Genomic DNA, 55124 nt, shown 5'->3' with positions numbered 1-55124 from the left:
TATTCGGCACCAAAACGGAAAAATGGATATTTAAAAACATTGGCCAAGATAACTAAGAGGAGTAGTGACCAACCATAAGAACCACCAGCTTGAGTGGAGGATACGATGTGAGAACCTCCAACGGCGGCAGAAGCCATGAGGATACCTGGCCCCATTGCCTTTAGTTTGCTTGTCCAGGTTGACTGGCTTGATAAAGTAACTTGTGACATAATAGATGCTCCCGTTTTTGAATTTTCAGAATAATCTGAATAGGTAGCTTCTATTTTACAAAAAACTTAAAAGAAATGCAAGAATATTTTGAAAAAAGTTAGAAAATCCTGAAAATTCACAAAAATCATATGAAAATAACTGTGACTGTTTCAAGGGGATAATGTTGACTAGGGCGAATAAAAATCCGAGAAGTTTCCTTCTCGGACTTTGGTCATTTTAATTGATCTGTGATGTCTTTTGATAGCAACATTCCCAGATGGTAAGTTTTATTGATATGTGCAATGACATCATTGATGTTGTCAGTCGTGTGAATTTTCTCTTTGATGTCAGCCTTAAATATTTCATCCTTCAAGAGTTGCTCTTGGTAGAGCTTTTGCAGTCTTTCTTTCTCGTACTTATTGAGCAGAAAAAGGAAAACCAAGCTAATTATAACGAGGATATAAGCATATTGGCTCATAGGAAATCTCCATGTATGATAAAGAAATAGTAGTGAATAGATCGAATTAGTGAAGCGCCTAACCAAATCTATGATAGGCTTTGACATTCGTTGCTTAGATTGACTTGCATTCAAGTGACTTGAAGATTACAACCAGCCCTTAAACTAATTAATAGATTTGATTGACCAATTTAGTGAGGTGTTTAGGCAAGTGTCTCTGGTTACGACGTAAAGAAACATAAATCGAGAATATTTATGTTTCTTTACTAGTGAAGCGCCAAGCCAAATCCCTGATAGGATTTGGTGTTAGTTACTTAGATTGCTTTGCAATCAAGTAACTTTGGCGATTTACATCTTCTCTGGCGCTTCTACCCCGAGCAAACGAAGAGCTTCTTTGAGGACGACTGCAGTTGCGTAGCTGAGGGCTAGACGACTGTCGCGCTCAGGACTTTCATCTAGGATACGTGTATGTGCATAGTATTTGTTGAAAGCTTGAGCCAAACTAATCGCAAATTTCGCAATAATAGAAGGTTCAAAATTATCTGCCGCACGACTGATAATACGTGGGAAGTCTTGGAGTAGTTTAATGATTTCCCAGCTTTCAGCATCGTTCAAGCTGTAGTTGCCAGCTGTATCTGGTTTGAAATCGGCTTTGCGCAAGATAGATTGGATACGAGCGTAGGCGTATTGAACGTAAGGTCCAGTTTCTCCTTCAAAGGATACCATAGCTTCAAGGTCGAAGTCATATCCATTTGTACGGTCGGTCTTAAGATCATAGAACTTGATAGCCCCAACTCCAACAGCGTGGGCAACCTGGTCTTTATTTTCTAACTCAGGATTTTTCGCTTCGATTTGAGCCTTGGCACGACTAACAGCCTCTGCAATAGTAGGTTCTAGCAAGATGACATTTCCTTTACGAGTAGAGAGTTTTTTCCCTTCTTTTGTTACCAATCCAAACGGAACATGGACAATGTCTTGGCTCCAATCGTAGCCCATCTCTTGTAGTACTGCCTTGAGTTGTTTGAAGTGGGCAGATTGCTCTTGACCAACAACATAGATGGATTTTGCAAATTGGTATTCGTTTTTACGGTAAAGGGCTGCAGCCAAGTCGCGTGTGATATAGAGAGTTGCACCATCAGATTTCTTGATAAGGGCTGGATGTTCAATTCCATATTTCTCAAGACTGACAACTTGAGCACCTTCTGACTCAACAAGAAGTCCTTTTTCAGCGAGAATGTCTACAACAGCATCCATCTTATCATTGTAGAAGGCTTCTCCGTTGTAGCTGTCAAATTCGACTTGCAATTCATTGTAAAGACGGTTAAATTCCACCAAACTTTCATCACGGAACCATTGCCAAAGAGCGAGAGCTTCCTCATCTCCATTTTCAAGTTTACGGAACCATTCGCGTGCTTCTTCGTCCAAACTAGGATCTTTTTCAGCTTCAGCATTGATACGGACGTAGAGTTTAAGAAGTTCATCGATTGGATGTGCTTTTACAGCTTCTTCGTCGCCCCATTTTTTGTAGGCAACGATCAACATTCCAAACTGTTTTCCCCAGTCTCCTAGGTGGTTGACCTTGACCGTTTGATAGCCGATTTTTTGGAAAATATGTGATAAGCTATCTCCGATAACCGTTGAGCGCAGGTGACCAATAGAAAATGGTTTAGCGATGTTGGGACTAGACATATCGATAACGACATTTTCTTGCTTGCCAATGGTTTGGTCAGCATAGTGCTCTTTTTCAGTGATAACATCCTGTAATACTTGAGCCGAAATAGCACTTTTATCAAGGAAAAAGTTGACGTAAGGTCCTGTAGCAACAACCTTTTCAAAGGCTTGACTATTGATTTTTTCAGCAATATCTGCTGCAATCATTTGCGGAGCTTTACGCTCGACCTTTGCTAGAGAAAAGGCAGGGAAGGCGATGTCTCCCATTTCTGAGTTTTTAGGTGTTTCCAGTAAATTTAAAATAGCCTCTTGGTCCAGGCTATCAATGACGCTAGCCAACTCGCTAGCAATCAATTCTTTTGTATTCATAAGGGCTCCTTTTGGGCTTTTTTACTATTTTAACACAATTTACTACATTTTTTGAGAAAGAAAAGAATTTTTTTGAATTATCTAGTTTTTTTGGTATAATGTAGTTATAAAATAAATGTAAAACTTGTTATAAATATTCACTTAAGAGGATAATATGAGAAAAAGAGAACGGCATCAATTGATTAAAAAGATGATCACCGAAGAAAAACTTGGGACACAAAAAGAGATTCAAGATCGTTTAGAATCTCGTAATGTTTATGTGACACAAACGACTTTGTCACGTGATTTGCGTGAAATCGGCTTGACCAAGGTTAAGAAAAATGATATGGTGTATTATGTACTAGCAAATGAGACAGATAAGATTGATTTAGTTGAGTTTTTGTCTCATCATTTAGAAGGAGTTGCAAGAGCAGAGTTCACCTTGGTACTTCATACCAAACTTGGAGAAGCTGCAGTCTTAGCAAACATTGTAGATGCAAACAAGGATGAATGGATTTTAGGAACGGTTGCTGGTGCTAATACCTTATTGGTTATTTGTCGAGACCAGCACGTTGCCAAGCTGATGGAAGATCGTTTGCTAGATTTGATGAAAGATAAATAAGGTCTTGGGAGTTGCTCTCAAGACTTATTTTTAGCAAGGAGAGACGGAAAATGGCAACAGAAAAGCTATCACCCGGCATGCAACAGTATGTGGATATTAAAAAACAATACCCGGATGCTTTTTTGCTTTTTCGGATGGGTGATTTTTACGAGTTGTTCTATGAAGATGCAATTAATGCAGCGCAAATTTTAGAAATTTCCTTAACAAGTCGGAATAAAAATGCAGAAAATCCGATACCCATGGCGGGCGTCCCCTATCATTCTGCCCAACAGTATATCGATGTATTGATCGAGCAGGGCTATAAAGTTGCCATTGCAGAACAGATGGAAGATCCTAAACAAGCGGTTGGTGTTGTCAAGCGAGAGGTGGTCCAGGTCATCACACCTGGAACGGTCGTTGATAGCAGTAAGCCGGATAGTCAGAATAATTTTTTGGTTGCCTTAGATCGTGATGACAATCAATTTGGCTTAGCATATATGGATCTGGTGACGGGTGATTTCTATGTGACAGGTCTATTAGATTTTACGCTAGTTTGTGGGGAAATTCGCAACCTCAAGGCTCGAGAAGTGGTGCTGGGTTATGACTTGTCTGAGGAAGAAGAACAAATCCTCAGCCATCAGATGAATCTGGTACTTTCTTATGAAAAAGAAGGCTTTGAGGACCTTCATTTACTAGATCCACGACTGGCAGATGTGGAGCAAGCAGCAGCTAGTAAGCTGCTCCAGTATGTTCACCGGACCCAGATGCGGGAATTGAACCACCTCAAACCAGTTATCCGCTATGAAATCAAAGATTTCTTACAGATGGATTATGCGACCAAGGCTAGTCTGGATTTGGTTGAGAATGCCCGTTCAGGTAAGAAGCAAGGCAGTCTTTTCTGGCTTTTGGATGAAACCAAAACGGCTATGGGTATGCGGCTCTTACGGTCTTGGATCCATCGTCCTTTGATTGATAAGGAGCGAATCGTCCAACGTCAAGAGGTGGTGCAGGTCTTTCTTGACCACTTCTTTGAGCGCAGTGATTTAACGGACAGTCTCAAGGGTGTTTATGACATCGAACGTTTGGCTAGTCGGGTTTCTTTTGGCAAGACCAATCCCAAGGATCTCTTGCAGTTGGCGACCACCTTGTCTAGTGTACCACGGATTCGTGCGATTTTAGAAGGGATGGAGCAACCTGCCCTGGCCTATCTTATCGAACAGTTAGATGCCATCCCTGAGTTGGAGAGCTTGATTAGTGCTGCCATTGCTCCTGAAGCTCCTCACGTGATTACGGAAGGTGGCATTATCCGTACGGGATTTGATGAGACCTTAGACAAGTACCGTCGTGTGCTCAGAGAAGGGACTAGCTGGATTGCTGAGATTGAGGCTAAGGAGCGGGAAAACTCTGGTATCAGCACGCTTAAGATTGACTACAATAAAAAGGACGGCTACTATTTCCATGTGACCAATTCACAACTGGGAAATGTACCTGCCCACTTTTTCCGCAAGGCGACGCTGAAAAACTCAGAACGCTTTGGTACCGAAGAATTGGCCCGTATCGAGGGAGATATGCTGGAGGCGCGTGAGAAGTCAGCCAACCTAGAATATGAAATCTTTATGCGCATCCGTGAGGAAGTCAGCAAGTACATCCAGCGTTTGCAGGCTTTAGCACAAGGAATTGCGACCGTTGATGTCTTGCAAAGTCTGGCGGTTGTGGCTGAAACCCAGCATTTGATCCGACCGGAGTTTGGAGACGATTCACAAATTGATATCCAGAAAGGGCGCCATGCTGTTGTCGAAAAGGTCATGGGAGCTCAGACCTATATTCCAAATAGTATCCAGATGGCAGAGGATACGAGTATTCAGCTAATTACAGGACCCAACATGAGTGGGAAGTCAACCTACATGCGCCAGTTAGCCATGACTGCGGTTATGGCCCAGCTGGGCTCGTATGTGCCGGCGGAGAGCGCCTATTTGCCTATTTTCGATGCTATCTTTACCCGTATCGGAGCAGCAGATGACTTGGTTTCAGGTCAATCAACCTTTATGGTGGAGATGATGGAGGCCAACAATGCCATTTCGCATGCGACCAAGGACTCCTTGATTCTCTTTGATGAATTGGGACGCGGAACTGCAACGTATGACGGAATGGCTCTGGCCCAATCCATCATCGAATACATCCATGAACATATCGGAGCCAAAACCCTCTTTGCAACCCACTATCATGAGTTGACCAGTCTGGAGTCTAGCTTGGAACACTTGGTCAATGTCCACGTGGCAACCTTAGAACAGGATGGACAGGTCACCTTCCTTCACAAGATCGAACCAGGACCAGCTGACAAATCCTATGGTATCCATGTTGCTAAGATTGCTGGCTTACCAGCAGAACTTTTAGCAAGGGCGGATAAAATATTGGCTCAACTGGAGAATCAAGGGACGGAAAGTCCTGCGCCGATGAGACAAACAAGTGCTGTTACAGAGCAGATGTCACTCTTTGATGCGCCTGAAGAACATCCTATCCTAGCAGAATTAGCTAAACTGGATGTTTACAATATGACACCTATGCAGGCTATGAATGTCTTAGTTGAGCTTAAACAAAAATTATAAAAAGGACCCCACTCATGTGTTTGTGAGTGGGATTTTTCTCTATTACTTTTTATGAGCCAAGAGTTGATTGATGTGGTCTACTTTTTTAGCTTCTCTTTTATAGAGAATAACCCAGATGATAAGGTAGACGATCGCAAACTCTGGAATGAGCTGGAGATAGAAGGTCCAGTGGAAGGGGAACCAACCAGCCAGAGTCGCTAGTGGGACAAAGCCAGCCAGCATGAGGAAGAAATGGGAAAGTGTTGCACGGAGCAAGCTCCAGTCACGGCTGAATAAACGACCACCAAAGCTAAAGAGAACGCCGATAGCTGACCAGATGATCATGCAGTAGAGCAAGACTAGAGCACCGTGAACCTGATGTTGCACCATCACTTGGCCAATCAGAGACTCGGGGCTCAGTGGGGCATAGGTATTTGGTGCATAAATGAGTGAAAAGAGGATAGAGAGGATGAGGCCGATGAGTACACCAGCGGCTGCATCGTGAAAGATTTGTTTTTTCATAGTTCTAATTTCTCCTTGATGGTTTTTAGGTAACGGCGTGAAGAGTAGGTGAAGCTTTCGTTTTTGAGAAAGATTTCGATCAGGCCGTTGGGGGTTAGTTTGAGATGAGAGATGGAGTCGATATTGACGATTTCAGATTGGGAAATTTGGATAAAAGTTGTCGGTAAGATTTCAAGAACTTGATAGAGTCGTAAATCAATGCTGTAGGTCTGAGATGCAGTTTCTGCTAGAACCTTTCGATTCTCGATATAGAAGCGTTGTATCTTACAAATCTTAACTAGATAGACCTGATCTTCAAACTTTCCTTTGATTGTTTCTTTTTGGTCAAGATTTTCAGCAAATTCGATGATTTTTTGGACGTTTTTAGTTTCTTGAGGAGCTTGGACAATCAGCTTTTCCTCCTCGTAAGTCTCCTTAATCTGTAGTTCTACTTTCATAAATTTCCCTCCTTTTCAGTTATACAAGGTTGTGATCACTTCCTGTACACCTTTATTAAACACTATTTTACGACCCATGGCAAGAGCTTTTGTCTATGTGGAGAGATTTGGAGTCTATGTGGTATTTGCTTTTTCTGGTAACATCTGAAATATGGTATAATAGCACTAATCAATTTCTAGGAAAATAGATACAGAAAGGGGCTGAAAGATGTCTCATATTATTGAATTGCCAGAGGTGCTGGCAAACCAGATAGCGGCAGGAGAAGTGATTGAACGTCCTGCCAGTGTAGTCAAAGAGTTGGTAGAAAATGCCATTGACGCGGGTTCTAGCCAGATTATCATTGAGATCGAGGAAGCTGGACTCAAGAAAATCCAAATCACCGATAATGGTCATGGAATTGCTCACGATGAGGTGGAATTGGCCTTGCGTCGACATGCAACTAGTAAGATAAAAAATCAAGCAGACCTCTTTCGGATTCGGACGCTTGGTTTTCGTGGGGAAGCCCTGCCCTCTATCGCTTCTGTCAGTGTCTTGACTCTGTTGACCGCGATGGATGGTGCGAGTCATGGGACTAAGCTCGTTGCGCGTGGGGGAGAAGTCGAAGAAATTATCCCAGCGACAAGTCCTGTGGGGACCAAGGTTTGTGTGGAGGACCTCTTTTTCAATACACCTGCCCGCCTCAAGTATATGAAGAGCCAGCAAGCGGAGCTGTCTCATATCATTGATATTGTCAACCGTCTGGGATTGGCTCATCCTGAGATTTCCTTCAGTTTGATTAGTGATGGCAAGGAAATGACGCGGACAGCAGGGACTGGTCAACTACGCCAAGCCATCGCAGGGATTTACGGTTTGGCGAGTGCCAAGAAGATGATTGAAATTGAGAACTCTGACTTAGATTTCGAAATTACAGGTTTTGTGTCTCTGCCTGAGTTAACCCGAGCAAATCGTAACTATATCAGCCTCTTCATCAATGGCCGTTATATCAAGAACTTCTTGCTCAATCGCGCTATCCTTGACGGCTATGGCAGCAAGCTCATGGTGGGACGTTTTCCACTGGCTGTCATTCACATCCATATCGATCCTTATCTGGCTGATGTCAATGTGCATCCAACCAAACAAGAAGTGCGGATTTCCAAGGAAAGAGAGCTGATGAAGCTGGTCTCAGAAGCTATCGCAAAGAGTCTTAAGGAACAAACCTTGATTCCAGATGCCTTGGAAAATCTGGCCAAGTCTACCCTTCGTAATTGTGAAAAAGTAGAGCAGACCACTCTCCCACTCAAAGAAAATATGCTTTACTATGAACAACCAGCAATAACTAGTCCGACTCAAGCTGAGGTAGCTGATCATCAGGTTGAATTAACTGAGGAAGGGCAGGATTTAACCCTGTTTGCCAAGGAAACCTTGGAGCAGTTGACCAAGCCTGCAAAACTGCATTTTGCAGAGAGAAAGCCTGTCAGCTATGATCAACTAGACCATCCAGAGCTAGACCTTGCCAGTCTCGATAAGGCTTATGACAAGCTGGAACGAGAGGAGTCATCTAGTTTCCCAGAACTAGAATTTTTCGGGCAAATGCACGGGACTTATCTCTTTGCCCAAGGGCGAGATGGACTTTACATCATAGATCAGCACGCTGCTCAGGAACGGGTCAAGTATGAGGAATACCGAGAAAGTATTGGCAATGTTGACCAGAGTCAGCAGCAACTCCTAGTACCTTACATCTTTGAATTTCCTGCAGATGATGCCCTTCGTCTCAGGGAAAGAATGCCTCTTTTGGAGGAAGTGGGCGTCTTTCTAGCAGAGTACGGAGAAAATCAATTTATCCTACGTGAACATCCTATTTGGATGGTAGAGGAAGAAATCGAGTCAGGAATCTATGAAATGTGTGATATGCTGCTCTTGACCAAGGAAGTTTCTATCAAGAAATACCGAGCAGAGTTGGCTATCATGATGTCCTGCAAGCGGTCTATCAAGGCTAACCATCGTATCGATGACCACTCAGCCAGACAGCTCCTCTATCAGCTCTCTCAATGTGATAACCCCTACAACTGCCCCCACGGACGTCCTGTTTTGGTGCATTTCACCAAGTCGGATATGGAAAAGATGTTCCGACGCATTCAGGAAAATCATACGAGCCTACGAGAGTTGGGGAAATATTAAGAACACAAAAAGCCTTTGTTCCTTTTGAACAAGGCTTTTTAGTTTTTCTAAGGTGGGAACTTTGATTCGATTTGGGCAAGTTGACACGAGGTTTACACTTGCTTGACAAGACCAGTTCTATAAAAAGTGTTGTGAAAACTGGATTAGGTGATTCAAGGTTTTGTAGAGTCGTCTTTGTCTGAAGGATTCTCAAGGCCAATGACCTTATCAAGATAACGTTGTTTTGTTTTGAGAGCCTTGTTGATAGCAACTGCAGAAGCGATTAAGAGAACGAAGGTTAGCCAGATCCAAGCGGTGAATTCGGCTGGGAAACTTGAACCAGCTAAAAAGAGATAGATAGCCAGAGCCAAAACGAAAATATAAATCACTTGCCAGAGACCAAAGGATTTAACCTCTTTATAGTATTTGTCCTTGTCTTCCTCCAAGCTCACTTCTGTGGAACCTTTTTCAGAGTTTTCATCCAGCAGTAGATAGTCAGTTGTCACTTGAAAAATCTTGCTTAATTCAATGATTTTTTCGATTTCAGGAAGGACTTGTCCAGACTCCCATTTGGAGATGCTTTGCCGAGAAACATTAATTTGTTCTGCTAGCTTTTCCTGTGACCAACCTTTTTCCTTTCTGAGTTCAAATAGTTTTTCTGCGAGTTTCATCATTCTACCCTCCTTTTTCTACCTCTATCCTAACAATTTTTACTTATAATGAGAATACAATCTCCTGTACTATTTGTCAACCAGAGGTTGCACCTTTTGTTGCAGTCTGTCTTGGGGAAATATGATATACTAGATAGGCAAATTAAGAGAAAAGGAAAACTATGTACGAATATCTTAAAGGAATCATTACCAAAATCACTGCTAAATATATCGTCCTTGAGGCAAATGGTATCGGTTATATCTTGCATGTAGCCAATCCTTATGCTTACTCAGGTCAGGTTAACCAAGAAAATCAGATTTATGTGCACCAAGTTGTCCGTGAAGATGCCCATCTGCTTTACGGCTTTCGATCAGAAGATGAGAAAAAACTCTTCCTCAGTCTGATTTCGGTCTCAGGGATTGGTCCTGTTTCAGCTCTTGCAATCATTGCTGCCGATGACAATGCTGGCCTGGTTCAAGCCATCGAGACTAAGAACATCACCTACTTGACCAAGTTCCCTAAAATTGGCAAGAAAACAGCCCAGCAGATGGTGCTGGACTTGGAAGGCAAGGTAGTCGTCGCTAGTGATGATCTTCCTGCCAAAGTCGCTGTGCAAGCGAGTAATGAAAACCAAGAACTGGAAGAAGCTATGGAAGCCATGTTGGCACTGGGATACAAGGCGACCGAACTCAAGAAAATCAAGAAATTCTTTGAAGGAACGACGGATACAGCTGAGAACTATATCAAGTCGGCCCTTAAGATGTTGGTAAAATAGGAGAAGAGTATGCTAAAACGCTGTTCGTGGGTCAAGATGACCAATCCGCTCTACATCGCCTATCACGACCAGGAGTGGGGAAAGCCCCTTCATGATGACCGCGCCCTTTTTGAGTTGCTTTGTTTGGAGACCTATCAGGCAGGCCTGTCTTGGGAAACGGTGCTAAACAAACGCCAGGCTTTCCGAGAAACATTTCATGGCTATCAAATTCAGGCGGTCGCGGAAATGACAGATGGGGAGTTGGAAGCCTTGTTAGACAATCCAGCCATCATCCGAAATCGTGCCAAGATTTTTGCTACGCGTGCCAATGCCCAAGCATTTTTACAAGTTCAGAAAGCATATGGCTCCTTTGATGCCTATCTCTGGTCTTTTGTTGAGGGAAAAACGATCGTGAATGATGTTCCTGACTATCACCTAGCACCTGCTAAAACAGCCTTGTCTGAAAAGTTATCTCAAGATCTCAAAAAACGAGGCTTCAAGTTCACAGGTCCCGTTGCAGTCTTGTCATTTCTACAAGCAGCAGGTCTGATTAACGACCACGAAAATGATTGTGAGTGGAAGGGGAGATAAATAATGTCTAATAAACATAAGGGAATCCTTATTTTTGCGATTCTCTATACAGTTCTCTTTGTATTTGATGGCGTTAAATTGATGGCTTTCTTGATGCCATCTGCTATTGCAAATTATCTAGTTTATGTAGTACTAGCTCTATATGGCTCTTTCTTGTGCAAGGATAGATTGATCAAACAATGGAATGAGATTAGAAAGACTAAAAGGAAATTCTTCTTTGGCGTCTTAACAGGCTGGATCTTTCTCTTTCTGATGACTTTTGTCTTTGAATTTGTATCAGAGATGTTGAAGCAGTTTTTTGGGCTAGTCGGACAAGGTCTAAACCAGTCGAATATTCAAAGCACCTTTCAAGAACAACCATTACTGATAGCTGTTTTTGCTTGTGTCATCGGACCTTTTGTGGAAGAACTCTTTTTCCGTCAGCTCTTGTTACATCACTTGCAGAAACGTCTGTCAAGTTGGCTAAGCATTCTTCTGGTAGGACTTGTTTTTGCTCTGACTCATATGCACAGTTTGGCTTTATCAGAGTGGGTCAGTGCAGTCGGTTATCTAGGTGGAGGCATTGCGTTTTCTATTATTTATGTGAAAGAAAAAGAGAATATTTATTATCCTCTAGTTGTTCATATGTTAGGCAATAGCCTTTCCTTGATTAGTTTAGTTATCAGTAGTATGTGACGTTTTAGTAGTTATACAAGAGAAAAAGCTGAGAAATTCATCTCAGCTTTTTTTGTTATAGTCAAAGCGAATGACTTGCTCCTGTGCATCTACATAGGCGTGAACGCCAAAGGGCACAATGGCTCTTGGTGTCGCGTGGCCGACATTCAGATTACAAACAATCGGGATATTGTTATCAATGATATCCAATAGTGCCTCTTTATAGTCGTCATAGAAGGCTTCATCCATTGGCTTTCCGACCAAGAGTCCACTGATGACCTCAAATACCCCAGTTTCTTTCAAAGTCTGCACCATCTTTTTGAAGTTTTCCGGCTCAGGTTTTTCTTCGCTTGTTTCTAGCAAGAGAATCTTTCCTTCCCAGTCGGATAAGTCAGGGAAGAGTTTGTACTTTTGGCAGAGCTCGGTGCTGTCTGCGTATCGAGAGTTGTCAAAGATATCATAAAGAGATTCAAGACAACCGCCGAGAATTTCTCCCTCAAACTGAGCACTTCCTTGCAACAAGTCAAAACCAGTATTTACATGACTGACACGAGCTGTTCCCAGGGCCTTGGGACTAAAATCAGTCCGCTCCTCATACCAAAGGTCGCTAGGGCGGATTTCTGAAATTTTTCCTGTTTCGATCAGTTCTTTAAAGTAGTGAAAGCTATAGGGCAACATCTCCTTGTCCAATTCACAAATGTCTGCTAGAAATGATTGGCCGTAAAAAGTCTTGACCCCTAGTTTGTGTAACATAAGGTGGTTCATGGTCGTATCCGAGAAACCGAGAAAAATCTTTGGTTTGATAACCTTTTGGAGATGGTCCTTTTCAAAAAGGTATGGTAGCAAACGATAGGTATCATCTCCACCGATGGCGCAGAGGATCATGTCAATGCTATCGTCCGAAAAGGCCTGCATCAAATCCTCTGCACGCGCTTCAGGATGGTCCTTGATAAAGTCTAAACCTTTTAGCGAATGGGGCAAAAAGATAGGATTGAGTCCCAAATCCTTGAGACGTTGGACACCCAAATCGACTTCGTGTTTGACAAAATCCTCTCCGATAACACCGCTAGACAAACTAACAATACCAATAGTAGAAACCATATCTCACCCTCCTAGAAATAGATTGAGCCTATTTTATCACAAAAGGTGAGAGAAAACTACAAGAATGAGACTCAGAAGTGCTATTGGATCTCAAGAAAGCAAGTGAAAAAGCAACCGCCTGTGCAGTTGCTTTTCGTTTTTCTAATTTCTAATCTCACTAGATATGAGTTACTTGGTTAAGTCTTGATTATAGGAGAGGGCTAAATCAATCCAGTAAGGCAGTTCTTTTTGACCTTCTATGTCTAGGTCTATATAGCCATGATAACGTCGCCCTCTCATCAATGTTGTATGAGCTCCTGTTCGGGGTAGAACTTGCTTTTCCATTTCTTTGCCAATTCTCACCATAACCAACTCGTCCTTTCTGGAACTGACTGTAAGGACCATTTTCCCACGAATCATAAAGGCCAGACCACCAAACAGTTTCTTTTCTTCTAGCTCTTCTTCGAAAATTTGGGAAGGGAGTTTGAGCGCTAGAATTTTTCGAATCTGCTGAGCTAAAGATTGACTATGTGCCATAGCTTTTCACTATTCTTAATAACGTGATGGACCTGCGCTCGCACTTCGGATATTGAAACGTTTCTTGAGGTAGAAGCGAAGAGCGAGAAGGGCAGCCCCCAGGATAGCCAAAGGCAATGGAGCAAGGACTGGATTGAGGTTGGCTGGTAGGAAGCTTGTTGCAAAGAAGACAACCAACCAAAGGACCATAGAGGCCAGAATGACGAGGATTGATTTCCAGAATGGAGGGCGCTGGCTACGATCTGTGTCTGGTCCATAGTACTGGTAGACAAAGTAGTACATCAAGTAGAAGGCAAGTCCTCCTACAAGTCCAACCAACAAGAGGGTAATCACCCCATAGCCAATAGCCTGATCTGTAGAGAAGAAGGTAGTTAGAGCGCTAATCAATGCAAAGAGGCTGGTGATGAAAAGGGCTGAGTCCATAATCATGAGTTTTGGATCGTCATTTTCTTTTGGATGCTCTTTTTCGTATTGCTCCTTGGCAGTGAAACTATGAGCCCAGTGGGTTGGGGCCCCGTAGAGGGAACGAGCTGTCGTTCCTTTGGCTTGCTCTTCAAGGATTTGGGGAATGACTTCCTCAAAGACAGCCTTGATTTCAGCGTCTGTCTTACCATCTTTGATAAATTGTTGGGTAGCGATGTGGATAAACTCTTGGTTTTTCTTGGTTAGTTTTTGTAAATCAATCTGAGACATAGGGATTCCTCTTAGAACCATTTTTTATGGATGAGATAGAGAGTGAGCGAGACACTCATAGCAAAGGCGATAAAGACGATTAACCAGAAGGCGTGAGGCTCGCCGTTTAGAGGGATTTCATTGTCCTTGAAGTTCATCCCGTAGGCTGAGAAAATCATGGTCGGAATCGACATGACAATGGTCACAAGTGCCAAAGTCTTCATGATGTTGTTCTGGTTGTTGGAAATGATAGAGGCAAAGGTCTCTGTCATAGAGTGAAGGACGTTTCCATAGATATCTGCCATCTCAATGGCCTGTTGGGTTTCAATCAGGGTATCCTCAAGTAGGTCTTCGTCCTCTAAGTATTTTTTGATATTGCTGGTTGCGCTGGTCAATTTCTTAATCACGCGCTCGTTTGTCTTAAGTGAGGCTTTGAAATAGACGATGGTCTTTTCCAATTCCATGAGTTCGATCAGTTCTTCGTTTCGAGTAGACTTGTGAAGTTGACTTTCGATCTGTTCACTCTTACGGTCGATTGAACGGAGGGCCGTAAGGTAAAGCTCTGCATTTCGGTAGAGAAGCTGGAAGATAAAGCGTGAACGCATAAAGGTGTAGAAGTTGCGCAGCCTACGGTTGATAAAAACATCAAGAACAGGTAGTGATTCCAAGCAGGTAGTGATAATGGTATCTTCTGTGATGATAATCCCTAGCGGAATCGTTACGTAGTAGGTGCGATTGTTTCTTTCCTCAGTGATGGGAACGTCAACGATGATCAAAGTATACTCATCTTCGATGGTAATACGGGACATTTCTTCCGCATCGAGCGGTGCTCGGAGGTCGGTGATGTCGATATCGAAGGCGTTGGCGATTTCCAGTGATTCATTTTGTGTAGGATTGACGAGGTTGATCCAAGTACCCGGTTCGAGTGTATCAATCTCTTTAAATTCAGTTGTTGTTGAGAGAAAAACTTGTTTCATATCCCCTATCCTTTCCTACTATTCAGTGATTCATTTTTTGCACCGTACTATTATACTATAAAAACAGCTTTTTGGGTAATAGAATTTCACATTTTTTGGTATAATGGAAAGCAATAATGGACTAGAAAGAACAAAGATGCAAGATAAAATTGTCATTCATGGGGCTCGTGCCCATAACTTGAAAAATATCGATGTGGAGATTCCAAGAGACAAGCTGGTCGTCGTAACGGGCTTGTCAGGATCTGGAAAATCCAGCCTAGCTTTCGATACCCTCTATGCGGAGGGGCAACGTCGCTATGTAGAGAGTCTATCAGCCTATGCTCGTCAGTTCTTGGGCAACATGGAAAAACCAGATGTAGATGCCATTGATGGCCTCAGCCCAGCTATTTCCATTGACCAAAAAACGACCAGTAAAAATCCTCGTTCGACCGTCGGGACAACGACTGAAATCAATGACTATCTGCGTCTCCTCTACGCACGTGTGGGGACGCCTTACTGTATCAACGGACACGGGGCTATCAAAGCTTCTTCTGTGGAGCAAATCGTCGATCAGGTCTTGGAGTTGCCTGAACGCCAACGCTTACAAATCTTGGCCCCTGTCATTCGTAAGAAAAAAGGGCAACATAAGAGTGTCATTGAAAAGATTCAGAAAGATGGTTATGTCCGCGTCCGAGTGGATGGGGAGGTCTATGATGTGACCGAAGTACCAGAGCTATCCAAGAGCAAGCAACACAATATTGATGTCGTGGTTGATCGTATTGTCATCAAGGAGGGTATCCGTAGCCGTCTCTTTGATTCCATTGAGGCTGCCCTTCGTATCGCAGAAGGTTATGTCATTATTGATACTATGGACGATTCTGAGTTGCTCTTCTCTGAGCACTATGCCTGTCCAGTTTGTGGTTTTACCGTACCAGAGTTAGAGCCTCGCCTCTTCTCCTTCAATGCTCCTTTTGGTTCTTGTAGTGAGTGTGATGGTTTGGGAATCAAGCTGGAGGTGGATATCGACCTAGTGGTGCCAGATTCCAGCAAAACGCTACGTGAGGGGGCGCTAGCACCTTGGAATCCTATCTCATCCAACTACTATCCGAACATGCTGGAACAAGCCATGACAGCCTTTGGTGTGGATATGGACACGCCTTTTGAGGACCTGTCAGAAGAGGATAAGGACTTGATTCTCTATGGTTCAGATGGCAAGGAATTCCATTTCCACTATGAGAATGAATTTGGTGGTGTGCGGGATATTGACATTCCTTTTGAGGGAGTTATTGGTAATATCAAACGTCGCTACCACGAGACGAATAGTGACTATACTCGCACCCAGATGCGTCTCTATATGAATGAACTGACCTGCGGAACTTGTCACGGTTACCGTCTCAATGACCAGGCCTTGTCTGTTCGTGTTGGTGGCGAGCAAGGACCCCATATCGGAGAGATTTCAGACTTGTCTATCGCAGACCACTTGGAGTTGGTCGGCCAGTTGACCTTGTCTGAAAACGAAGCGATCATCGCCCGCCCCATTCTCAAGGAAATCAAGGACCGCTTGACCTTCCTCAATAACGTTGGACTCAATTATCTGACCCTATCTCGTTCGGCAGGGACCCTTTCAGGTGGGGAGAGCCAGCGTATTCGCTTGGCGACCCAGATTGGTTCCAACTTATCAGGTGTTCTTTATATCCTGGATGAGCCGTCGATTGGACTTCACCAGAGGGACAATGACCGTCTCATTGCCAGCTTGAAAAAGATGCGTGATTTGGGCAATACCCTTATCGTGGTGGAACATGACGAAGATACCATGCGTGAGGCGGATTATCTGATTGACGTTGGTCCCGGTGCCGGTGTTTTTGGTGGAGAAATCGTCGCTGCAGGGACGCCAAAGCAGGTAGCTCGTAACAGCAAGTCTATCACCGGCCAGTACTTGTCAGGTAAACGTGCCATTCCAGTACCAGAAGAGCGCCGTGTAGGAAATGGCCGCTTTATCGAAGTGACAGGAGCGCGTGAAAATAACCTACAAAATGTCACTGCCCGCTTCCCGTTAGGAAAATTCATCGCAGTGACGGGGGTATCGGGTTCAGGAAAATCGACCTTAATCAACAGTATTCTCAAAAAAGCCATCGCTCAAAAACTTAACCGCAATTCAGACAAGCCTGGTAAGTTTAAGACGATTACAGGGATTGAGCATGTAGACCGCTTGATTGACATTGACCAGAGTCCTATTGGACGGACTCCAAGATCTAACCCTGCTACCTATACGGGAGTTTTTGACGATATACGTGACCTCTTTGCCCAGACAAATGAAGCCAAGATACGAGGCTACAAGAAGGGCCGTTTCAGTTTCAACGTCAAGGGAGGCCGTTGTGAAGCCTGCTCGGGTGACGGGATCATCAAGATTGAGATGCACTTCTTGCCAGATGTTTATGTTGCCTGTGAAGTTTGCCATGGGACTCGCTACAACAGTGAAACCCTTGAAGTTCACTACAAGGAAAAGAACATCTCGCAAGTCTTGGATATGACCGTCAACGATGCGGTAGAATTCTTCCAACACATTCCCAAGATTCAACGCAAACTTCAGACCATCAAGGATGTCGGGCTGGGCTATGTGACCTTAGGGCAACCGGCTACCACCCTTTCTGGGGGAGAAGCCCAGCGTATGAAGTTGGCTAGTGAACTCCACAAACGCTCGACAGGAAAATCTTTCTACATTCTGGATGAGTCGACGACAGGGCTTCATACAGAGGACATCGCTCGCTTGCTTAAAGTCTTGGCTCGCTTTGTTGACGATGGCAATACCGTCCTCGTTATCGAGCACAATCTGGATGTCATCAAGACGGCAGACCATATTATTGATTTGGGACCTGAGGGCGGTGTCGGTGGTGGAACCATCATCGCAACAGGAACACCAGAGGAAGTAGCGGCCAATGAAGCCAGCTACACAGGACACTATTTGAAAGGAAAGTTACATCATGAATAAACGTGTACAAGCATTTCTAGCTAAAATGCAAGAAAAAGAACTAGATGGAATCATCATCAACAACCTTAAAAATGTCTACTATTTGACAGGATTTTGGGGTTCGAATGGAACAGTCTTCATCAGCCGTGACCGTCAGGTCTTGGTGACAGACTCTCGCTATATCATTGCAGCTAAGCAAGAAGTAACAGATTTTGAGATTGTGGCTGACCGCGATGAGTTGGCTGTTATTGCAAAGATTGCAAAAGACATGGGCCTTTCTCGGATCGGTTTTGAAGATGAAATTTCAGTTTCTTACTACCACCGTATGCAGGGGACTTTTGAAGGTTTGGAACTAGTTCCACAGACTCAGTTTGTTGAAGCTCTTCGAATGATTAAGGATGAGGCAGAGATTGCGACTATTCGCAAGGCTTGTTCAATCTCAGATCAAGCTTTCCACGATGCCCTTGAATTTATCAAGCCTGGTAAGACAGAGATTGAAATTGCCAACTTCCTTGATTTCCGCATGCGTGAGCTAGGAGCAGCAGGCTTGTCTTTTGATACGATTCTAGCAAGTGGCATCAACTCTTCTAAACCTCATGCCCATCCCATGCATAAACCAGTAGAGCTGGGAGAGGCCATAACCATGGACTTCGGGTGTCTCTATGACCATTATGTCAGCGATATGACACGGACTATCTATCTGGGGCATGTCAGTGACGAACAAGCAGAAATCTACAACACTGTTTTGAAGGCTAACCAGGCTCTGATCGACCAGGCTAAGGCTGGGCTAGGATTCCGAGACTTTGACAAAATCCCTCGTGATATTATCGTAGAAGCGGGCTATGGTGACTACTTTACCCACGGTATTGGACATGGTATCGGTCTCGATATCCATGAGGAACCCTACTTTAGCCAAACTTCTACTGAGAGCATTCAAGCAGGAATGACTTTGACAGATGAGCCAGGTATCTATATCGAAGGGAAATACGGCGTTCGTATTGAAGATGATATCTTAATTACAGATAACGGGTGCGAATTGTTGACCCTAGCTCTAAAGGAATTGATTGTTATCTAAGAAAAATGAGATAAATCATTGACTTTTACTATTGAAAGGTTTATACTGATAGGCGAAAACGGTAGGTGAGGCTACCATAGGGATACGGATGACTACCGCAAAGCAGTGGAGACACTACTCGTTGGTCAACAGTCCTGATCGCGAAGGTCAAGACTAAGCTCATTACATTGCCCTATGGAGTTAAAGCTTGAACGAAAACAGATAATGAGTTTTTAGTCCTACCATTTTATGGTAGGACTTTCTGCTGTTTTAGAACAAAGAAAGGAGACAAACGATGCAAATTGACGATCATCCAGAACCGCACATACACAGCCAATCGCTGATTTGTGTCGTTCTACCCTCATAAAGTGATTGGTCCCTGTGTGTGAAATCGCCATTCATACAGATAGGAGAAACCAATGAAAACTACAAAAGAAAGATTAACAACAGCTATTCACACACCTTTAAACGAAACTCTATCTTTTTATAAGACAAGTCTAACAGGCTTGACTGAGGAGCAGGTGGAGAAAAATCGTGACCTTTATGGAGAAAATACTATCACCAAGGGTCAAGAGGATTCAATCATTAAAAAGATTTACGAGTCTATCATCAATCCATTCACAATTATTTTGCTTGTGATTGCCTTCATTTCTCTCGTTACAAACGTCTGGCTTGCCAAACCTGGTCAAGAGGATCCAACGACATCTATCATTATCGTTGTCCTAGTCCTCATTTCTGGTGGCATTCGATTTGTCCAAGAACTGCGAAGCGATAAAGCTGCGACCAATCTTTCAAAAATGATTGTGAATACAGCTACGGTTATTCGCGATAGTCTTGAACAAGAGTTGCCAATCGACGAATTAGTTGTAGGAGATATTGTGAAATTAAGTGCAGGGGACATGATTCCTGCAGATGTCGTCTTATTTGAATCACGCGACTTTTTTGTTCAACAGTCAGGTTTGACTGGAGAAAGTGATGCGGTCGAAAAAATTGCTTTAGAAAAAGTGGAACAACCCTCATTGGATAGTTTGCTAGCATCTGAATCCCTCGCTTTTATGGGAACAAATGTCATATCGGGTAGTGCAAAAGCGATGGTTTTGGCAGTTGGTGATCATACTATGATGGGAGCTATTGAACAGACTCTGAATACCTATGATGAACCAACTTCTTTTGAACGTGAAATGAACACCGTTTCATGGTTGCTCATTCGATTAATGCTGGTCATGGTTCCCATTGTATTTTTCGCCAATGGTTTGACAGACGGTGACTGGTTGGAAGCAGGTGTCTTTGCACTTAGTGTTGGTGTGGGTCTTACACCAGAAATGTTGCCAATGATCATTACAGCTAGTCTAGCAAAAGGTTCCATCATCATGGCTAAAGAAAAGGTCGTGATTAAAAAACTCAATGCTATACAGGACTTAGGTGCCATCGATATCTTATGTACAGATAAAACAGGGACTTTAACTCAGGACGAGATTGTGTTGGAATATCCTTTGGATATCCATGGAGATTTGGACCTTACTGTCTTACGTAGAGCTTATCTAAATTCTTATTTCCAAACAGGTTTAAAGAATCTGATGGACCGAGCTATTATCAAACGGACAGAAAAAGAAGCGAAAGAACACAGCCTTCTACAAAATCTAGATCAAACATTTCAAAAAATTGATGAACTTCCCTTTGACTTTGAACGTAGACGGATGAGCGTCATTGTAAAAGATGATGAGGGGACTGTCAGTATGGTGACCAAGGGAGCCTTAGAAGAAATGCTTGCGATTTCAACCCATGTGGAATATCAAGGTCAGATTAGCCCTCTGACGGATGATATCCGAGTGGAAATCTTAAAAGAAGTGGACCAACTCAATCAACAGGGATTGCGAGTCTTGGGAGTCGCTTATAAAACAGGTCTAAAAGAAGGTTTTGCTTACTCAGTTGAAGATGAAAAAGAGATGATTCTAACAGGATATCTTGCCTTTCTAGATCCACCAAAACCATCTGCTGCCCCTGCTATCCAAGCTTTATTAGAATATGGTGTTCAAACTAAGATCTTGACGGGGGACAATGAGAAGGTAACCCAAGCAGTTTGCGAAAAAGTTGGTCTAGACGTTGATCAAATCTTGTTGGGTTCTGATATTGACGCCATGACGGACGAAGAGTTGGCCCAAGCAGTTGAGAAGGTGACTGTCTTTGCCAAACTCTCTCCGGATCAAAAAGCACGAATCATTTTACAAATCAAATCCAATGGACATTGTGTCGGTTATATGGGAGATGGAATCAACGATGCCCCTTCTATGAAAGTAGCCGATGTGGGGATTTCTGTTGATACAGCAGTAGATATTGCCAAAGAGACTGCCGATGTTATTTTGCTAGATAAGGATTTGATGGTGCTTGAAAAAGGGCTGGTTGAAGGACGCAAAGTCTATGCTAATATGACCAAATATATCAAGATGACGGTCAGCTCTAATTTCGGGAACATTTTCTCTCTGTTAGTGTCTGGTATCTTTTTACCTTTCCTTCCTATGGCTCCGATTCACTTGATTGTGTTAAACCTAGTCTACGACCTTTCTTGCATTGCCTTGCCATTTGATAATGTGGATGAAGACTTTTTGAAACATCCTCATAAGTGGGAAGCTAAGTCTATTACTCGCTTTATGATTTGGATGGGTCCGATTTCGTCTGCTTTTGATATTTTAACCTTTATCTTGCTCTATTTTGTCATTGTCCCAATGGCGACAGGTCAAGCCTATGCTCACGGAACAGAGTCTGCAAGGGGCTTTATCATCTTGTTCCAGACAGGTTGGTTCATTGAATCCATGTGGTCCCAAACCATGGTCATCCATATGCTTCGTTCAGCAAAACTTCCTTTCTTACAAAGTCGGCCATCATGGTTGGTTCTTGGGACAACCTTGCTAGCAGCTAGTTTTGTGACCTTCCTTCCCTACTCTTCAATTGCTAACCTGCTTCATTTAACCCCTTTGAAACCAATTTATTTCCTCTTTTTGCTTTTGATAATTATTCTTTATATGATAAGTGTCACAGTTGTGAAACGAATCTATATCAAAAAATTTAGAAGTTGGTTATAAATTGATTTTGTCAAGAAAAAAGTACGGAAATCGCGAAAAAAGTTAAATTTTTTTAAAAATAGGTCGCAAGTCGGATGTTTTTTATGGTATAATAGACTAAACTGATAGTAACATGTAGCGAAAGGGGTAGGTACATGATCAAAATTTATACAGTCTCAAGTTGTACTAGCTGTAAAAAAGCGAAAACCTGGCTCAATGCCCACCAGTTAAGTTATAAAGAACAAAATCTCGGTAAAGAAGGAATTACAAGAGAAGAGTTATTAGATATTCTCACGAAAACAGATAATGGAATTGCCAGTATCGTTTCATCAAAAAACCGCTACGCTAAGGCACTTGGAGTTGACATCGAGGATTTGAGTGTCAATGAAGTGCTCAACTTAATCATGGAAACACCACGGATCTTAAAGAGTCCGATTCTCGTTGATGAGAAGCGCCTGCAAGTCGGCTATAAAGAAGATGATATCCGTGCCTTCTTGCCACGCTCTGTCCGTAATGTAGAAAATGCAGAAGCACGTCTACGTGCAGCTCTATAAAACATCAAGGCTGGGAGTGACTCTTGGCCTTGTTTTCTCTTTTATTTCAAAATCATGTGAGGAATTATGAAAAAGTTACTAATTGCTAGTTTTGCTCTCCTCTTTTTGCTTGCAGGATGTGGGCAAAAAAAGGAAACCTCTGCTGCTTCTACAACAGCATCTGACCCCATCCAATCAAACCTTCCCGTTTTGGACAATGCTGAAAAGAATACGGTTATCACTAAGACTCTGTTGATGCCGAAGTCGGAAAATGGGACGCAACAGACTCAAACGATTACTTATAAAGGCAATCAGTTTTTAACCTTGACCATCCAGCAAAAACGACCTGTCGGGGATGAACTCAAGAACTTTATCTCTGAAAATGGCCTAGAGGAGACGCAAAAAGCACTTCAAGAAGCTGAAGAGAAGGATGAGACCATCCAAGAGGCGCGCAAACTGGCAGGATTTACACTGGAAACAAAGCTACTCAGCGAGACAGAAATCCAGACTACAACGACTTATGATTTTCAAGTATTGGATATCAAAAAGGCATCTCAGATAGAATATTTAAAAAATATCGGTCTTGAAAATCTCTTAAAAAACGAACCTAGCCAATATATTGCAGATAGAGTGGCAAATGGAGCGACAGAACAATAGAAAATCCAAATTAATAGACTGACTTATTTGTAGAACGTCAGGGAATGTGCTATAATAGTACTATTCTAAGGAAAGAGGGTGTTAGAATGGGATTTACTGAAGAAACTGTACGGTTTAAATTGGATGATTCCAATAAGAAAGAGATTAGCGAGACGTTGACAGATGTCTATGCTTCTTTGAATGAAAAGGGTTATAATCCGATAAATCAAATCGTCGGTTATGTATTGAGTGGAGACCCTGCCTATGTTCCTCGTTACAACAATGCACGAAATCAAATCCGTAAGTATGAGCGCGATGAAATTGTTGAAGAATTGGTACGCTACTACCTTAAAGGACAAGGAGTCGATCTATAATCTATGAGAATTATGGGATTGGACGTCGGTTCAAAAACAGTGGGTGTTGCCATTAGCGATCCCCTAGGCTTCACTGCTCAAGGCCTTGAAATCATCCAGATCAATGAGGATCAGGGCCAGTTCGGTTTTGACCGTATCAAGGAATTGGTTGACAGCTATAAGGTGGAACGCTTTGTAGTAGGTCTGCCTAAAAACATGAACAATACCAGCGGTCCGCGAGTAGAAGCCAGTCAAGCCTATGGTGCCAAGCTAGAAGAACTCTTTGGTTTACCAGTAGACTATCAGGATGAGCGTTTGACAACGGTCGCTGCGGAGCGTATGTTGATTGAACAAGCAGATATTAGCCGCAACAAGCGCAAGAAAGTTATTGATAAGTTGGCTGCTCAGCTAATTTTGCAAAATTATTTAGATAGAAAATTTTAAGACAGAGGAGAAACTATGTCACACGATCACAACCATGACCACGAAGAACGTGAATTGATTACACTAGTAGATGAGCAAGGAAATGAAACCTTGTTTGAAATTCTTTTGACCATCGACGGGAAAGAAGAATTTGGTAAAAACTATGTTCTTCTAGTGCCAGTTAACGCAGAAGAAGATGAAAATGGTGAAGTTGAAATCCAAGCCTACTCATTCATCGAAAATGAAGATGGAACAGAAGGTGAATTGCAACCAATCCCAGAAGACTCAGAAGACGAATGGAACATGATTGAAGAAGTCTTCAACAGCTTTATGGAGGAGTGATACAGTCTGGGAGACTGTATCAGCCCTGCTTCTAGAAATAAGAAAAAGCAGGAACGTCCGGGGGATGTTTTTAGCCTAACTCCCAGAAATTGGAGAGAGTTGGAACGTCCAGGGGATATTTTTACCCCACGTTGAAATTTATAGTAGCTAGTGATTAGCTTAACCAGGTAAGAGGTCGGGATTGTTGTCCCGGCCTCGCTTTTTATTTGTAATCATACTTTGATGCGGTAGTTGATTGGACTTTTGTTAAGGAGACATGTATGTTTGAAATAGAAGAATGGCTTCATAGTCGGATTGGTTTAAACTTTAGATCTGGTCTTGGACGAATGCAGCGAGCAGTGGATTTGTTGGGGAATCCTGAGAAGACTTATCCCATTATCCACGTAACAGGGACTAACGGTAAAGGGTCAACTATTGCCTTTATGAGGGAGTTGTTTGTCGTCCATGGTAAAAAAGTTGGTACTTTTACCTCTCCTCATATCATTAGTATCCATGATCGAATCTGTATCAATGGGCTACCGATTGCAGATGAAGACTTTATCCGTATAGCTAACCGAGTCAAAGAGATGGAGAAAACTCTTTTAGAAACACATGACCACTTGTCTTTCTTTGAGTTGTTGACCCTGATTGCCTTGCTTTACTTTAAAGAGCAGGAAGTGGATCTAGTTCTGCTAGAAGTGGGGATTGGTGGTTTGCTTGACACGACTAATGTCGTAACAGGCGAGATTGCAGTTATTACTTCGATTGGTCTAGATCATCAGGAGACTTTGGGCGATAGTCTGGAGGAAATAGCAGATCAGAAAGCTGGTATTTTCAAGTCTGGCAAGAAGGCGGTCATTGCTAAGCTTTCTCCAGAAGCAGAGCTTGTCTGCCAAAGTAAAGCGAGAGAGTTAGATGTAGGCTTTTATCAAGCTGGGCAAGACTTCACCTTGAATGCAGGAGATTTTTCAAGTAGCCTAGCAAGATTTTCCCAGCTTGAAATCGGGTTGGAAGGTGCTTATCAGCAAGAAAATGCCGCCTTGGCTTTAGAAACTTTTCTTCTGTTTATGGCGTCAAGAGAGGAAGGTGTCGAAGAAGAGCTTGTCAGACAGGCTTTGAAGGAGACACATTGGGCAGGTCGATTGGAACGGATTCGTCCGAAAATCTACCTAGATGGGGCTCACAATCTTCCAGCTTTAACTCGTTTGGTCGAGTTTATCCAAGGGAAAATCCAGCAAGGATACCAGGCTCATGTCCTTTTTGGCGCTCTTAAGCGCAAGGATTACCAAGGGATGTTAGCCTATCTAACAGAGCAGTTGCCTCAGGTGGAACTTAAGGTAACAGGCTTTGACTACCAAGGATCTCTAGAAGAAAGCGATGTTTCTGGTTATAAACTGGTTGACTCTTATCGTGATTTTATCAGCGAATTTGAAGAAAATGCCAACAATCAGGACTTGCTTTTTGTGACGGGCTCTCTCTATTTTATCTCGGAAGTACGAGCGGGTTTGGTGGGAGATCATGAGATTAGTTGACCTTCTAGACTTAAGTTGCTATACTGGGGATAGGAAAACTCGAAAACGATTTCAGAAATACATTAGCACAAAAGAAAGGAAGTCGCTATGAAAACGAAAACATTCACACTTTCTATTGCTTCTTTAGCAATTCTTAGTCTTTTAGCAGCTTGTGGGCCTAAGGAACAAGAATCTACCCAGCCATCTGCTCAACAATCATCTACTCAACAAGAATCATCTTCTAGTGCGGCTACCAGTGCTAGTCAACCACAGGCGTCCTCAAGCCAGGACACCGCTGCGGCAGCTCAACCGACTAATATTGATGGTACCTATACTGGAAAAGATGAGAATGACCAGATTACTCTTGTTGTAACAGGTAAAACTGGTACATGGACTGAGGTCGAACCAGATGGAGATAAGGAAATCCAGCAAGTTAGCTTTGAGCCAGAAAATCAACGAGTCATTATCGGAGATGATGTTAAAATTTACGCGGTTAATGGTAATCAATTGATTATCGATGATATGGACCGAGAGGCATCTGACCGAGTAGTCTTAACGAAGCAATAATGATTAAGTAAAAGTTCCAATGAGATGAAAGCTATCTTTTTGGAGTTTTTTTCTTGAAAAAGTGGCTGGCTGTTCTTTACTAACTTTTTACTTAAAACGCTTACAAATATTTGTAAAACTTCTTATAAGGTCGTATACTTATAGTAAATAATCAAATAGCGCAGAGGCGCAGGAGGAAAAGCATATGGCTACATTTTACGTTCCATCAGTTAACCTTATCGGTAAAGGTGTTGTAAATGAAGTAGGTCCGTATATCAAGGAACTGGGATATAAGAAGGCCCTTTTGGTGACAGATAGGTTTCTTGAAGGTAGCGATATTTTACCTAAGGTCCTAAGACCACTAGATGCTGAAGGGATCGAATATGTGATCTTTAGCGATGTGGAGCCAAATCCGACTTGCAAGAATGTCACAGACGGAGTGGTTGCCCTGAAAGAGCATGGATGTGACTTTATCATCAGTCTTGGAGGAGGATCTCCTCAGGATGCAGCTAGCTGTATCTCTATCATCGCTACAAATGGTGGAAAACCACAGGACTACGAAGGTCTTCACAAGTCTGCTAAAAAAGGGATGCCAGTGGTTGCGATCAATACAACAGCTGGAACTTCAGCAGAAATCACCATTAACTATGTCATTACTGACGAAGAACGCAAGGTCAAGATGGTAATGGTTGATAAGAACAGCCTCGCCCTCATCTCAGTCAATGATCCAGAACTTATGCTTTCAAAACCGAAAGGATTGACAGCGGCGACAGGTATGGATGCTCTTACCCACGCTGTTGAAGCCTTGGTCACACCGGGTGCTTATAATGTGACCAAGAAACTCTCTATCGGAGCGATTGAACTCATCAAGGAGTACCTCCCTCGTGCCGTAGCAAATGGCCATGATATTGAAGCGCGTGAGGCGATGGTCAATGCCATCTTCCTCGGTGGTATGAGCTTTAACAATGCTGGTTTGGGCTATGTTCACTCTATGGCTCACCAACTAGGTGCAGTTTATAACTTGCCACATGGCGTCTGCTGTGCCATGCTGCTCCCAGTTGTAGAACGTGAAAATGCTAAACGCGTACCAGAAGCTTTCCGCAATGTAGCTAAAGCCTTGGGGCTTCATGTTGAAGGGAAAACTGATGAAGAATGCGCAGCCTACGCTATCGCTGAGATTGAAAAATTGTCTGAAACAGTAGGCATTCCGAAGAAACTCACTGAACTTGGTATCGAAGAGAAGGACTTTGACTTTGACTACCTTTCTAAGAATGCTTTGATTGATGCCTGTGCACCTGGAAATCCATTTATGCCGACTTTAGAAGAGACCATTGCTCTTTATAAAGAACTCTTCTAAAGATTAAGTAGAGTGGAAGCGACGTATTCCCAAAAATATAAATAATATTGGAAAGAACTATCATTTTGGTAGTTCTTTTTTTAAAAATTTGCTATCCTAGACATATGAGAAAAATCAAAATTGATGTGGTTGTAGTACCCTTAAGTGGGCATCTCTTCCCAACCCTGAATCTACTCGCACCCTTGTTGAATGATCCCTTGTATGAGATTCGATTATTTACAGGACCGCAACGAAAAGTTGTTGCAGAGGAGATGGGATTCCAGGTGATTCCCATTTTAGAAAATTGTGTAGATGAGTTTGAACGTGTAGCCAACAATGAAAGGCAATTAAACCTTATTTCTGCTTATCGACAGTTGTCAGCTAGTCTTGATTTGATAAATGTGGTTTCAGATCAATTAGTGCAAGAGTGGCAGAAAAATAGACCGGATATTGTGATTGCGGACTTTATAACCCTCTCTGGAGGACTTGTAGCGGAACAGTTGAATATTCCCTGGATTACCACGATGGCGACACAGTTTGCCATTGAAACGACAGATGGACCGCCTTGTTTCTTTGGAGGAATGGGCAGTCCAAAAACATCTTTCCAATCTGCTCAGCAATGGTTAGGAAGAAAAGGAACTCGTTTAGGGAAACGAATCGTAAGCTTTTTATTGAGAGAACGATTGAAACGTTACAATTTTAAACTCTACAATCAGAAGAATCAGGAAACCATTTATTCACCCTATTCCGTCTTGGGAATTGGGATGAAAGAGTTGGAGCTGAAAAGTGGTTTTCCAGAGCACTATCTTTGGGTGGGACCTTTTGGCTCTTCGATTGAGAGGGCAGAAAATTATCCCCTCGATTTGTCTCCTTATGCAGGTTATAAGAAGATCCTTGTATCCTGCGGCACTCAGCTAGCATGGGCCAAAGACAATCTCCTCTATCAGACACAACAATTGGCAGAAGTACATCCAGATTGCCACTTCTTTGTGACTCTGGGGTTTGGTGGACAAGACTTCCGATGTGAGGAGCTCATGGACAATGTTTCTGTGGTATCTTATCTTCCCTATAAGGAATACATTCCCCAGATGGACTATGTGATTCATCATGGCGGTGCGGGCATTTTTTACCAATGTATCATCTATGGCAAGCCTGCCTTGATTCTCCCCCATGACTATGATCAGTATGACTATGCGGTTCGTGGCCTAGAGGCAGGGATTGCCCTGACTGCTAAACGAGAGGATACAGAAGCGATTGGACGCGCTTTTGATGAGTTGTTGGATAGAGATGATTGGTCAGACTTGAACAAACTCAGTCGCGCAGCTCAAATCTATCAGCCAACAGAGATTCTGAAGAGCGAAATACATCGACTCTTAGGGGACAAGGAGAAGTAAAAAATGAAGAAAGTATTGGTAACAGGTGCTACGGGCTTTCTAGGTAAGTATGTTGTTGAAGAGCTCAGTCAGTCGGGCTATCAGGTACGAGCCTTTGGACGTAATAGCAAGGTTGGTCAGTCTTTAGAAACTTCTACTGTGGCATTTTTTCAGGGAGATTTGACCAAACATGAGGACTTAGCTCAGGCTTGTCAAGAGATGGACATGGTTGTGCATGCGGGTGCTCTTTCTACCGTTTGGGGACCTTGGGTGGATTTCTACCAGACAAATGTCTTAGGGACCAAGTATGTTTTAGAGGCTTGTCAGGAGACTGGTATCCAACGCTTGGTTTACGTATCCTCACCTAGCATCTATGCTGCGCCTCGAGACCAGCTAGCTATCAAAGAAAGCGAAGCTCCGCAGGAAAACAAGCTTAACAACTATATTCGTAGTAAACTAGCTTCGGAGAAGCTGTTTGAGGATTATCCCGATGTTCCGAGTATTATCTTACGACCTCGTGGACTTTTTGGGATTGGGGATACCAGTATTTTGCCCCGAGTTCTCAAACTCAGTCAGAAGATTGGCATTCCCTTGATAGGGGACGGTCGTCAGCTCATGGATATGACCTGTGTGGAAAATGTCGCTCTGGCAATTCGCTTGGCACTAGAGGCCCCTCAAGCTAGTGGCGAAGTTTATAATATTACCAATGGGGAACCAAGAGCCTTTAAGGATTTGATAGAAGAAACCTTAAGAGGGTTGGGCTATCCAATAACATACAGAAAAGTGCCAGCTCCTCTTCTTTCAGTTATTGCCAGTAGTTTAGAGTTTCTATATAGGGTCTTGAAACTCAAAGGTGAACCGGCTCTGACACGCTATACCTATTATCTGCTCCGTTATAGCCAGACGTTGGACATCAGCAAGGCGGAGCGAGACTTGGGGTATCGCCCTCAAATCAGTATTTCGGAAGGGATTGAACAATATGTCCAAGATTATCGAAAGTATTGATTATTTCCCTGCCGGATATTGTACTAGTTATGCGGGTTTGCTATTTAAAGGAGTCAAGAATAAAAAGATGACCTTCCCAGCTGGCGTATTTCTGATTAAGCACAGAGACAAGGGCTATCTACTATATGATACGGGTTATCACTATAACATTAAGACGAAGCTACGCTATGGTTTTTACCGTCTAGGAACTCCTGTTCAGATGACGGAAAAGGATCAGATTTCATACTTATTGAAGGCAAAAGGAATTAGACCAGAAGAGATTACCTATGTCATGTTGTCTCATCTCCATCCAGACCATTTAGGAGGGGCAAGTTTTTTCCCGAACGCTCAATTTATCCTGACTCAAGAGGTTTTTGAAGTTTATCAGAAACCCAAGCTTAAGGATTTGATCTTTAAAGAGTTTTTACCAGCTGATTTTGAGAAAAGACTGACCGTTATCAAGGCAAATCAGCGCTATTCAAACTTTCCCTATGGTCCAATTTGTGACCTCTTTGGAGATGGCAGTATCCTAGTAGCATCAGTAGATGGACATGCCAAGGGGCAAGCCTGTCTCTTTATTCCTGATCATGAGCTTCTCATTGCAGCAGACCTCTGTTGGGGAATTGACCTCTTACCTTATACCAAGCAGATGCACTTGATTCCTTCCTTGGTGCAGGACAACAAGGAAGCCTATATCAAGGGGGCAGAGTTTCTGGAGGAAGTCTTGAAAGACGGAATTGAGGTGCTTGTTAGTCATGACCCTGTAGAAAGGATAGAGTCAATCTTATATGAAAAAAATAACCTTTCTTAAAATCTTTATCCAAACTCGCTGGCTTCATCATTTCAAATCTCGAGAAGCTGTAGAAAACTATCAGAAAAAGCAATTAGCTAACTATATGGACTTTTTAAAGCGAGAGTCTCCCTACTTTAAAAATGGGGTGCCTAGCGACTTTGACCATATGGATAAGGCTTTTATGATGGAACATTTCAATGAGCTCAACACCCAAGGAGTGGATCGTGATGAAGCCTTATCCTTAGCTATTGAAGGTGAGAAAACCCGTGATTTCAGTGAACTTAAAGGCGAAGTAGCAGTCGGTCTGTCTTCAGGGACATCTGGACATCGGGGCCTCTTTATCACGACCGAGAAAGAGCGTAGTATGTGGGCGGCGGCTATTTTAGCCAAGATGTTGCCCAAGGGCCAGCTGTTTGGCCATCGCATCGCCTTTTTCCTGAGAGCCGATAATGAACTCTATCAGACCATCAATACAGCGCTCATTCGTCTAGAGTATTTTGATATTTTCAAACATACAGATGAGCATATAGAGCGTCTCAATAGCTACCAACCAACGATTATTGTGGCGCCAGCCTCGATGTTGATTGAATTGAGCAAGCGCCTCAAGGATGGAGAGTTAGCTATTCACCCACAAAAAATCGTTTCGGTGGCGGAAATCTTGGAAGATAGTGATAGGGAACGCATCGCAGAGGCCTTTTCTCTATCCATTATTGACCAAGTTTATCAGGCGACAGAAGGTTTCCTAGCCTGCACTTGCTCAGCTGGCAATCTGCATCTCAACGAAGACATTATCTTTGTAGAAAAGCAGTATCTAGATGATCGCCGTTTTTATCCAGTGATTACGGACTTTAAGCGAAGCAGTCAGCCTGTTTATCGCTACCAGCTCAATGATATCTTGGTTGAAAATCCGGAGCCTTGTCCCTGTGGCTCCTACTATACACGGATTGACAAGGTCGAAGGACGCTCTGACGATATCTTCTACTTTGAAGGGCAGGATGGGGGACAGGTAACGATCTATCCAGACTTTATCAGGCGTTGCATCCTCTTTGTGGAGAATGTAGGAGATTACCAAGTTAAGCAACATTCCGAGAAATTAGTGGAAGTTTGTCTAAGCCGACGAGATGAGGACGTAGAGACAGCAATTTTAGCACAGTTCCAACTCTTGGCCCAGCAAAAAGAGTTCATCGTTCCTCAAATCCAATTTTCAGATTATCACTGGGATACTAGCCGTAAACTCAAACGTATCCAACGTTTATGAAAGGAAAAAAAGACAATGACGGAAGTAAAAAGACATGTAGAAATCGCAGGTTATGGCATTTGCCTTCCAAAGCATACCGTCCAATTCAAAGACCAAACCCGTTATCGTGTAGTTGAAAATGAAGAAACGCAACTTGACTTGGCAGAAGGAGCTATCCACCATGCACTTGAACATGCAAATTTGGATATTAAAGATATCGATTGCCTTGTATCAGCTAGTGCAGTTGGTGTTCAGCCTATTCCTTGTACGGCTGCCTTGATTCATGAGCGCGTGGCAAAAGGACTCTCAATTCCAGCAATGGACATCAATACGACCTGTACCAGCTTTATTTCTGCTCTATCGACTATGTCCCACTTGATTGAGGCGGGCGAATACGGTCGTGTCTTGATTGTATCCAGTGAGGTTGGTAGTTTAGGGCTCAATCCCAAGCAAAAAGAAAGTTTTGAACTCTTTAGTGATGGGGCGGCAGCCTTTATTTTCCAAAAAAGTCATCAAGAAAAAGGGGTCATTGCTAGTCTCCAACGTACTTGGTCGGAAGGAGCTCACGATACGGAGATTCGTGGAGGTCTGACTTCTTTTCAACCAAAAGAGTACTCTGAAGCGACTAAGACCAACTATATGTTTGACATGAAGGGGAAGAAAATCCTCCTCTTGTCTGCTCGCAAGATCCCAGTCATGTTTGAAGAGTTTCAAGAAAAAACACGGCTAGCCTTGGCAGACGTGGACTATATCATTCCTCACCAAGCAAGTCGTGCTCTTCCTCTGGTCATGGAAAAACTAGGTGTGGCCGAGGATCAGTACCTCAATCTCGTCACTGACTATGGAAATATGGTGTCAGTCTCTGTACCGTTTGGATTGGCTTATTCTTTAGATCATGGGCTGGTCAAGGAGGGAGATGTCATCTACCTTATGGGGACTGCAGCTGGTATGACGGTCAATATGTTGGCTCTAAAATTGTAACAATTATCTAAATACGGAACGGCTGGAACTTTAGAAAAGGTAAAAGGTTGCTATCTACCCCTGAACTGAGGTATACTAGTAGAAATATTAGTTTATCAAGCGGTGAGGGAGAATGTTAGAAAAGGAAGGGGATGTATGACAACTAGAAAAATGCAGCTACTCATGTCCAAATATGGTTTTAGCATTACCATCATGTTGGCAGAGTTGTTTATCGTCTTTGGTTTATTTCTCTATCTAGGGCAGATGGCACCGATTGTTTGGATTATCCTAGTCATTTTAGTGAGTTTAGCGACTATTGTATCAATTGTCAATCGGTCTATGAATCCTGAGAGTAAGGTAACATGGCTGTTAGTAGCCTTTGTGCCAGTATTTGGTCCCTTGCTCTATATCATGTTTGGAGAACGCCGTTTATCTAAAAAAGAATTGAAGCAACTAAAGCAGCTCCAATCAATGGTTGATCGAGAGGACAATAGCAGAGCTCTTCGTTTGGAGTTAAAGGAACAAGACAAGTCAGCTTACGGGGTTATCAAATCTCTCCTCAGCATGGACACAAATGCAGATGTCTATAATCGAACGGATACCCATTTTTTCCCTTCAGGGGAAAGCATGTGGGGTCAGATGCTAGAGGATCTCAAGAAAGCGGAGAAATTTATCTTTCTCGAATACTATATCATCGAAGAAGGTTTGATGTGGAATAGTATTTTAGAGATTTTGGAAGAAAAGGCAGCTCAAGGAGTAGAGGTGAAGCTCCTCTATGATGATATTGGTTGTATGGCAACCTTGCCTGGAGATTATACCATCCAGCTTCGTGGTCGAGGGATTGAAGCCCATAAATTTAACAAGGTGATTCCACGCTTGACTGTTGCTTATAACAACCGTGATCACCGTAAAATCATGATTATCGATGGTCAAATTGCCTATACAGGTGGTGCCAATCTGGCCGATGAGTATATCAACCATATCGAACGCTTTGGTTACTGGAAGGATAGCGGTATTCGCCTGGATGGATCGGCGGTTAAGGCTTTTACTAGACTCTTTTTGTCAACCTGGTATATCAACCGTGGGGAAATTAGCGACTTTGACCAATACCATCTCGAAAATCAACCCAAAGATGGGATGGGGCTCTGTATTCCCTATAGTAGTGGACCAAAACCCATCTACCGAGCCCAGGTTGGAAAAACGGTCTATCAAAACCTTATCAATCAATCCACAGACTATGTTTATATCACGACTCCCTATCTGATTGCTGACTATGATCTAACTGAAAGTATCAAAAATGCGGCTCTGAGAGGGGTAGATGTGCGAATTGTGACGCCTTGTATCCCAGATAAGAAGGTTATTCAGTTAGTTACTCGAGGAGCCTATCCAGACTTGCTATCTGCGGGGGTTCGAATTTATGAGTATAGCCCGGGATTCCTTCATAGCAAGCAAATGCTTGTCGATGGAGAGGCAGCTACTGTGGGAACCATCAATTTTGACTATCGGAGTTTGCTTCACCACTATGAAAATGCCGTCTTGCTTTATAGGACGCAGTCCATCATCGATATTGAAAGGGATTTCGAAGAGATTTTTAAAGTTTCTCAAGAAATTTATCCCCACACCATCAAAACAAGCTGGTATCAAAGCCTGATCAAGGAAATTGTCCAGTTGTTTGCGCCTATGCTCTAACTATCCATCAGGATCTAGCCCAAGGCTGGATCTTTTTTGTCTTCTTACGAATAGATAAGTAAAGGAGAAAACCATGCTTAATCTAGAAGATGATGATTTTATCAGAGAGTATAGAAATAGTCGATTCCACCGTTTTCGTGAAATCGAACGCTTTGCGCTATTGGATAAGAAATTCAGCAAATATCAATCCCAAGCTGACATTCCTGTAAGATTTTGATATACTAAAACAGATAAACTTAGAGGAGAAATTGAATGAATGTATACGGGAAAATAGATGAGAAACAAGAAAAATCTCATTACCAAGACTGGTCCGTTCCAGAAAAGCGAGAAGGAGCTCCGATTCCCTTTTTTAGTATCTTGCTTTGGAGTTTAGTGGCTACAGCTATTTCTGTGGTTATCCCCCTTATTTTTGGTTTAGTAAGCCCGCAACAAACTCAGGATCTTTATACTGGTTGGGCCTTGCATCAAAATGGTCAAATGTATACCGATTATTTTGGGACGGAGGGATTGCTCTATTACCTGCTTGCCTATCTTTCACAAGGCAGTATTCTGATTGCTTTGGTTGAGTGGTTGGCCTTGTTTGGAGCAGGCGTTTTTCTTTTTAAATCTGCGGATACTCTTACAGGCCGTGTAGAAGAAGCCAAGCAGCTTGTGTTTGTGTTTAATCTGTTGGTAGCAGGTCTCGCTTTTGGTGGTGGCTATGCTCTCTTGCTAGCCTTGCCTTTCCTATTTTATTCATTGAGTATCGTTACAAATTATCTAGCTTTTCCAAAGGATGACAAAGGATTTTTACGTGTTGGTATGAGCCTTGCACTTGCTTTCTTCCTTGCGCCAATCCCAACAGCCTTATTTGCAGCTACACTAGCCTTGGGAATTATCGGCTTTAACTTAGGCAAAGGTCGCTTTGTTCATGGTTTATATCAATTTTTTGCGTCAGCCTTAGGGTTCTCACTCTTATTCTATCCTTTGGGCTACTATACAGTATTAACAGGTAGTTTTGGGGATGCCATTAGCCAGACCTTGTATCCGGTAAATACTCTTAGCCTCTTTTCAAATGCGCATTTGCTTGAAAATACAGCCTTCTACGGCTTACTTGCCATTGGGCTAGGTTCCCTTACTTTACTCTTTTCTGGTTTGTTCCAGTCAAAACCAGCTAAGCAGTATTCCCTATCAATTGCTGCTAGTTTGGGCTTATTGCTTTCTTTGGGGCTCTTGATTTTCTCAAAAGAACCTGTCAACGGTACTCATCTCGTTGCTCTCCTTCCTTTCTTGACCCTACTCCTTCTGACAGGGATTAAAGAAAATGTTTCTGATGGAGGCAGTCGTCGTAGAAGAAGACGTGAGAATAAAGCCACTTTCCTCAAAGGAAATTTCTATCTACCACTGATTGCCCTTGTCTACCTCATTGTTCTCCCTATCGCGAGTCGCTACCTTTCGCACCCGGTGACTTATCAGGAGAGAGAGCGACTTGCTAGCGTAGTCAAACAACAAACGAGTTCTGAAGATCGTGTCTATGCATGGGATGATCGTCCAGATTTCTATCGTACAAGCGAACGCTTGGCACCGACCTCTCTAGTGACGCCAACACTTTATACTGCAAGTGACGAAAATAAAACCAAACTGATGAATGACCTGAAAGAGAATGAACCGAAGATGATTATGGTCAATCAAAAAGTTGCCTTGTGGTCAGATGTAGAGAGCTGGCTCAGTGAAAACTATGAGCTTGTTCAGACAGATACTAGCGAGTTGAAGCTTTATAAATTCAAATAACAAAATCAATATCTTGTGGAATTTTAAAAATTTTAGGATTTTTAACACAAGATATTGATTTTTATTTTTAGAGTGGTATAATACTTCATAGAACAACATTTTAGAAAAGAGCATGGATATGATTGTATTAGAAGAAAAGCTTGCAACCGTTCCCACCTTGTTCGTTGAAAAACGAGATGGTAGACGTGTAGTATTTGATGTAGACAAGATTGACAAGGCTCTCCACAAGGCGGCGGAAAAGGTTATGGACGTTACGCCTCTAGTAGAAAAACGCCTAAATGGTCTAGTTGAAAGAATCGTTACCGAAATTCACAGTCGTTTCCCTAAAGGTGTGAAGATTTATGAGATTCAGAATATCGTAGAACATGAACTTCTCGAAGCCAAAGAATATGCCTTGGCTGAAGAGTATATCACTTATCGGACACAGAGGGATTTTGAGCGCTCAAAAGCGACAGATATCAACTTTAGCATTCATAAACTTCTCAATAAAGATCAAGCAGTTGTCAATGAAAATGCCAATAAAGACAGCGATGTCTTCAACACTCAACGTGATTTGACAGCAGGGATTGTAGGGAAATCAATCGGATTGCAAATGCTTCCTAAGCATGTAGCCAATGCTCACCAAAAAGGGGATATCCACTATCATGACTTGGACTACAGCCCCTATACACCTATGACCAACTGCTGTTTGATTGATTTTAAAGGCATGTTGGAAAATGGCTTTAAAATTGGTAATGCAGAGGTAGAGAGTCCCAAGTCTATCCAGACTGCGACAGCTCAGATTTCACAAATCATCGCCAACGTTGCTTCTAGCCAGTACGGGGGCTGTTCAGCTGACCGTATTGATGAAGTCTTGGCGCCTTATGCAGAGAAGAATTACCAAAAGCACCTCAAAGATGCAGAAGAATGGGTCTTGCCTGAAAAACGGGATGATTATGCTTGGCAGAAAACCCAAAAAGACATCTATGATGCCATGCAATCTCTTGAGTATGAAATCAACACTCTCTTCACTTCAAATGGACAGACACCTTTTACTTCGCTAGGTTTTGGTCTGGGAACCAATCGTTTTGAACGGGAAATTCAAAAAGCTATCTTGACCATTCGTATCAAGGGTCTTGGCTCAGAACACCGCACAGCCATCTTCCCTAAACTCATCTTTACGCTTAAAAGAGGCCTTAACTTGGAAGAAGGGGCTCCAAACTATGACATCAAACAGTTGGCCCTCGAGTGTGCGACCAAGCGGATGTACCCGGATGTCTTATCCTATGATAAGATTATCGAGTTGACTGGTTCTTTCAAGGTTCCTATGGGCTGCCGTTCTTTCCTCCAAGGATGGAAGGATGAGAATGGCGTAGAAGTCAATTCTGGTCGGATGAATCTAGGTGTTGTGACGGTCAACCTTCCTCGCATTGCCCTTGAGTCTGAGGGCGACATGAATAAGTTCTGGGAAATCTTCAACGAGCGGATGAACATTGCGGAGGATGCTCTAGTTTACCGTGTTGAACGGACCAAGGAAGCAACACCAGCAAACGCCCCTATTCTCTATCAGTACGGGGCCTTCGGACACCGTCTTGGAAAAGACGAGAGCGTTGATCAGCTCTTTAAGAATCGTCGTGCGACAGTTTCGCTGGGCTACATTGGTTTGTACGAGGTAGCGACGGTCTTCTTTGGCAATAGCTGGGAACATAATCCAGAAGCCAAGGAATTCACGCTTGACATCATTCGCGATATGAAACGTCGGGTGGAAGAGTGGTCTGACCAATATGGCTATCATTTCTCTATCTACTCAACACCGTCTGAAAGTCTAACAGATCGCTTCTGTCGCTTGGATACAGAAAAGTTTGGTTCTATTCCTGACATCACGGATAAGGAATACTACACCAACTCTTTCCACTACGATGTCCGGAAAAATCCAACACCGTTTGAAAAATTAGACTTTGAGAAAGTTTATCCAGAAGCAGGTGCGTCAGGTGGTTTTATCCACTATTGTGAGTATCCAGTTCTTCAACAAAATCCTAAGGCCCTGGAAGCTGTTTGGGACTATGCCTATGACCGTGTCGGTTATCTAGGGACCAATACTCCGATTGACCATTGTTATAAGTGTGACTTTGAAGGGGATTTTGAACCGACAGAGAGGGGCTTTGCTTGTCCCAACTGTGGGAATAGCGACCCTAAAACAGTAGATGTAGTCAAACGAACTTGTGGCTATCTAGGCAACCCTCAAGCGCGTCCAATGGTTAACGGACGCCACAAGGAAATCGCTGCGCGGGTCAAACACATGAATGGCTCAACCATTAAAACGGCAGGACATGAAGTAACAAATTAGAAGGAAACGCAATGGGGAAATACCAATTAGACGATAAGGGACGTGCTCAAGTGACTCGTTATCACGAGAAACACTCTAAAGGTGGAACAGGCAAAAAAGAACGCTTGCACGACCTCAGAGAACAGTTTTTAAACAAGAACAAGAAAAAGTGAGAGTCCGCTCTCGCTTTTCTCATAGTGGGAGGTAAGGATGGAACTACGCAGACCGATATTGGCGGACAAAGAAACAGTTTTAGAGATGATGGCAGAGTTTGAACAAGCACAGTCGCCTCACGACGGTGGTTTCTGGGATACAGAAAATTTTTCTTATGAGGAATGGCTGGATAGTAATCAGGATAAAGAAATGGGAATAAACTTGCCTGAAAATCGCGTTCCATCAATTCAGTTCGTATTGTTTGATGATGTAGGTCGTGCTCTAGGATTTTTGAATCTGCGATTGTCCTTGAATGACAAATTATTTGTGGAAGGCGGTCATATTGGCTATTCTATCCGTCCCAGTCAACGAGGCAAAGGATATGGGAAGGAGCAGTTGAGATTAGGACTAGCGGAGGCTCGAAAGCAAGGATTGGAACGAGTGCTGATTACCTGCGATGAAGACAACGAAGCCAGCCGCCGCACGATTCTCTCCGCTGGCGGTGTTTACGAAAATACAATCGATAGAAGTCAGCGCTATTGGATAGATTTGGAGTAGAAGGATGACATGGAATACACCAAAACCAGGTGAATGGAAAAGTGAAGAACTCAGTAAAGGGCGGATTATTGATTACAAGGCCTTTAACTTTGTCGATGGAGAAGGTGTGCGAAACTCTCTCTATGTATCAGGTTGCATGTTTCACTGCGAAGGGTGCTATAATGTTGCGACTTGGTCTTTCAATGCAGGCATTCCTTATACAGCAGAGTTAGAAGAACAGATTATGGAAGACCTTGCCCAGCCCTATGTTCAAGGCTTGACCCTGTTAGGAGGAGAACCTTTTCTTAATACAGGAATTCTCTTGCCTCTCGTTAAACGCATTCGAAAGGAATTGCCAGACAAAGACATCTGGTCCTGGACGGGCTACACGTGGGAAGAAATGATGCTGGAGACTCCAGATAAACTGGAACTCTTATCGCTGATTGATATCCTTGTCGATGGACGGTATGATAAAAGCAAGCGCAATCTCATGCTCCAGTTTCGAGGTTCCTCTAATCAACGGATTATCGATGTGCAAAAATCTCTCAAAAGTGGGCAAGTGGTGATTTGGGACAAGCTTAATGACGGAAAAGAAAGCTATGAACAGGTGAAGAGAGAATGAAGAAAAAAGACCTGATAGAACAACTGGTTTCAGAGATTGAAACGGGAAGGGTTAGGACGCTGGGGATTTACGGTCATGGAGCTTCAGGCAAGTCAACCTTCGCTCAGGAATTATATCAGGCCCTAGATTCTACTACAGTAAATTTACTAGAAACAGATCCCTATATCACTTCAGAACGTCACCTGGTAATACCAAAGCAAGCACCTGATCAAAAGGTAACAGCTTGTCTGCCAGTGGCGCATGAACTGGCAAGTTTACAGAGAGATATTCTCGCCTTGCAGGCAGGTATGGATGTCTTAACAATCGATGAACCGTGGAAGGCTAGCGAGGTCTTGTCTGGAGCCAAACCGATTCTGATTGTCGAAGGGATGTCTGTGGGTTTTCTACCCAAGGAACTCTTTGACAAAACTATCTGTTTCTACACGGATGAGGAGACCGAATTAAAGAGGCGCTTAGCTCGAGATACGACTATGAGAAATCGCGATGCATCTTTTGTATTGGCTAGCCATCAGATGAGACGGGAGCAGTATCTGCGATACTATAGAGAAACCGAGTCTAAAGCGGACATTTTAGTAGATCAATCAGAAGATACATTCAAGGTCAAAATGACTCGTATTGTATAGAAGAAAAGATTGATTTTTATAGACGTAAATCCGTAATCTCGGAAAGATAAAAATAGAAAACAGTTTCATCCCAAAAAAACGAAAAAACCTAACAAATCCCTTGCAATCGCAGGGGCTTTGTGTTATTCTATTATGGTGCTGTAAAATACAGCCTTAGCTTTGATGCAAGAGGTTGCGACACGCTCGGTTGCATTGCCACGCAACGCGCGTCGGTTTTCTTGTGGAGCTAGCCTATTATCTTAAATAGACGAAAAGGAGAAAAAGATGGCAAACAAAAAAATCCGTATCCGTTTGAAAGCTTACGAACACCGTACGCTTGACACAGCGGCTGCAAAAATCGTAGAATCAGCTACTCGTACAGGTGCACAAGTTGCGGGGCCAATCCCACTTCCAACTGAGCGTAGCCTCTACACAATTATTCGTGCGACTCACAAATACAAAGACTCTCGCGAACAATTTGAAATGCGTACACACAAACGTTTGATCGATATCGTTAACCCAACTCAAAAAACAGTTGATGCCTTGATGAAATTGGATCTTCCAAGTGGTGTAAACGTAGAAATCAAGCTTTAATCTAAAGCATGATACCTTGAGCATGAAAAACGCTCGTTAAAAACTTTTTGAATAAAAAATATAGAAAAGGAACTATTTTCTCATGACAAAAGGAATCTTAGGGAAAAAAGTGGGAATGACTCAAATCTTCACTGAAGCTGGCGAATTGATCCCTGTAACAGTTATTGAAGCAACTCCAAACGTTGTTCTTCAAGTTAAAACTGTAGAAACAGATGGTTACAACGCTATTCAAGTTGGTTTTGATGACAAACGCGAAGTATTGAGCAACAAACCTGCTAAAGGACATGTAGCGAAAGCTAACACGGCTCCTAAGCGCTTCATTCGTGAATTCAAAAACGTTGAAGGCTTGGAAGTTGGTGCTGAAATCACAGTTGAAACATTCGCAGCTGGAGACGTTGTTGACGTAACTGGTACTTCTAAAGGTAAAGGTTTCCAAGGTGTTATCAAACGCCACGGACAATCACGTGGACCAATGGCTCACGGTTCTCGTTACCACCGTCGTCCAGGTTCTATGGGACCTGTTGCACCTAACCGCGTGTTCAAAGGTAAAAACCTTGCAGGACGTATGGGTGGCGACCGCGTGACAATTCAAAACCTTGAAGTTGTACAAGTTGTTCCAGAAAAGAACGTTATCCTTATCAAAGGTAACGTACCAGGTGCTAAGAAATCTCTTATCACTATCAAGTCAGCAGTTAAAGCTGGTAAATAATAAGGAAAGGGGAATACAGTCAAAATGGCAAATGTAACATTATTCGACCAAACTGGTAAACAAGCTGGCGAAGTTGTTCTTAACGATGCAATCTTTGGTATTGAACCAAACCAATCTGTTGTGTTTGATGTGATCATCAGCCAACGTGCTAGCCTTCGTCAAGGAACTCACGCAGTTAAAAATCGCTCAGCTGTTTCAGGTGGCGGACGCAAACCATGGCGTCAAAAAGGAACTGGACGTGCTCGTCAAGGTTCTATCCGCTCTCCACAATGGCGTGGTGGTGGAACTGTCTTCGGACCAACTCCACGTAGCTATGCGTACAAACTTCCTCAAAAAGTTCGTCGCCTTGCGCTTAAATCTGTTTACTCAGAAAAAGTTGCTGAAAACAAATTTGTAGCCGTTGATTCTCTTGAATTTACAGCTCCAAAAACTGCTGAATTTGCAAAAGTTCTTGCAGCTTTGAGCATCGATTCTAAAGTCCTTGTTATTCTTGAAGAAGGAAACGAATTCGCAGCTCTTTCAGCTCGTAACCTTCCAAACGTGAAAGTTGCGACTGCTACAACTGCAAGTGTTCTTGACATCGCAAATAGTGACAAACTTCTTGTTACTCAAGCAGCTATCTCTAAAATCGAGGAGGTTCTTGCATAATGAATTTGTATGATGTTATCAAAAAACCTGTTATCACTGAAAGCTCAATGGCTCAACTTGAAGCAGGAAAGTATGTATTTGAAGTTGACACTCGTGCACACAAACTTTTGATTAAGCAAGCTGTTGAAGCTGCTTTTGAAGGTGTTAAAGTTGCAAATGTCAACACAATCAACGTAAAACCTAAAGCTAAACGTGTTGGACGTTACACTGGTTTTACTAACAAAACTAAAAAAGCTATCATCACTCTTACAGCTGATTCAAAAGCAATCGAGTTGTTTGCTGCTGAAGCTGAATAATCTAAGGAGGAAATATCGTGGGAATTCGTGTTTATAAACCAACAACAAACGGTCGCCGTAATATGACTTCTTTGGATTTCGCTGAAATCACAACAAGCACTCCTGAAAAATCATTGCTTGTTGCTTTGAAGAACAAGGCTGGTCGTAACAACAACGGTCGTATCACTGTTCGTCACCAAGGTGGTGGGCACAAACGCTTCTACCGTTTAGTTGACTTCAAACGCAACAAGGACAACGTTGAAGCAGTTGTTAAAACAATCGAGTACGATCCAAACCGTTCTGCAAACATCGCTCTTGTACACTATACAGACGGTGTGAAAGCATACATCATCGCTCCAAAAGGTCTTGAAGTTGGTCAACGTATCGTTTCAGGCCCGGAAGCAGATATCAAAGTCGGAAACGCTCTTCCACTTGCTAACATCCCAGTTGGTACTTTGATCCACAACATCGAGTTGAAACCAGGTCGTGGTGGAGAATTGGTCCGTGCAGCTGGAGCTTCTGCTCAAGTATTGGGTCAAGAAGGTAAATACGTTCTTGTTCGTCTTCAATCTGGCGAAGTTCGTATGATTCTTGGAACTTGTCGTGCTACAGTTGGTGTTGTCGGAAACGAACAACATGGACTTGTAAACCTTGGTAAAGCAGGACGTAGCCGTTGGAAAGGTATCCGCCCAACAGTTCGTGGTTCTGTAATGAACCCTAACGATCACCCACACGGTGGTGGTGAAGGTAAAGCACCAGTTGGTCGTAAAGCGCCATCTACTCCATGGGGCAAACCTGCTCTTGGTCTTAAAACTCGTAACAAGAAAGCGAAATCTGACAAACTTATCGTTCGTCGTCGCAACGAGAAATAATAGTAAACTAGTCGCTTAAGCAACTAGGAAATCCGCCAGCTCGGTAGCGCTCCATGTGAGCGCAAGCCGCTGTGGTACAATATTTAAAGGAGAAAACATAAAAATGGGACGCAGTCTTAAAAAAGGACCTTTCGTCGATGAGCATTTGATGAAAAAAGTTGAAGCTCAAGCTAACGACGAAAAGAAAAAAGTTATCAAAACTTGGTCACGTCGTTCAACGATCTTCCCAAGTTTCATTGGTTACACTATTGCAGTTTATGACGGACGTAAACACGTACCTGTTTACATCCAAGAAGACATGGTAGGTCACAAACTTGGTGAATTTGCACCAACACGTACTTACAAAGGTCACGCTGCAGACGACAAGAAAACACGTAGAAAATAAGGAGAACATAAATGGCAGAAATTACTTCAGCTAAAGCAATGGCTCGTACAGTACGTGTTTCACCTCGTAAATCACGTCTTGTTCTTGACAATATTCGTGGTAAAAGCGTAGCCGACGCTATTGCAATCTTGACATTCACTCCAAACAAAGCTGCTGAAATCATCTTGAAAGTTTTGAATTCAGCTGTAGCTAACGCTGAAAACAACTTTGGTTTGGATAAAGCTAACTTGGTAGTATCTGAAGCATTCGCAAACGAAGGACCAACTATGAAACGTTTCCGTCCACGTGCGAAAGGTTCAGCTTCACCAATCAACAAACGTACAGCTCACATCACTGTAGCTGTTGCAGAAAAATAAGGAGGTAACATCGTGGGTCAAAAAGTACATCCAATTGGTATGCGTGTCGGCATCATCCGTGATTGGGATGCCAAATGGTATGCTGAAAAAGAATACGCGGATTACCTTCATGAAGATCTTGCAATCCGTAAATTCGTTCAAAAAGAACTTGCTGACGCAGCAGTTTCAACTATCGAAATCGAACGCGCAGTGAACAAAGTTAACGTTTCACTTCACACTGCTAAACCAGGTATGGTTATCGGTAAAGGTGGCGCTAACGTTGATGCACTCCGTGCAAAACTTAACAAATTGACTGGAAAACAAGTACACATCAACATCATCGAAATCAAACAACCTGATTTGGATGCTCACCTTGTAGGTGAAGGCATTGCTCGTCAATTGGAGCAACGTGTTGCTTTCCGTCGTGCACAAAAACAAGCAATCCAACGCGCAATGCGTGCCGGAGCTAAAGGAATCAAAACTCAAGTATCAGGTCGTTTGAACGGTGCAGATATTGCCCGTGCTGAAGGATACTCAGAAGGAACTGTTCCACTCCACACACTTCGTGCAGATATCGATTACGCTTGGGAAGAAGCAGATACTACATACGGTAAACTTGGTGTTAAAGTATGGATCTACCGTGGTGAAGTTCTTCCAGCTCGTAAAAACACTAAAGGAGGTAAATAACCAATGTTAGTACCTAAACGTGTTAAACACCGTCGTGAATTCCGTGGAAAAATGCGCGGTGAAGCAAAAGGTGGAAAAGAAGTAGCATTCGGTGAATACGGTCTTCAAGCTACAACTAGCCACTGGATTACTAACCGCCAAATCGAAGCTGCTCGTATCGCCATGACTCGTTACATGAAACGTGGTGGTAAAGTTTGGATTAAAATCTTCCCACACAAATCATACACTGCTAAAGCTATCGGTGTGCGTATGGGATCTGGTAAAGGGGCACCTGAAGGTTGGGTTGCACCAGTTAAACGCGGTAAAGTGATGTTCGAAATCGCTGGTGTATCTGAAGAGATTGCACGTGAAGCGCTTCGTCTTGCTAGCCACAAATTGCCAGTTAAAACTAAATTCGTAAAACGTGAAGCAGAATAAGGAGAAGGCATGAAACTTAATGAAGTAAAAGAATTTGTTAAAGAACTTCGTGGTCTTTCTCAAGAAGAACTCGCGAAGCGCGAAAACGAATTGAAAAAAGAATTGTTTGAACTTCGTTTCCAAGCTGCTACTGGTCAATTGGAACAAACAGCTCGCTTGAAAGAAGTTAAAAAACAAATCGCTCGTATCAAAACAGTTCAATCTGAAGCGAAATAATAGACTAGGGAAGGAGAAATTTCAATGGAACGCAATAATCGTAAAGTTCTTGTTGGACGTGTTGTATCTGACAAAATGGACAAGACAATCACAGTTGTAGTTGAAACAAAACGTAACCACCCAGTCTATGGTAAACGTATTAACTACTCTAAGAAATACAAAGCACATGATGAAAACAATGTTGCCAAAGAAGGCGATATCGTACGTATCATGGAAACTCGCCCGCTTTCAGCTACAAAACGTTTCCGTCTTGTAGAAGTTGTTGAAGAAGCGGTTATCATCTAATCAAGCCTGAAAGGAGAAAACTGAAATGATTCAAACAGAAACTCGTTTGAAAGTCGCAGACAACAGCGGTGCACGCGAAATCTTGACTATCAAAGTTCTTGGTGGTTCTAAACGTAAATTTGCGAACATCGGTGATGTCATTGTGGCATCTGTAAAACAAGCTACTCCTGGTGGTGCGGTTAAAAAAGGTGACGTTGTAAAAGCTGTTATCGTTCGCACTAAATCAGGTGCTCGTCGCGCTGATGGTTCATACATCAAGTTTGACGAAAATGCAGCTGTTATCATCCGTGATGATAAAACTCCTCGCGGAACACGTATCTTTGGCCCAGTTGCACGTGAATTGCGTGAAGGTGGCTTCATGAAGATCGTGTCACTTGCTCCAGAAGTACTTTAATTTTTAGAAACAAACTAGTCCCCTAGCTTCAAGCTAGGGTGCCCTTGTGGGCGTAAGAAAAATCAAGGAGAAACCTAATGTTTGTAAAAAAAGGCGACAAAGTTCGCGTAATCGCTGGTAAAGATAAGGGAACAGAAGCTGTTGTCCTTACTGCCCTTCCAAAAGTAAACAAAGTTATCGTTGAAGGTGTTAACATCGTTAAGAAACACCAACGTCCAACTAACGAGCTTCCTCAAGGTGGTATCATCGAGAAAGAAGCAGCTATCCACGTATCAAACGTTCAAGTTTTGGACAAAAACGGTGTAGCTGGTCGTGTTGGTTACAAATTTGTAGACGGTAAAAAAGTTCGCTACAACAAAAAATCAGGCGAAGTGCTTGATTAATCACGAAGGAAAGGAGAAGTATAATGGCAAATCGTTTAAAAGAAAAATATCTTAATGAAGTAGTTCCTGCTTTGACAGAACAATTTAACTACTCATCAGTGATGGCTGTACCTAAAGTAGATAAGATCGTTTTGAACATGGGTGTTGGTGAAGCTGTATCAAACGCTAAAAGCCTTGAAAAAGCTGCTGAAGAATTGGCACTTATCTCAGGTCAAAAACCACTTATCACTAAAGCTAAAAAATCAATCGCCGGCTTCCGTCTTCGTGAAGGTGTAGCGATCGGTGCAAAAGTTACCCTTCGTGGTGAACGTATGTACGAATTCTTGGATAAATTGGTTTCAGTTTCACTTCCACGTGTGCGTGACTTCCATGGTGTTCCAACAAAATCATTTGATGGACGCGGAAACTACACTCTTGGTGTGAAAGAACAATTGATCTTCCCAGAAATCAACTTTGATGACGTTGACAAAACTCGTGGTCTTGACATCGTTATCGTAACAACTGCTAATACTGACGAAGAGTCACGTGCATTGCTTACAGGCCTTGGAATGCCTTTTGCAAAATAATATAGGAGGTAAATCTAATGGCTAAAAAATCAATGATTGCTAAGAACAAACGTCCAGCGAAGTTCTCTACTCAAGCTTATACTCGTTGTGAAAAATGTGGTCGTCCACATTCAGTTTACCGCAAATTTAAACTTTGCCGTGTTTGCTTCCGTGAATTAGCTTACAAAGGACAAATTCCTGGTGTAACAAAAGCATCTTGGTAATATCATGATATAAAGAGCGTAACAACCACAGCAAAAATAGGAAATTTGGTGAAGGAGCGATGCTCCAAAATAAATTTATCTTTTTTGCACAGGTTGTAGCTCGTGTTCAAATAAGAGTTCTCTCATTTGAATGTATCAATACTATCTGAGCCTAGCTCAATCATTAACTAGCAAGTGCAACTTGCAAACTACTAGTAAGAGGAGAAAAACAAAATGGTTATGACTGACCCAATCGCAGACTTCCTAACTCGTATTCGTAACGCTAACCAAGCGAAACACGAAGTACTTGAAGTACCTGCATCAAACATCAAAAAAGGGATTGCTGAAATCCTTAAACGCGAAGGTTTTGTAAAAAACGTTGAAATCATCGAAGATGACAAACAAGGCATCATCCGTGTATTCCTTAAATACGGACCAAACGGTGAAAAAGTTATCACTAACTTGAAACGTGTTTCTAAACCAGGACTTCGTGTCTACAAAAAACGTGAAGATCTTCCAAAAGTTCTTAACGGACTTGGAATTGCTATCCTTTCAACTTCTGAAGGTTTGCTTACTGATAAAGAAGCTCGTCAAAAGAACGTTGGTGGGGAAGTTATCGCTTACGTTTGGTAATATTTAGCTCCCAATTTCTTTGTGACTCTTCGTTATCGTCTCTTGCCTAACCCAAAAAGTTATGCCTGCGAGACGATGCCTAGATTCACTTTGAAATTGAAACCTAAATGTTCCTTTAAATCGAGAAATCGATTTAACCCCGTGAAAACTGGCCGTCAAGGCCTGACAATTTAACAGGAGAAAATAAACATGTCACGTATTGGTAATAAAGTTATCGTGTTGCCTGCTGGTGTTGAAGTCACTAACAATGACAACGTAGTAACTGTAAAAGGACCTAAAGGAGAACTTACTCGTAAGTTCTCAAAAGATATTGAAATTCGAGTGGAAGGTACTGAAGTAACTCTTCACCGTCCAAACGATTCAAAAGAAATGAAAACTATCCACGGAACTACTCGTGCCCTTTTGAATAACATGGTAATTGGTGTATCAGAAGGATTCAAGAAAGAACTTGAAATGCGTGGGGTTGGTTACCGTGCACAACTTCAAGGATCAAAACTTGTTTTGGCTGTTGGTAAATCTCATCCAGATGAAGTTGAAGCTCCAGAAGGGATTACTTTTGAACTTCCAAACCCAACAACAATCGTTGTTAGCGGAATTTCAAAAGAAGTAGTTGGTCAAACAGCTGCTTACGTACGTAGCCTTCGTTCACCAGAACCTTACAAAGGTAAAGGTATTCGTTACGTTGGAGAGTACGTTCGTCTTAAAGAAGGTAAAACAGGTAAATAATGTTGAGTGGTTGATTTTCAACCATCAACCTATTTTCCAATTTTGTGCATAGCACGCGATTTAAAACTAAAGAGGTGAAAACTGTGATTTCTAAACCAGATAAAAACAAACTCCGTCAAAAACGCCACCGTCGCGTTCGCGGAAAACTCTCTGGAACTGCTGATCGCCCACGTTTGAACGTATTCCGTTCTAATACAGGCATCTACGCTCAAGTGATTGATGACGTAGCGGGTGTAACGCTCGCAAGTGCTTCAACTCTTGACAAAGAAGTTTCAAAAGGAACTAAAACTGAACAAGCCGTTGCTGTCGGTAAACTCGTTGCAGAACGTGCAAACGCTAAAGGTATTTCAGAAGTGGTGTTCGACCGCGGTGGATATCTATATCACGGACGTGTGAAAGCTTTGGCTGATGCAGCTCGTGAAAACGGATTGAAATTCTAATAGGAGGACACTAGAAAATGGCATTTAAAGACAATGCAGTTGAATTAGAAGAACGCGTAGTTGCTGTCAACCGTGTTACAAAAGTTGTTAAAGGTGGACGTCGTCTTCGTTTCGCAGCTCTTGTTGTTGTCGGTGACCACAACGGTCGTGTAGGATTTGGTACTGGTAAAGCTCAAGAAGTTCCAGAAGCAATCCGCAAAGCAGTAGAAGATGCTAAGAAAAACTTGATTGAAGTTCCTATGGTTGGAACAACAATCCCACACGAAGTTCTTTCAGAATTCGGTGGAGCTAAAGTATTGTTGAAACCTGCTGTAGAAGGTTCTGGAGTTGCCGCTGGTGGTGCGGTTCGTGCCGTTGTGGAATTAGCAGGTGTGGCAGATATTACATCTAAATCACTTGGTTCTAACACTCCAATCAACATTGTTCGCGCAACTGTTGAAGGTTTGAAACAATTGAAACGCGCTGAAGAAGTTGCTGCCCTTCGTGGTATTTCAGTTTCTGATTTGGCATAAGAAAGGGGATAAAATGGCTCAAATTAAAATTACTTTGACTAAGTCTCCAATCGGACGCATTCCATCACAACGTAAAACTGTTGTAGCACTTGGACTTGGCAAATTGAACAGCTCTGTTATCAAAGAAGACAACGCTGCTATCCGTGGTATGATCACTGCAGTATCTCACTTGGTAACAGTTGAAGAAGTAAACTAATGATTCTTAGGGGATGTGCAGTATACCATCCCCTAAAACTGGATATAGTCATCTATGATGACATCGTATAGGCGAGTTGATAAGGGAGACAACCTTTTCTCCCTTATCGGCGCTAGCATTTTACAAAAGAGGAGAAAATAAAAATGAAACTTCATGAATTGAAACCTGCAGAAGGTTCTCGTAAAGTACGTAACCGTGTTGGTCGTGGTACTTCATCAGGTAACGGTAAAACATCTGGTCGCGGTCAAAAAGGTCAAAAAGCTCGTAGCGGTGGCGGAGTTCGCCTTGGTTTTGAAGGTGGACAAACTCCATTGTTCCGTCGTCTTCCAAAACGTGGATTCACTAACATCAACGCTAAAGAATACGCAATTGTAAACCTTGACCAATTGAACGTCTTTGAAGACGGTGCTGAAGTGACTCCAGTTGTGCTTATCGAATCAGGAATTGTGAAAGCTGAAAAATCAGGCGTTAAAATTCTTGGTAACGGTGAATTGACTAAGAAATTGACTGTTAAAGCAGCTAAATTCTCTAAATCAGCTGAGGAAGCTATCACTGCTAAAGGTGGTTCTGTAGAAGTCATCTAAGAGAGGTGACCCATGTTTTTTAAATTATTAAAAGAAGCGCTCAAGGTTAAACAAGTTCGATCAAAAATTCTCTTTACGATTTTTATCATTCTTGTTTTCCGTATTGGGACAAGTATTACTGTTCCAGGTGTGAATGCGAAAAGTTTGGAAGCTCTCAGCGGATTATCTTTCTTGAACATGCTTAGTCTTGTTTCAGGGAATGCCATGAAGAACTTCTCCGTTTTCGCACTCGGAGTAAGTCCGTATATCACTGCTTCCATCGTTGTTCAATTGCTACAAATGGATATTTTACCGAAGTTTGTAGAATGGGGCAAACAAGGAGAAGTAGGACGGAGAAAACTAAACCAAGCTACTCGATATATTGCACTTGTGCTTGCATTCGTTCAATCTATCGGGATTACAGCAGGGTTTAATACCCTATCTGGAGCGAAATTATTAACGACAGCTTTAACTCCACAGGTTTTTGTTACCATTGGTATTATCCTCACAGCAGGTAGTATGATTGTAACTTGGCTTGGAGAACAAATTACGGATAAAGGATACGGAAATGGTGTGTCTATGATCATCTTTGCAGGTATTGTCGCTTCAATCCCTGAGATGATTAAAGGCATCTATGTTGACTACTTCGTCAATATTCCAAGTAGCCGTTTGACTTCATCTATTATCTTTGTCGTTATTTTGATTATCGCTGTCTTGTTGATTGTTTACTTTACAACCTATGTTCAACAGGCAGAATATAAAATTCCAATCCAATATACAAAAGTTGCTCAAGGTGCCCCATCTAGTTCATACCTTCCATTGAAGGTGAACCCAGCGGGGGTTATCCCAGTTATCTTTGCAAGCTCCATTACAGCAGCACCTGCAGCCATTCTTCAATTTTTGAGTGCTACAGGTCACGATTGGGCTTGGGTACGTACAGCACAGGAAATGTTATCTACAACATCTCCAACAGGTGTTGCTATGTATGCCTTGCTAATCATTCTCTTTACATTCTTCTATACATTTGTACAGATCAATCCAGAGAAAGCAGCAGAAAACTTGCAAAAGAGTGGGGCCTACATTCATGGGGTCCGTCCTGGTAAGGGTACTGAAGAATTCATGTCGAAGCTTCTTCGTCGTCTTGCGACAGTCGGATCACTCTTCCTTGGTGTGATTTCAATTTTGCCGATTGTGGCAAAAGATGTCTTTGGACTTTCAGAAGCAGTTGCTTTTGGGGGAACTAGTCTTTTGATCATTATCTCGACAGGTATCGAAGGAATCAAACAATTAGAAGGTTACCTATTGAAACGTAAGTATGTTGGTTTCATGGACAAAACAGAATAAAAGCAAGATTACTTTTGCTTAGAGAGTGGAGTATGAAGGTCTATCGATTAGAGAGATTTTCGTCTCCCCTCTTCTATTTTGTTTTTAAATAGGGGTTGAAACAAATTTCTGCTTCTATTTAAATACAAAATAAGGAGATCCTATCATGAATCTTTTGATTATGGGCTTACCTGGAGCAGGTAAGGGAACGCAAGCAGCTAAAATTGTGGAGCAATTCCACGTGGCACACATTTCAACTGGAGATATGTTCCGTGCTGCTATGGCTAATCAAACTGAAATGGGTGTACTTGCCAAGTCGTACATTGATAAAGGTGAGTTGGTTCCAGATGAAGTTACAAATGGAATTGTTAAAGAACGCCTTTCTCAGGACGACATCAAGGAAACAGGTTTCTTGTTGGATGGTTACCCACGTACGATTGAACAAGCGCATGCCTTGGACAAAACATTGGCTGAACTTGGTATCGAGCTGGAAGGTGTAATCAACATCGAAGTGAACCCAGACTGTCTCTTGGAACGTTTGAGTGGCCGCATCATCCACCGCGAAACAGGTGAAACCTTCCACAAAGTTTTCAACCCACCAGTTGACTACAAAGAAGAAGATTACTACCAACGCGAAGATGACAAACCTGAGACAGTTAAGCGTCGTTTGGATGTGAATATTGCACAAGGTGAACCAATCATTGCTCACTACCGTGCCAAAGGTTTGGTCCACGATATCGAAGGAAATCAAGATATCAATGATGTGTTCAAAGACATCAAAAAAGTATTGACAAATTTGAAATAAAGCGTTTTTCACACTTGCAAAAAATCGCTACAAATGTTATACTGAGATAGTCTGACTTATAATTGTTGTCTCTATGTTTAGAGGCATCAAATCGAAATTTATGGAGGTGCTTTTGCGTGGCAAAAGACGATGTGATTGAAGTTGAAGGCAAAGTAGTCGATACAATGCCTAACGCAATGTTTACGGTTGAACTTGAAAATGGACATCAGATTTTAGCAACAGTTTCTGGTAAAATTCGTAAAAACTATATTCGTATTTTAGCGGGAGATCGTGTTACTGTCGAGATGAGTCCATATGACTTGACACGTGGACGTATCACTTACCGCTTTAAATAATCGAAAAACTTGGAGGGATAAGAAATGAAAGTAAGACCATCGGTCAAACCAATTTGCGAATACTGTAAAGTAATTCGTCGTAATGGTCGTGTTATGGTAATTTGCCCAGCAAATCCAAAACACAAACAACGTCAAGGATAAGATAGAAAGGAGAAAACATGGCTCGTATTGCTGGAGTTGACATTCCAAATGACAAACGCGTAGTAATCTCATTGACTTACGTTTATGGTATCGGACTTGCAACATCTAAGAAAATTTTGGCTGCTGCTGGAATCTCAGAAGATGTTCGTGTACGTGACCTTACATCAGATCAAGAAGATGCTATCCGTCGTGAAGTGGATGCAATCAAAGTTGAAGGTGACCTTCGTCGTGAAGTAAACTTGAACATCAAACGTTTGATGGAAATCGGTTCTTACCGTGGTATTCGTCACCGTCGTGGACTTCCTGTCCGTGGACAAAACACTAAAAACAACGCTCGCACTCGTAAAGGTAAAGCTGTTGCGATTGCTGGTAAGAAAAAATAATATAGGAGGTAAAAGTCTTGGCTAAACCAACACGTAAACGTCGTGTGAAAAAGAATATCGAATCTGGTATTGCTCATATTCACGCTACATTTAATAACACTATTGTTATGATTACTGATGTGCATGGTAATGCAATTGCTTGGTCATCAGCTGGTGCTCTTGGTTTCAAAGGTTCTCGTAAATCTACACCATTCGCTGCTCAAATGGCTTCAGAAGCTGCTGCTAAATCTGCACAAGAACACGGTCTTAAATCAGTTGAAGTTACTGTAAAAGGTCCAGGTTCTGGTCGTGAGTCAGCTATTCGTGCGCTTGCTGCCGCTGGTCTTGAAGTAACAGCAATTCGTGATGTGACTCCAGTGCCACACAATGGTGCTCGTCCTCCAAAACGTCGCCGTGTATAATCATCGCATTACACTGCTTTTCGTTTAAGAGGGAGTAACTAAATGATTGAGTTTGAAAAACCAAATATAACAAAAATTGATGAAAATAAAGATTATGGCAAGTTTGTAATCGAACCACTTGAACGTGGCTACGGGACAACTCTTGGTAACTCTCTTCGTCGTGTACTACTAGCTTCTCTACCAGGAGCAGCAGTGACATCTATCAATATTGAAGGTGTCTTGCATGAGTTCGACACAGTTCCAGGTGTTCGTGAAGACGTGATGCAAATCATTCTGAACATTAAAGGGATTGCAGTGAAATCATACGTTGAAGACGAAAAAATCATTGAACTTGACGTTGAAGGTCCTGCTGAAATTACAGCTGGAGATATTTTGACTGACAGTGATATTGAGATTGTAAATCCAGATCATTATCTCTTTACAATCGGTGAAGGTTCTTCCCTAAAAGCGACAATGACTGTTAACAGTGGTCGTGGATATGTACCTGCTGATGAAAACAAAAAAGATAATGCACCAGTTGGAACACTTGCTGTAGATTCTATTTATACACCAGTTACAAAAGTCAACTATCAAGTTGAACCTGCTCGTGTAGGTAGCAATGATGGATTTGACAAATTAACCCTTGAAATCTTGACTAATGGAACAATTATTCCAGAAGATGCTTTAGGGCTTTCAGCACGTATCTTGACAGAACATCTTGATTTGTTTACAAATCTTACTGAGATTGCTAAGTCAACTGAAGTGATGAAAGAAGCTGATACTGAATCTGACGATCGTATTTTGGATCGGACGATTGAGGAACTGGACTTGTCTGTGCGTTCATACAACTGTTTGAAACGTGCCGGTATCAATACTGTGCATGATTTGACAGAAAAATCTGAAGCAGAGATGATGAAAGTACGAAATCTTGGACGCAAGAGTTTGGAAGAAGTGAAATTCAAACTCATTGACTTGGGTCTTGGATTAAAAGATAAATAAAGGAGGAATACATGGCTTACCGTAAACTAGGACGCACTAGCTCACAACGTAAAGCAATGCTTCGCGATTTGACAACTGACCTTTTGATCAACGAATCAATCGTGACAACTGAAGCTCGTGCTAAAGAAATCCG

Annotated in this window: 68 protein-coding genes, 1 pseudogene and 1 riboswitch (1 of these 70 running past the window's edge); of the genes and pseudogenes, 59 read left to right on the top strand and 10 right to left on the bottom strand. The window is 42.4% G+C overall.

The features are described from left to right. The 3 genes from HMPREF9189_RS10090 to argS form a co-directional block, all read right to left on the bottom strand. Positions 1 to 209, bottom strand: the beginning of a protein-coding gene (locus HMPREF9189_RS10090; protein ID WP_000084712.1) for an NRAMP family divalent metal transporter. The gene continues 1054 nt to the left of window position 1, outside the view; the window shows 209 of its 1263 coding nt (coding positions 1-209); it begins with the start codon at positions 207 to 209; the stop codon falls past the left edge of the window. 212 nt (positions 210 to 421) lie between these two features. Continuing rightward, positions 422 to 667: a hypothetical protein gene (locus HMPREF9189_RS10085; protein ID WP_000084848.1), complete on the bottom strand. Its 246-nt coding sequence runs from the start codon at positions 665 to 667 to the stop codon at positions 422 to 424. A 327-nt stretch (positions 668 to 994) separates the two neighbouring features. Further along, the gene (argS, locus tag HMPREF9189_RS10080; RefSeq protein ID WP_001092720.1) at positions 995 to 2686 is read right to left on the bottom strand and encodes an arginine--tRNA ligase; all 1692 of its coding nucleotides are present in this window, start codon (positions 2684 to 2686) and stop codon (positions 995 to 997) included. 154 nt (positions 2687 to 2840) lie between these two features. On the opposite strand from argS, the gene argR reads away from it, so the two are divergent. Both argR and mutS read left to right on the top strand, forming a co-directional pair. Continuing rightward, complete coding sequence (argR, locus tag HMPREF9189_RS10075; RefSeq protein WP_001231484.1) at positions 2841 to 3287, top strand: arginine repressor; 447 nt, start codon at positions 2841 to 2843, stop codon at positions 3285 to 3287. 50 nt (positions 3288 to 3337) lie between these two features. Further along, positions 3338 to 5872, top strand: a complete 2535-nt coding sequence (mutS, locus tag HMPREF9189_RS10070; RefSeq protein ID WP_000179921.1) for a DNA mismatch repair protein MutS — start codon at positions 3338 to 3340, stop codon at positions 5870 to 5872. 42 nt (positions 5873 to 5914) lie between these two features. Here the strand turns inward: mutS and HMPREF9189_RS10065 are convergent, their stop codons facing one another. Both HMPREF9189_RS10065 and HMPREF9189_RS10060 read right to left on the bottom strand, forming a co-directional pair. Next, positions 5915 to 6373 (bottom strand): DUF3021 domain-containing protein, encoded by a 459-nt coding sequence (locus HMPREF9189_RS10065; protein ID WP_000743973.1) that lies wholly within the window; start codon positions 6371 to 6373, stop codon positions 5915 to 5917. Next, positions 6370 to 6810 (bottom strand): LytTR family DNA-binding domain-containing protein, encoded by a 441-nt coding sequence (locus HMPREF9189_RS10060; RefSeq protein ID WP_000861940.1) that lies wholly within the window; start codon positions 6808 to 6810, stop codon positions 6370 to 6372. Before HMPREF9189_RS10060 ends, HMPREF9189_RS10065 begins: the two co-directional genes overlap by 4 nt. 208 nt (positions 6811 to 7018) lie before the next feature. On the opposite strand from HMPREF9189_RS10060, the gene mutL reads away from it, so the two are divergent. Further along, positions 7019 to 8968 (top strand): DNA mismatch repair endonuclease MutL, encoded by a 1950-nt coding sequence (mutL, locus tag HMPREF9189_RS10055; RefSeq protein ID WP_000018186.1) that lies wholly within the window; start codon positions 7019 to 7021, stop codon positions 8966 to 8968. 152 nt (positions 8969 to 9120) lie between these two features. Here the strand turns inward: mutL and HMPREF9189_RS10050 are convergent, their stop codons facing one another. Next, entirely contained in the window at positions 9121 to 9618 is a 498-nt protein-coding gene (locus HMPREF9189_RS10050; protein WP_025168531.1) for a helix-turn-helix domain-containing protein, read from the bottom strand. A gap of 161 nt (positions 9619 to 9779) precedes the next feature. On the opposite strand from HMPREF9189_RS10050, the gene ruvA reads away from it, so the two are divergent. From ruvA to HMPREF9189_RS10035, 3 genes are read left to right on the top strand one after another with little or no spacing between them, the layout of a single operon-like run. Further along, positions 9780 to 10373, top strand: a complete 594-nt coding sequence (gene ruvA / locus HMPREF9189_RS10045; protein WP_000273407.1) for a Holliday junction branch migration protein RuvA — start codon at positions 9780 to 9782, stop codon at positions 10371 to 10373. A 9-nt stretch (positions 10374 to 10382) separates the two neighbouring features. Beyond that, on the top strand, positions 10383 to 10943 hold the full coding sequence (locus HMPREF9189_RS10040) for a DNA-3-methyladenine glycosylase I (protein ID WP_000918094.1): 561 nt from the start codon (positions 10383 to 10385) through the stop codon (positions 10941 to 10943). Beyond that, positions 10944 to 11618: a CPBP family intramembrane glutamic endopeptidase gene (locus HMPREF9189_RS10035; RefSeq protein ID WP_025168530.1), complete on the top strand. Its 675-nt coding sequence runs from the start codon at positions 10944 to 10946 to the stop codon at positions 11616 to 11618. A 42-nt stretch (positions 11619 to 11660) separates the two neighbouring features. On the opposite strand, the gene HMPREF9189_RS10030 is transcribed toward HMPREF9189_RS10035, so the two are convergent. The 4 genes from HMPREF9189_RS10030 to HMPREF9189_RS10015 form a co-directional block, all read right to left on the bottom strand. Next, complete coding sequence (locus tag HMPREF9189_RS10030) at positions 11661 to 12698, bottom strand: S66 peptidase family protein (RefSeq protein WP_000255136.1); 1038 nt, start codon at positions 12696 to 12698, stop codon at positions 11661 to 11663. Between the two features lie 168 nt (positions 12699 to 12866). Continuing rightward, a complete protein-coding gene (locus HMPREF9189_RS10025) occupies positions 12867 to 13214 on the bottom strand; it encodes a TfoX/Sxy family protein (protein WP_000951366.1) in 348 nt (115 codons plus the stop codon). A 15-nt stretch (positions 13215 to 13229) separates the two neighbouring features. Then, positions 13230 to 13907: a DUF1129 domain-containing protein gene (locus HMPREF9189_RS10020; protein ID WP_000078001.1), complete on the bottom strand. Its 678-nt coding sequence runs from the start codon at positions 13905 to 13907 to the stop codon at positions 13230 to 13232. Positions 13908 to 13918: 11 nt separating this feature from the next. Next, complete coding sequence (locus tag HMPREF9189_RS10015; RefSeq protein ID WP_000815624.1) at positions 13919 to 14863, bottom strand: magnesium transporter CorA family protein; 945 nt, start codon at positions 14861 to 14863, stop codon at positions 13919 to 13921. Positions 14864 to 14999: 136 nt separating this feature from the next. Here HMPREF9189_RS10015 and uvrA point away from each other — a divergent pair, with 136 nt between their 5' ends. From uvrA to HMPREF9189_RS0102245, 53 genes and pseudogenes are all read left to right on the top strand, one after another. Beyond that, entirely contained in the window at positions 15000 to 17831 is a 2832-nt protein-coding gene (gene uvrA / locus HMPREF9189_RS10010; protein WP_001152886.1) for an excinuclease ABC subunit UvrA, read from the top strand. Then, complete coding sequence (locus HMPREF9189_RS10005) at positions 17824 to 18885, top strand: Xaa-Pro peptidase family protein (protein WP_001042867.1); 1062 nt, start codon at positions 17824 to 17826, stop codon at positions 18883 to 18885. The genes uvrA and HMPREF9189_RS10005 overlap by 8 nt, the downstream gene beginning before the upstream one ends. A 53-nt stretch (positions 18886 to 18938) precedes the next feature. Then, positions 18939 to 19092: riboswitch (M-box (ykoK) riboswitch) on the top strand. 191 nt (positions 19093 to 19283) lie between these two features. Further along, positions 19284 to 21944: a magnesium-translocating P-type ATPase gene (gene mgtA, locus HMPREF9189_RS10000; protein WP_000858869.1), complete on the top strand. Its 2661-nt coding sequence runs from the start codon at positions 19284 to 19286 to the stop codon at positions 21942 to 21944. Positions 21945 to 22078: 134 nt separating this feature from the next. Beyond that, entirely contained in the window at positions 22079 to 22477 is a 399-nt protein-coding gene (spx, locus tag HMPREF9189_RS09995) for a transcriptional regulator Spx (RefSeq protein WP_000591165.1), read from the top strand. Positions 22478 to 22543: 66 nt separating this feature from the next. Continuing rightward, positions 22544 to 23113, top strand: a complete 570-nt coding sequence (locus tag HMPREF9189_RS09990) for an SP0191 family lipoprotein (RefSeq protein WP_000734691.1) — start codon at positions 22544 to 22546, stop codon at positions 23111 to 23113. Between the two features lie 86 nt (positions 23114 to 23199). Further along, positions 23200 to 23466: an IreB family regulatory phosphoprotein gene (locus HMPREF9189_RS09985; RefSeq protein WP_000507060.1), complete on the top strand. Its 267-nt coding sequence runs from the start codon at positions 23200 to 23202 to the stop codon at positions 23464 to 23466. 3 nt (positions 23467 to 23469) lie between these two features. Further along, positions 23470 to 23889, top strand: coding sequence for a Holliday junction resolvase RuvX (gene ruvX / locus HMPREF9189_RS09980; RefSeq protein WP_002876031.1), 420 nt, complete (start codon positions 23470 to 23472; stop codon positions 23887 to 23889). A 15-nt stretch (positions 23890 to 23904) separates the two neighbouring features. Continuing rightward, positions 23905 to 24210 (top strand): DUF1292 domain-containing protein, encoded by a 306-nt coding sequence (locus HMPREF9189_RS09975; RefSeq protein ID WP_000017624.1) that lies wholly within the window; start codon positions 23905 to 23907, stop codon positions 24208 to 24210. Positions 24211 to 24470: 260 nt separating this feature from the next. Next, positions 24471 to 25721: a folylpolyglutamate synthase/dihydrofolate synthase family protein gene (locus HMPREF9189_RS09970; protein WP_000461522.1), complete on the top strand. Its 1251-nt coding sequence runs from the start codon at positions 24471 to 24473 to the stop codon at positions 25719 to 25721. A gap of 87 nt (positions 25722 to 25808) precedes the next feature. Beyond that, on the top strand, positions 25809 to 26267 hold the full coding sequence (locus HMPREF9189_RS09965) for an SP_0198 family lipoprotein (protein WP_000853134.1): 459 nt from the start codon (positions 25809 to 25811) through the stop codon (positions 26265 to 26267). A gap of 184 nt (positions 26268 to 26451) precedes the next feature. Continuing rightward, positions 26452 to 27603, top strand: a complete 1152-nt coding sequence (locus HMPREF9189_RS09960) for an iron-containing alcohol dehydrogenase (RefSeq protein WP_000190435.1) — start codon at positions 26452 to 26454, stop codon at positions 27601 to 27603. A gap of 104 nt (positions 27604 to 27707) precedes the next feature. After that, entirely contained in the window at positions 27708 to 28976 is a 1269-nt protein-coding gene (locus HMPREF9189_RS09955; protein WP_001226467.1) for a glycosyltransferase, read from the top strand. A gap of 3 nt (positions 28977 to 28979) precedes the next feature. Next, positions 28980 to 29960, top strand: coding sequence for an NAD(P)-dependent oxidoreductase (locus HMPREF9189_RS09950; RefSeq protein ID WP_000757311.1), 981 nt, complete (start codon positions 28980 to 28982; stop codon positions 29958 to 29960). Next, positions 29935 to 30750 (top strand): MBL fold metallo-hydrolase, encoded by an 816-nt coding sequence (locus HMPREF9189_RS09945; RefSeq protein WP_000034625.1) that lies wholly within the window; start codon positions 29935 to 29937, stop codon positions 30748 to 30750. Before HMPREF9189_RS09950 ends, HMPREF9189_RS09945 begins: the two co-directional genes overlap by 26 nt. Further along, positions 30728 to 31990 (top strand): F390 synthetase-related protein, encoded by a 1263-nt coding sequence (locus tag HMPREF9189_RS09940; protein WP_000724361.1) that lies wholly within the window; start codon positions 30728 to 30730, stop codon positions 31988 to 31990. The genes HMPREF9189_RS09945 and HMPREF9189_RS09940 overlap by 23 nt, the downstream gene beginning before the upstream one ends. Before the next feature lie 15 nt (positions 31991 to 32005). Further along, positions 32006 to 32950 (top strand): 3-oxoacyl-[acyl-carrier-protein] synthase III C-terminal domain-containing protein, encoded by a 945-nt coding sequence (locus HMPREF9189_RS09935; RefSeq protein ID WP_000141190.1) that lies wholly within the window; start codon positions 32006 to 32008, stop codon positions 32948 to 32950. A gap of 135 nt (positions 32951 to 33085) precedes the next feature. Beyond that, the gene (gene cls / locus HMPREF9189_RS09930; RefSeq protein ID WP_000213230.1) at positions 33086 to 34618 is read left to right on the top strand and encodes a cardiolipin synthase; all 1533 of its coding nucleotides are present in this window, start codon (positions 33086 to 33088) and stop codon (positions 34616 to 34618) included. 73 nt (positions 34619 to 34691) lie between these two features. Next, positions 34692 to 34835, top strand: coding sequence for a hypothetical protein (locus HMPREF9189_RS12450; RefSeq protein WP_000933184.1), 144 nt, complete (start codon positions 34692 to 34694; stop codon positions 34833 to 34835). Positions 34836 to 34870: 35 nt separating this feature from the next. Further along, complete coding sequence (locus tag HMPREF9189_RS09925; protein WP_001103723.1) at positions 34871 to 36388, top strand: hypothetical protein; 1518 nt, start codon at positions 34871 to 34873, stop codon at positions 36386 to 36388. Between the two features lie 118 nt (positions 36389 to 36506). Beyond that, positions 36507 to 38714, top strand: coding sequence for an anaerobic ribonucleoside-triphosphate reductase (nrdD, locus tag HMPREF9189_RS09920; RefSeq protein ID WP_000636176.1), 2208 nt, complete (start codon positions 36507 to 36509; stop codon positions 38712 to 38714). 11 nt (positions 38715 to 38725) lie between these two features. Then, entirely contained in the window at positions 38726 to 38866 is a 141-nt protein-coding gene (locus HMPREF9189_RS09915; RefSeq protein ID WP_000521622.1) for a hypothetical protein, read from the top strand. 37 nt (positions 38867 to 38903) lie between these two features. Next, positions 38904 to 39404, top strand: a complete 501-nt coding sequence (locus HMPREF9189_RS09910; protein WP_000423391.1) for a GNAT family N-acetyltransferase — start codon at positions 38904 to 38906, stop codon at positions 39402 to 39404. A 4-nt stretch (positions 39405 to 39408) separates the two neighbouring features. After that, entirely contained in the window at positions 39409 to 40005 is a 597-nt protein-coding gene (nrdG, locus tag HMPREF9189_RS09905) for an anaerobic ribonucleoside-triphosphate reductase activating protein (protein WP_000220159.1), read from the top strand. After that, complete coding sequence (locus HMPREF9189_RS09900; RefSeq protein ID WP_000725978.1) at positions 40002 to 40628, top strand: uridine kinase; 627 nt, start codon at positions 40002 to 40004, stop codon at positions 40626 to 40628. The genes nrdG and HMPREF9189_RS09900 overlap by 4 nt, the downstream gene beginning before the upstream one ends. Positions 40629 to 40892: 264 nt before the next feature. After that, positions 40893 to 41201 (top strand): 30S ribosomal protein S10, encoded by a 309-nt coding sequence (gene rpsJ / locus HMPREF9189_RS09895; protein WP_001284513.1) that lies wholly within the window; start codon positions 40893 to 40895, stop codon positions 41199 to 41201. 82 nt (positions 41202 to 41283) lie between these two features. After that, positions 41284 to 41910: a 50S ribosomal protein L3 gene (gene rplC / locus HMPREF9189_RS09890; protein ID WP_000160197.1), complete on the top strand. Its 627-nt coding sequence runs from the start codon at positions 41284 to 41286 to the stop codon at positions 41908 to 41910. 24 nt (positions 41911 to 41934) lie between these two features. Further along, positions 41935 to 42558 carry a 50S ribosomal protein L4 gene (gene rplD, locus HMPREF9189_RS09885; protein WP_000024550.1) on the top strand — a complete coding sequence of 208 codons (624 nt, stop codon included), beginning with the start codon at positions 41935 to 41937 and terminating at the stop codon, positions 42556 to 42558. Then, a complete protein-coding gene (locus HMPREF9189_RS09880; RefSeq protein WP_001055347.1) occupies positions 42558 to 42854 on the top strand; it encodes a 50S ribosomal protein L23 in 297 nt (98 codons plus the stop codon). The genes rplD and HMPREF9189_RS09880 overlap by 1 nt, the downstream gene beginning before the upstream one ends. Before the next feature lie 17 nt (positions 42855 to 42871). Further along, on the top strand, positions 42872 to 43705 hold the full coding sequence (gene rplB, locus HMPREF9189_RS09875) for a 50S ribosomal protein L2 (protein ID WP_000512905.1): 834 nt from the start codon (positions 42872 to 42874) through the stop codon (positions 43703 to 43705). A gap of 103 nt (positions 43706 to 43808) precedes the next feature. Then, positions 43809 to 44090, top strand: a complete 282-nt coding sequence (gene rpsS / locus HMPREF9189_RS09870; RefSeq protein ID WP_000533766.1) for a 30S ribosomal protein S19 — start codon at positions 43809 to 43811, stop codon at positions 44088 to 44090. A gap of 11 nt (positions 44091 to 44101) precedes the next feature. Then, positions 44102 to 44446 (top strand): 50S ribosomal protein L22, encoded by a 345-nt coding sequence (rplV, locus tag HMPREF9189_RS09865; protein ID WP_000818137.1) that lies wholly within the window; start codon positions 44102 to 44104, stop codon positions 44444 to 44446. Positions 44447 to 44458: 12 nt separating this feature from the next. Continuing rightward, positions 44459 to 45112, top strand: a complete 654-nt coding sequence (gene rpsC / locus HMPREF9189_RS09860; protein WP_000529936.1) for a 30S ribosomal protein S3 — start codon at positions 44459 to 44461, stop codon at positions 45110 to 45112. 3 nt (positions 45113 to 45115) lie between these two features. After that, a complete protein-coding gene (gene rplP / locus HMPREF9189_RS09855) occupies positions 45116 to 45529 on the top strand; it encodes a 50S ribosomal protein L16 (RefSeq protein ID WP_000960947.1) in 414 nt (137 codons plus the stop codon). Positions 45530 to 45538: 9 nt separating this feature from the next. Beyond that, entirely contained in the window at positions 45539 to 45745 is a 207-nt protein-coding gene (rpmC, locus tag HMPREF9189_RS09850; RefSeq protein ID WP_000772918.1) for a 50S ribosomal protein L29, read from the top strand. Positions 45746 to 45769: 24 nt separating this feature from the next. After that, positions 45770 to 46030: a 30S ribosomal protein S17 gene (gene rpsQ, locus HMPREF9189_RS09845; protein WP_000440801.1), complete on the top strand. Its 261-nt coding sequence runs from the start codon at positions 45770 to 45772 to the stop codon at positions 46028 to 46030. Positions 46031 to 46055: 25 nt separating this feature from the next. Next, entirely contained in the window at positions 46056 to 46424 is a 369-nt protein-coding gene (gene rplN, locus HMPREF9189_RS09840; RefSeq protein ID WP_000616547.1) for a 50S ribosomal protein L14, read from the top strand. Positions 46425 to 46501: 77 nt separating this feature from the next. Next, on the top strand, positions 46502 to 46807 hold the full coding sequence (gene rplX, locus HMPREF9189_RS09835) for a 50S ribosomal protein L24 (protein ID WP_000497691.1): 306 nt from the start codon (positions 46502 to 46504) through the stop codon (positions 46805 to 46807). Between the two features lie 23 nt (positions 46808 to 46830). Beyond that, positions 46831 to 47373 (top strand): 50S ribosomal protein L5, encoded by a 543-nt coding sequence (rplE, locus tag HMPREF9189_RS09830; protein ID WP_000013542.1) that lies wholly within the window; start codon positions 46831 to 46833, stop codon positions 47371 to 47373. Positions 47374 to 47390: 17 nt separating this feature from the next. Next, positions 47391 to 47576, top strand: coding sequence for a type Z 30S ribosomal protein S14 (locus HMPREF9189_RS09825; RefSeq protein ID WP_001085697.1), 186 nt, complete (start codon positions 47391 to 47393; stop codon positions 47574 to 47576). Between the two features lie 213 nt (positions 47577 to 47789). Continuing rightward, complete coding sequence (gene rpsH, locus HMPREF9189_RS09820; RefSeq protein WP_000245504.1) at positions 47790 to 48188, top strand: 30S ribosomal protein S8; 399 nt, start codon at positions 47790 to 47792, stop codon at positions 48186 to 48188. 189 nt (positions 48189 to 48377) lie between these two features. Then, positions 48378 to 48914: a 50S ribosomal protein L6 gene (gene rplF / locus HMPREF9189_RS09815; RefSeq protein WP_000086642.1), complete on the top strand. Its 537-nt coding sequence runs from the start codon at positions 48378 to 48380 to the stop codon at positions 48912 to 48914. 83 nt (positions 48915 to 48997) lie between these two features. Further along, positions 48998 to 49354 carry a 50S ribosomal protein L18 gene (rplR, locus tag HMPREF9189_RS09810; RefSeq protein WP_000624044.1) on the top strand — a complete coding sequence of 119 codons (357 nt, stop codon included), beginning with the start codon at positions 48998 to 49000 and terminating at the stop codon, positions 49352 to 49354. A 17-nt stretch (positions 49355 to 49371) separates the two neighbouring features. Then, a complete protein-coding gene (rpsE, locus tag HMPREF9189_RS09805; protein ID WP_000874204.1) occupies positions 49372 to 49866 on the top strand; it encodes a 30S ribosomal protein S5 in 495 nt (164 codons plus the stop codon). 13 nt (positions 49867 to 49879) lie between these two features. Next, a complete protein-coding gene (gene rpmD, locus HMPREF9189_RS09800; RefSeq protein ID WP_000057241.1) occupies positions 49880 to 50062 on the top strand; it encodes a 50S ribosomal protein L30 in 183 nt (60 codons plus the stop codon). Positions 50063 to 50205: 143 nt separating this feature from the next. Then, positions 50206 to 50646 (top strand): 50S ribosomal protein L15, encoded by a 441-nt coding sequence (rplO, locus tag HMPREF9189_RS09795; RefSeq protein WP_000766091.1) that lies wholly within the window; start codon positions 50206 to 50208, stop codon positions 50644 to 50646. Positions 50647 to 50658: 12 nt separating this feature from the next. Further along, entirely contained in the window at positions 50659 to 51969 is a 1311-nt protein-coding gene (secY, locus tag HMPREF9189_RS09790; protein ID WP_000465388.1) for a preprotein translocase subunit SecY, read from the top strand. A gap of 145 nt (positions 51970 to 52114) precedes the next feature. Further along, on the top strand, positions 52115 to 52753 hold the full coding sequence (locus HMPREF9189_RS09785; RefSeq protein ID WP_001050434.1) for an adenylate kinase: 639 nt from the start codon (positions 52115 to 52117) through the stop codon (positions 52751 to 52753). A gap of 116 nt (positions 52754 to 52869) precedes the next feature. Then, positions 52870 to 53088, top strand: a complete 219-nt coding sequence (gene infA / locus HMPREF9189_RS09780) for a translation initiation factor IF-1 (RefSeq protein WP_001029883.1) — start codon at positions 52870 to 52872, stop codon at positions 53086 to 53088. 24 nt (positions 53089 to 53112) lie between these two features. Further along, complete coding sequence (gene rpmJ, locus HMPREF9189_RS09775; protein WP_001808836.1) at positions 53113 to 53229, top strand: 50S ribosomal protein L36; 117 nt, start codon at positions 53113 to 53115, stop codon at positions 53227 to 53229. Between the two features lie 17 nt (positions 53230 to 53246). After that, positions 53247 to 53612 carry a 30S ribosomal protein S13 gene (rpsM, locus tag HMPREF9189_RS09770; RefSeq protein ID WP_000090781.1) on the top strand — a complete coding sequence of 122 codons (366 nt, stop codon included), beginning with the start codon at positions 53247 to 53249 and terminating at the stop codon, positions 53610 to 53612. 17 nt (positions 53613 to 53629) lie between these two features. Next, positions 53630 to 54013: a 30S ribosomal protein S11 gene (rpsK, locus tag HMPREF9189_RS09765; RefSeq protein ID WP_001118385.1), complete on the top strand. Its 384-nt coding sequence runs from the start codon at positions 53630 to 53632 to the stop codon at positions 54011 to 54013. Positions 54014 to 54055: 42 nt separating this feature from the next. Then, the gene (locus HMPREF9189_RS09760; RefSeq protein WP_000568992.1) at positions 54056 to 54991 is read left to right on the top strand and encodes a DNA-directed RNA polymerase subunit alpha; all 936 of its coding nucleotides are present in this window, start codon (positions 54056 to 54058) and stop codon (positions 54989 to 54991) included. A gap of 11 nt (positions 54992 to 55002) precedes the next feature. Then, positions 55003 to 55124, top strand: a pseudogene (locus HMPREF9189_RS0102245) (L17 family ribosomal protein); the annotation flags it as partial.

This window comes from Streptococcus sp. oral taxon 071 str. 73H25AP (assembly GCF_000146755.1).
Lineage (GTDB): Bacteria > Bacillota > Bacilli > Lactobacillales > Streptococcaceae > Streptococcus > Streptococcus oralis_T.
Note: the sequence above shows the minus strand (reverse complement) of the source record. Positions and strands in the feature narration are given on the sequence as shown.

Coding starts and splice junctions, on each gene's coding strand:
- HMPREF9189_RS10085 (WP_000084848.1), bottom strand. CDS start 667: ATGAGCCAATATGCTTATATCCTCGTTATAATTAGCTTGGTTTTCCTT.
- argS (WP_001092720.1), bottom strand. CDS start 2,686: ATGAATACAAAAGAATTGATTGCTAGCGAGTTGGCTAGCGTCATTGAT.
- argR (WP_001231484.1), top strand. CDS start 2,841: ATGAGAAAAAGAGAACGGCATCAATTGATTAAAAAGATGATCACCGAA.
- mutS (WP_000179921.1), top strand. CDS start 3,338: ATGGCAACAGAAAAGCTATCACCCGGCATGCAACAGTATGTGGATATT.
- HMPREF9189_RS10065 (WP_000743973.1), bottom strand. CDS start 6,373: ATGAAAAAACAAATCTTTCACGATGCAGCCGCTGGTGTACTCATCGGC.
- HMPREF9189_RS10060 (WP_000861940.1), bottom strand. CDS start 6,810: ATGAAAGTAGAACTACAGATTAAGGAGACTTACGAGGAGGAAAAGCTG.
- mutL (WP_000018186.1), top strand. CDS start 7,019: ATGTCTCATATTATTGAATTGCCAGAGGTGCTGGCAAACCAGATAGCG.
- HMPREF9189_RS10050 (WP_025168531.1), bottom strand. CDS start 9,618: ATGAAACTCGCAGAAAAACTATTTGAACTCAGAAAGGAAAAAGGTTGG.
- ruvA (WP_000273407.1), top strand. CDS start 9,780: ATGTACGAATATCTTAAAGGAATCATTACCAAAATCACTGCTAAATAT.
- HMPREF9189_RS10040 (WP_000918094.1), top strand. CDS start 10,383: ATGCTAAAACGCTGTTCGTGGGTCAAGATGACCAATCCGCTCTACATC.
- HMPREF9189_RS10030 (WP_000255136.1), bottom strand. CDS start 12,698: ATGGTTTCTACTATTGGTATTGTTAGTTTGTCTAGCGGTGTTATCGGA.
- HMPREF9189_RS10025 (WP_000951366.1), bottom strand. CDS start 13,214: ATGGCACATAGTCAATCTTTAGCTCAGCAGATTCGAAAAATTCTAGCG.
- HMPREF9189_RS10020 (WP_000078001.1), bottom strand. CDS start 13,907: ATGTCTCAGATTGATTTACAAAAACTAACCAAGAAAAACCAAGAGTTT.
- HMPREF9189_RS10015 (WP_000815624.1), bottom strand. CDS start 14,863: ATGAAACAAGTTTTTCTCTCAACAACAACTGAATTTAAAGAGATTGAT.
- uvrA (WP_001152886.1), top strand. CDS start 15,000: ATGCAAGATAAAATTGTCATTCATGGGGCTCGTGCCCATAACTTGAAA.
- HMPREF9189_RS10005 (WP_001042867.1), top strand. CDS start 17,824: ATGAATAAACGTGTACAAGCATTTCTAGCTAAAATGCAAGAAAAAGAA.
- mgtA (WP_000858869.1), top strand. CDS start 19,284: ATGAAAACTACAAAAGAAAGATTAACAACAGCTATTCACACACCTTTA.
- spx (WP_000591165.1), top strand. CDS start 22,079: ATGATCAAAATTTATACAGTCTCAAGTTGTACTAGCTGTAAAAAAGCG.
- HMPREF9189_RS09990 (WP_000734691.1), top strand. CDS start 22,544: ATGAAAAAGTTACTAATTGCTAGTTTTGCTCTCCTCTTTTTGCTTGCA.
- HMPREF9189_RS09985 (WP_000507060.1), top strand. CDS start 23,200: ATGGGATTTACTGAAGAAACTGTACGGTTTAAATTGGATGATTCCAAT.
- ruvX (WP_002876031.1), top strand. CDS start 23,470: ATGAGAATTATGGGATTGGACGTCGGTTCAAAAACAGTGGGTGTTGCC.
- HMPREF9189_RS09975 (WP_000017624.1), top strand. CDS start 23,905: ATGTCACACGATCACAACCATGACCACGAAGAACGTGAATTGATTACA.
- HMPREF9189_RS09970 (WP_000461522.1), top strand. CDS start 24,471: ATGTTTGAAATAGAAGAATGGCTTCATAGTCGGATTGGTTTAAACTTT.
- HMPREF9189_RS09965 (WP_000853134.1), top strand. CDS start 25,809: ATGAAAACGAAAACATTCACACTTTCTATTGCTTCTTTAGCAATTCTT.
- HMPREF9189_RS09960 (WP_000190435.1), top strand. CDS start 26,452: ATGGCTACATTTTACGTTCCATCAGTTAACCTTATCGGTAAAGGTGTT.
- HMPREF9189_RS09955 (WP_001226467.1), top strand. CDS start 27,708: ATGAGAAAAATCAAAATTGATGTGGTTGTAGTACCCTTAAGTGGGCAT.
- HMPREF9189_RS09950 (WP_000757311.1), top strand. CDS start 28,980: ATGAAGAAAGTATTGGTAACAGGTGCTACGGGCTTTCTAGGTAAGTAT.
- HMPREF9189_RS09945 (WP_000034625.1), top strand. CDS start 29,935: ATGTCCAAGATTATCGAAAGTATTGATTATTTCCCTGCCGGATATTGT.
- HMPREF9189_RS09940 (WP_000724361.1), top strand. CDS start 30,728: ATGAAAAAAATAACCTTTCTTAAAATCTTTATCCAAACTCGCTGGCTT.
- HMPREF9189_RS09935 (WP_000141190.1), top strand. CDS start 32,006: ATGACGGAAGTAAAAAGACATGTAGAAATCGCAGGTTATGGCATTTGC.
- cls (WP_000213230.1), top strand. CDS start 33,086: ATGACAACTAGAAAAATGCAGCTACTCATGTCCAAATATGGTTTTAGC.
- HMPREF9189_RS12450 (WP_000933184.1), top strand. CDS start 34,692: ATGCTTAATCTAGAAGATGATGATTTTATCAGAGAGTATAGAAATAGT.
- HMPREF9189_RS09925 (WP_001103723.1), top strand. CDS start 34,871: ATGAATGTATACGGGAAAATAGATGAGAAACAAGAAAAATCTCATTAC.
- nrdD (WP_000636176.1), top strand. CDS start 36,507: ATGATTGTATTAGAAGAAAAGCTTGCAACCGTTCCCACCTTGTTCGTT.
- HMPREF9189_RS09915 (WP_000521622.1), top strand. CDS start 38,726: ATGGGGAAATACCAATTAGACGATAAGGGACGTGCTCAAGTGACTCGT.
- HMPREF9189_RS09910 (WP_000423391.1), top strand. CDS start 38,904: ATGGAACTACGCAGACCGATATTGGCGGACAAAGAAACAGTTTTAGAG.
- nrdG (WP_000220159.1), top strand. CDS start 39,409: ATGACATGGAATACACCAAAACCAGGTGAATGGAAAAGTGAAGAACTC.
- HMPREF9189_RS09900 (WP_000725978.1), top strand. CDS start 40,002: ATGAAGAAAAAAGACCTGATAGAACAACTGGTTTCAGAGATTGAAACG.
- rpsJ (WP_001284513.1), top strand. CDS start 40,893: ATGGCAAACAAAAAAATCCGTATCCGTTTGAAAGCTTACGAACACCGT.
- rplC (WP_000160197.1), top strand. CDS start 41,284: ATGACAAAAGGAATCTTAGGGAAAAAAGTGGGAATGACTCAAATCTTC.
- rplD (WP_000024550.1), top strand. CDS start 41,935: ATGGCAAATGTAACATTATTCGACCAAACTGGTAAACAAGCTGGCGAA.
- HMPREF9189_RS09880 (WP_001055347.1), top strand. CDS start 42,558: ATGAATTTGTATGATGTTATCAAAAAACCTGTTATCACTGAAAGCTCA.
- rpsS (WP_000533766.1), top strand. CDS start 43,809: ATGGGACGCAGTCTTAAAAAAGGACCTTTCGTCGATGAGCATTTGATG.
- rplV (WP_000818137.1), top strand. CDS start 44,102: ATGGCAGAAATTACTTCAGCTAAAGCAATGGCTCGTACAGTACGTGTT.
- rplP (WP_000960947.1), top strand. CDS start 45,116: ATGTTAGTACCTAAACGTGTTAAACACCGTCGTGAATTCCGTGGAAAA.
- rpmC (WP_000772918.1), top strand. CDS start 45,539: ATGAAACTTAATGAAGTAAAAGAATTTGTTAAAGAACTTCGTGGTCTT.
- rpsQ (WP_000440801.1), top strand. CDS start 45,770: ATGGAACGCAATAATCGTAAAGTTCTTGTTGGACGTGTTGTATCTGAC.
- rplN (WP_000616547.1), top strand. CDS start 46,056: ATGATTCAAACAGAAACTCGTTTGAAAGTCGCAGACAACAGCGGTGCA.
- rplX (WP_000497691.1), top strand. CDS start 46,502: ATGTTTGTAAAAAAAGGCGACAAAGTTCGCGTAATCGCTGGTAAAGAT.
- rplE (WP_000013542.1), top strand. CDS start 46,831: ATGGCAAATCGTTTAAAAGAAAAATATCTTAATGAAGTAGTTCCTGCT.
- HMPREF9189_RS09825 (WP_001085697.1), top strand. CDS start 47,391: ATGGCTAAAAAATCAATGATTGCTAAGAACAAACGTCCAGCGAAGTTC.
- rpsH (WP_000245504.1), top strand. CDS start 47,790: ATGGTTATGACTGACCCAATCGCAGACTTCCTAACTCGTATTCGTAAC.
- rplF (WP_000086642.1), top strand. CDS start 48,378: ATGTCACGTATTGGTAATAAAGTTATCGTGTTGCCTGCTGGTGTTGAA.
- rpsE (WP_000874204.1), top strand. CDS start 49,372: ATGGCATTTAAAGACAATGCAGTTGAATTAGAAGAACGCGTAGTTGCT.
- rpmD (WP_000057241.1), top strand. CDS start 49,880: ATGGCTCAAATTAAAATTACTTTGACTAAGTCTCCAATCGGACGCATT.
- rplO (WP_000766091.1), top strand. CDS start 50,206: ATGAAACTTCATGAATTGAAACCTGCAGAAGGTTCTCGTAAAGTACGT.
- secY (WP_000465388.1), top strand. CDS start 50,659: ATGTTTTTTAAATTATTAAAAGAAGCGCTCAAGGTTAAACAAGTTCGA.
- HMPREF9189_RS09785 (WP_001050434.1), top strand. CDS start 52,115: ATGAATCTTTTGATTATGGGCTTACCTGGAGCAGGTAAGGGAACGCAA.
- rpmJ (WP_001808836.1), top strand. CDS start 53,113: ATGAAAGTAAGACCATCGGTCAAACCAATTTGCGAATACTGTAAAGTA.
- rpsM (WP_000090781.1), top strand. CDS start 53,247: ATGGCTCGTATTGCTGGAGTTGACATTCCAAATGACAAACGCGTAGTA.
- HMPREF9189_RS09760 (WP_000568992.1), top strand. CDS start 54,056: ATGATTGAGTTTGAAAAACCAAATATAACAAAAATTGATGAAAATAAA.